Raw genomic sequence first — 49,991 nt, forward strand, 5'->3', positions numbered from 1 at the left:
CGGGTAGCTATGTTCGGAAAAGATAACCGCTGAAAGCATCTAAGCGGGAAACTTGCCTCAAGATGAGATCTCACTGGGACCTTGAGTCCCCTGAAGGGCCGTCGAAGACTACGACGTTGATAGGTTGGGTGTGTAAGCGCTGTGAGGCGTTGAGCTAACCAATACTAATTGCCCGTGAGGCTTGACCATATAACACCCAAGCAATTTGACTACTCGAAAGAGCATCAGATTGCGGTGTGTGAAGACGAAAGAACCGAAAGTTCGACGCTCACAAAACACCGATTTCCATCACATACCCAATTTGCTGAAGCGAGGCCAGCCGGTCACGACTCAGTACCCGAATTTCTTGACGACCATAGAGCGTTGGAACCACCTGATCCCATCCCGAACTCAGCAGTGAAACGATGCATCGCCGATGGTAGTGTGGGGTTTCCCCATGTGAGAGTAGGTCATCGTCAAGATTAAATTCCGAAACCCCTATCTGCGTACGCAGGTAGGGGTTTTGTTTTTGTCTGGGGGAAATCCGTAACGCCGGGTTTCTATGCAAGTGCTCGGGGCGTGGCTATCATGCGGGCCTCATTGTGAGGCGAGACTTGCATGCTGACGTTGTTAGAGCTTCTTAAAGATGGCCGATTCCATTCGGGTCAGGCACTGGGTGCTGCCTTGGGCATCAGTCGCAGTGCGGTATGGAAGCAGCTCCAGCATTTGGAGGCTGAGCTGGGTCTTGCCATTCATAAAGTCAGGGGGCGGGGCTATCAATTGGCGACGCCGCTGACATTGCTTGATCCTGCCGAGATCGGGAGACTTGCGCCTTCTTGTGACTGGCCTGTCCTGGTCTTCGATTCCATCGACTCCACCAATGCCGAGGCACTGCGTGCTATCGAGCGGCTTCAGGCTGCGCCTTTCCTGGTGCTGGCTGAGCGGCAGACTGCCGGGCGCGGGCGGCGTGGGCGCAAGTGGGCGAGTCCTTTCGCGGAAAACGTCTATTACAGCCTGGTACTGCGTATCGACGGTGGAATGCGTCAGCTCGAAGGTTTGAGTCTTGTTGTCGGGCTTGCCGTCCTGCAGGCCTTGCGCGAGCTTGGTGTCCCTGGGGTGGGGTTGAAATGGCCGAATGATGTCCTGGTCGGCCAGAAGAAAATTGCCGGGATATTGCTCGAGCTGGTCGGCGATCCTGCTGATGTGTGTCACGTGGTGCTGGGTGTGGGGATAAACGTGAACATGCAGATGACCGATGAGGTGGACCAGCAGTGGACGTCCATGCGTCTGGAGTCGGGTAGGATGTTTGATCGCAATCACCTGGTGGCAACGCTTGGAGTGATGCTGCAGAGATACCTGGTGCGTCATCGGGCTGGTGGGTTTTCGGCGGTCCAGGCGGAGTGGGAGCAAAATCATCTGTGGCAAGGGCGTGCAGTCTCATTGATTGCGGGCGTTAACCAGATAGATGGCGAAGTGCTGGGTATTGATAGTCAGGGCGCCTTGCGCTTGAAGGTGGATGGTGTGGAAAAAGTCTTCAGTGGTGGCGAGCTGAGTCTGAGGTTGCGTCATGATTCTTGAGCTCGACTGTGGCAACAGTTTTATCAAGTGGCGCGTGCTCGATGCGAATGCCCGGCTGGTGGTGGGGGAAGGGGTTGTCGATTCTGACCTCGCGTTGCTCGCGGACTTGAAGGCGCTCCAGGGGCTTGCTCTCAAGCATTGCCGATTGGTCAGTGTAAGGACTGTCGAAGAAACCGGGATGTTGATCGCCCTGTTGAAGGAGTCCTTCGATGTGTCGGTCGTCAGTGCGTCGCCCGCGCGGGAAATGTCCGGAGTCCGTAACGGCTATGAGGAGTTCGAGAAGCTGGGCCTCGATCGTTGGCTGGCCTTGCTTGGCGGATTCCATTTGGCGGGCGGTGCGTGCCTTGTGCTTGATTTCGGTACAGCCGTGACCGCGGACTTCGTTGCTGAGGATGGAGGGCATCTCGGTGGGTTCATATGTCCAGGGATGCCGTTGATGCGCAATCAGCTGCGCACGCATACCCGCAAGATTCGTTACGGTGATCTTGCTGCCGAGCGTGCTCTGGAGAGCCTCGACCCTGGTCGCACAACCGTTGAGGCTGTCGAGCGCGGTTGCCTGTTGATGCTTCAGGGGTTTGTGCTGACTCAGCTTGAGTTGGCTCGTAGCCATTGGGGTGAGGATTTCGCTGTTTTCCTCACGGGTGGTGATGCCGCCCTGGTGTCCGGGATAGTGCCCGAGGCCAGGGTGGTTCCGGATCTGGTGTTTGTCGGCTTGGCTATGGCGTGCCCTTTGTCCTGAGGTCTTTATGCGTTGGTTGTTTCTGCTGCTGCTTGTTCTCAATGTGTTTTATTACATCTGGCATCAACAGGAGGCTCCTCTGCGCGCGAAGGATGTAACGCCCTTGAGTCTGTATCGTGGGTCTCAGCAGGATATCCGTCTGTTGAGCGAGGCGGGGGAGGCGGCCAAGGACAAGGGCAAGGCAGCCCAGCCGGATTCCGGCTGCCTTTATCTGGGCGGTTTTACCCGTCAGGACGTGGCCCAGGGGCTTGAGCGCAGATTGACTGGTATGGATGTCAAGTTTCAGGCGTTGCCCCGGGGTGGCTCCGAAACTACCGGTTATTGGCTGCGTGTGGCCCCGGAAAGCCGGCGCTGGCTGGACGATCTTCAGCTGATAAACCTTTCTAAAGAATTCAATGAGTTAAAACATAAAATAATGCCGTGCGAGGGGGTTGCACCCATCGAATAGTTTGCATAGAATGGCGCCCGCTCCACAGCGAACACCGGAAACGGTTAACGGTGTGAAGCGAGGTCAACGCAGCTAAGCTCAGGTTTTTAATGAGAAAAATGCTTGACAGAAGGCTGGCATGATGTAGAATGCCGGCTCGCTTAGGAGGGGTTCCCGAGCGGCCAAAGGGATCAGACTGTAAATCTGACGTCTACGACTTCGAAGGTTCGAATCCTTCCCCCTCCACCATTTTTAGCGAGAGCTGTAAGCCTCGCGGGTATAGTTTAGTGGTAGAACCTCAGCCTTCCAAGCTGATGATGCGGGTTCGATTCCCGCTACCCGCTCCAAGTTTACAGGTTTTGCACAGCGTTACGCTCTTGTAGCTCAGTTGGTAGAGCACACCCTTGGTAAGGGTGAGGTCAGCGGTTCAAATCCGCTCAAGAGCTCCATATAACAAGGCAGATATGAAAATATCTGCCTTTGTTTTAAGTGGTTCATGTTGCCTTTGGTTGTTTGTAGCGGTGGTTGGGCCATCGCTGCGGATGTCGTAACTAGGGTTGCAGAGTAAATTGTTGTAAAGTCTCCTTCGGGCCGGCATAATGGTCGGCCTGATTTTGTTTTAGGTCAGTAGCTCAATTGGCAGAGCGACGGTCTCCAAAACCGTAGGTTGGGGGTTCGATTCCCTCCTGACCTGCCAGATTCACTTGGTGTGTCTGGCTTTCTTTTCACAGGATCTTCATAGATGACTCCTAAAGCTGAAGCTCAAGGCTCTCGCTTCGATCTCCTCAAGTGGCTGGTAGTAGTCGCTCTGGTGATTGTTGGCGTTGTTGGAAATCAGTATTTCTCTGTTTCGCCGATCCTGTACCGTGTACTCGCATTGCTCGCCATTGCTGCTGTAGCTGCCTTTGTAGGCCTGCAGACCGCGAAGGGCAAGTCTTTCTTTGTACTGGTTAAGGAAGCTCGCACCGAGATTCGTAAAGTCGTGTGGCCAACTCGCCAAGAAACCACGCAGACCACCCTGATTGTGGTGGCTGTTGTTCTGGTTATGGCGTTGCTGTTGTGGGGGCTTGATTCCCTGCTCGGTTGGCTTGTTTCCTTGATCGTCGGCTAAGGGTGTCCCGTGGCTAAGCGTTGGTATGTTGTGCATGCTTACTCCGGTTACGAGAAGCATGTAATGCGCTCGCTGATCGAGCGCGTAAAGCTGGCCGGTATGGAAGATGGCTTCGGCGAGATTCTGGTTCCCACTGAAGAAGTGGTTGAAATGCGCAATGGCCAGAAGCGCAAAAGCGAACGCAAATTCTTCCCTGGCTACGTGCTGGTGCAGATGGATATGAACGAGGGTACCTGGCACTTGGTCAAGGATACTCCTCGGGTGATGGGTTTTATCGGCGGTACCGCCGACAAGCCTGCACCGATCACCGACAAAGAGGCAGAAGCGATTCTGCGCCGCGTTGCTGATGGTAGCGACAAGCCGAAGCCGAAGACACTGTTCGAGCCGGGCGAATCGGTACGAGTCAACGACGGCCCGTTCGCGGACTTTACCGGTGTTGTTGAAGAAGTTAACTACGAAAAGAGCCGGATCCAGGTCGCGGTGCTCATTTTCGGTCGCTCTACTCCGGTGGAGCTCGAGTTCAGTCAGGTCGAAAAGGTCTAACTGAGCAAAAATCCCAACCCCGCAGCCGTAGGCTGTGGGGTTTTGTCGTCACTGGGATAAACGCGCAAGTAACCGGGGAGCCTCTCGAGGCGTTCGAACCCGTAATTGGAGTGCCTCATGGCCAAGAAGATTACCGCTTACATCAAGCTGCAAGTGAAGGCCGCTCAGGCTAACCCAAGCCCACCTGTTGGTCCTGCTCTGGGTCAGCACGGCGTGAACATCATGGAATTCTGCAAGGCTTTCAACGCCCGTACTCAGGGTCTTGAGCCAGGTCTGCCGACTCCAGTGATCATCACTGTCTACAGCGACCGTAGCTTCACTTTCGAAACCAAATCCACCCCTGCTTCGGTTCTGCTGAAGAAGGCGGCCGGTCTGACCAGCGGTTCCGCTCGTCCGAACACCGTTAAGGTTGGCACTGTGACTCGTGCTCAGCTGGAAGAAATCGCGAAAACCAAAAACGCGGATCTGACTGCAGCTGATATGGAAGCAGCCGTGCGTACTATCGCCGGTTCTGCTCGTAGCATGGGCCTTAACGTGGAGGGTGTGTAATGGCTAAGCTGACCAAGCGTCAAAAGGCTATCGCCGGCAAAATCGAAGCAGGCAAGGCCTACAACTTTGTAGACGCCGCTGCTCTGCTGGCCGAGCTGTCGACTGTCAAGTTCAGCGAGTCGTTCGACGTAGCTGTAAACCTGGGTGTTGACCCGCGTAAATCCGACCAGGTCGTTCGTAGCGCTACTGTGCTGCCACACGGCACTGGCAAGACTGTTCGCGTTGCTGTGTTCACTCAGGGTCCAGCTGCTGAAGCCGCTCTGGCTGCCGGCGCTGACCGCGTAGGTATGGATGACCTGGCTGCCGAAATGAAAGGCGGCGACCTGAACTATGACGTAGTGATTGCATCCCCGGATGCAATGCGCGTTGTGGGTCAGTTGGGTCAGATCCTCGGTCCACGTGGCCTGATGCCTAACCCTAAAGTCGGCACCGTAACCCCAGACGTAGCTACCGCGGTTAAAAACGCCAAGGCTGGTCAGGTTCGTTATCGCACCGACAAAAACGGCATCATCCACACTTCCGTTGGCAAGATCGGCTTCGACGCCGTCAAGCTGAAGGAAAACGTTGAAGCCCTGATCGCTGATCTGAAGCGTATCAAGCCAGCTTCCTCGAAAGGCATTTACGTCAAGCGCGTTACCCTGAGCACCACTATGGGCCCAGGTCTGGTCATCGACCAAAGCTCGCTCGACGCGTAAGACACAGATTGGCGCAAGCGATTGCGCCAATTGAAAAATTGGGGTCCCTGCCTGGCGGGGGCTATCCAAGACCGTAGGCGACGCGAGTCTTAAACCACAAGCCTACGCAGATGGTGCTCCCGGTTCCTTACCGAATCAGACACCAAAACGACATCCGGTTTCGACCAGATGAAACGGTAACAAGCAGGAGTTAAACCCGTGGCAATTAAACTCGAAGACAAGAAGGCCATCGTCGCTGAAGTCAACGAGGCTGCCAAAGTCGCTCTGTCCGCTGTCGTGGCTGATGCCCGTGGCGTAACAGTAGGCGCGATGACCGGACTCCGTAAAGAGGCTCGTGAAGCTGGCGTTTACGTACGTGTCGTACGTAACACCCTGCTCAAGCGCGCTGTTGCTGACACTGAATTCAGTGTCCTCAACGACGTGTTCACCGGCCCTACCCTGATTGCGTTCTCCAAGGAACATCCAGGCGCTGCTGCCCGGATCTTCAAGGAATTCGCAAAGGGTCAGGACAAGTTCGAGATCAAGGCAGCTGCGTTCGAGGGCAAGTTCCTCGCAGCTAACCAAATCGACGTACTGGCAACTCTGCCGACCCGTGACGAAGCAATTTCTCAGCTGATGAGCGTGATTCAAGGCGCTACCAGCAAATTGGCTCGTACTCTGGCGGCAATTCGCGACCAGAAAGAAGCTGCTGCAGCCTAAGGCTCGTCAACTTCTCGCGTTTTTTGTTTTTTTCGATGGTCGCGTAGGCCGTCCCCAATATCAGGAATTAGATTCATGTCTATCTCTCAGAACGATATCCTTGAAGCAGTTGGCAACATGTCCGTAATGGAAGTTGTTGAGCTGATCAAAGCTTTCGAAGAAAAATTCGGTGTTACCGCTGCTGCTGCATCGGCTGGTCCAGCTGTTGCTGCTGCCGTTGCTGAAGAGCAAACCGAATTCAACGTCATGCTGACCGAAGCTGGCGAGAAGAAAGTTAACGTGATCAAGGCTGTACGTGAACTGACCGGTCTGGGCTTGAAAGAAGCCAAGGCTGTAGTTGACGGCGCACCTGCCATGGTTCTGGAAGCTGTTGCCAAAGACGCAGCTGACAAAGCCAAAGCAGCTCTGGAAGAAGCAGGCGCTAAAGTCGAGCTGAAGTAAGCATCGACTTTGCTCCTCCAGCCCGAGCGTTAAGCGACAGGCTGATGGCTGGTGGCTCTTGCCACCGGCCTTTTTCCGTTATTGGCAGCCGACTGGGTCGGTGCCGATAGCGTGCTGTAACCACCCGATGCGGTGGCGCAAACCATGGGGTTTGCACGATTTTCTGGCTGCTCCCGTCGGGAGGGGCCAAACAAGCAGGTGACCAAGCTGGGGAACGCTGATGGCTTACTCATATACTGAGAAAAAACGTATCCGCAAGGACTTTAGCAAGTTGCCGGACGTCATGGATGTGCCGTACCTCCTGGCCATCCAGCTGGATTCGTATCGTGAATTCTTGCAAGCGGGAGCGACTAAAGATCAGTTCCGCGACGTGGGCCTGCATGCGGCCTTCAAATCCGTTTTCCCGATCATCAGCTACTCCGGCAATGCTGCGCTGGAGTACGTCGGATATCGTCTGGGCGAACCGGCATTTGATGTCAAAGAATGCGTATTGCGCGGTGTAACTTACGCCGTACCTTTGCGGGTAAAAGTGCGCCTGATCATTTTCGACAAAGAATCGTCGAACAAAGCGATCAAGGACATCAAAGAGCAAGAAGTCTACATGGGTGAAATCCCCCTGATGACTGAAAACGGTACCTTCGTAATCAACGGTACCGAGCGTGTAATCGTTTCCCAGCTGCACCGTTCCCCGGGCGTGTTCTTCGACCACGACCGTGGCAAGACGCACAGCTCCGGCAAACTGCTGTACTCCGCGCGCATCATTCCTTACCGCGGTTCGTGGCTGGACTTCGAGTTCGACCCGAAGGACTGCGTATTCGTGCGTATCGACCGTCGTCGCAAGCTGCCTGCCTCGGTACTGCTGCGCGCGCTGGGCTATACCACTGAAGAAGTGCTGGACGCGTTCTATACCACCAACGTATTCCACGTGAAGGGCGAGACCCTGAGCCTGGAGCTGGTGCCTCAGCGCCTGCGCGGTGAAATCGCTGTCCTCGATATTCAGGATGACAAAGGCAAGGTTATTGTCGAGCAAGGTCGTCGTATCACCGCTCGCCACATCAACCAGCTGGAAAAAGCCGGGATCAAAGAGCTGGATGTGCCTCTGGACTACGTCCTGGGTCGCACAACCGCCAAGGTCATCGTGCATCCGGCAACCGGCGAAATCCTGGCAGAGTGCAACACCGAGCTGAACACCGAGATCCTGGCGAAAATCGCCAAGGCCGGCGTTGTTCGCATCGAAACTCTGTACACCAACGATATCGACTGCGGTCCGTTCGTCTCCGACACCTTGAAGATCGACTCCACCAGCAACCAACTGGAAGCGCTGGTCGAGATCTATCGCATGATGCGTCCTGGCGAGCCGCCAACCAAAGACGCTGCCGAGACCCTGTTCAACAACCTGTTCTTCAGCCCTGAGCGCTATGACCTTTCTGCGGTCGGCCGGATGAAGTTCAACCGTCGTATCGGTCGTACCGAGATCGAAGGTTCGGGCGTGCTGTGCAAGGAAGACATCGTCGCGGTACTGAAGACCCTGGTCGACATCCGTAACGGTAAAGGCATCGTCGATGACATCGACCACCTGGGTAACCGTCGTGTTCGCTGCGTAGGCGAAATGGCCGAGAACCAGTTCCGCGTTGGCCTGGTACGTGTTGAGCGTGCGGTCAAAGAGCGTCTGTCGATGGCTGAAAGCGAAGGCCTGATGCCGCAAGACCTGATCAACGCCAAGCCAGTGGCTGCGGCGGTGAAAGAGTTCTTCGGTTCCAGCCAGCTGTCCCAGTTCATGGACCAGAACAACCCGCTGTCCGAGATCACCCACAAGCGTCGTGTTTCTGCACTCGGCCCTGGTGGTTTGACTCGTGAGCGTGCCGGCTTTGAAGTTCGTGACGTACACCCGACCCACTACGGTCGTGTTTGCCCGATCGAAACGCCGGAAGGTCCGAACATCGGTCTGATCAACTCCCTGGCTGCCTATGCGCGCACCAACCAGTACGGCTTCCTGGAAAGCCCGTACCGCGTGGTGAAAGACGCTCTGGTCACCGACGAGATCGTGTTCCTGTCCGCCATCGAAGAAGCCGATCACGTGATCGCTCAGGCTTCGGCCACGATGAACGACAAGAAAGTCCTGATCGACGAGCTGGTAGCTGTTCGTCACCTGAACGAATTCACCGTCAAGGCGCCGGAAGACGTCACCTTGATGGACGTTTCGCCGAAGCAGGTAGTTTCGGTCGCTGCGTCGCTGATTCCGTTCCTCGAGCACGACGACGCCAACCGTGCGTTGATGGGTTCGAACATGCAGCGTCAAGCTGTACCAACCCTGCGTGCCGACAAGCCGCTGGTAGGTACCGGCATGGAGCGTAACGTAGCCCGTGACTCCGGCGTTTGCGTCGTGGCTCGTCGTGGCGGCGTGATCGACTCCGTCGACGCCAGCCGTATCGTGGTTCGTGTTGCCGATGACGAAGTTGAAACCGGTGAAGCCGGTGTCGACATCTACAACCTGACCAAATACACCCGCTCCAACCAGAACACCTGCATCAACCAGCGTCCGCTGGTGCGTAAGGGTGATCGGGTTCAGCGTAGCGACATCATGGCCGACGGCCCGTCCACCGACATGGGTGAACTGGCACTGGGTCAGAACATGCGCATCGCGTTCATGGCATGGAACGGCTTCAACTTCGAAGACTCCATCTGCCTGTCCGAGCGTGTGGTTCAGGAAGACCGCTTCACCACGATCCACATCCAGGAACTGACCTGTGTGGCGCGTGACACCAAGCTTGGCCCAGAGGAAATCACTGCCGACATCCCTAACGTGGGTGAAGCGGCGCTGAACAAGCTGGACGAAGCCGGTATCGTTTACGTAGGTGCTGAAGTTGGCGCAGGCGACATCCTGGTCGGTAAGGTCACTCCGAAAGGCGAGACCCAACTGACTCCGGAAGAAAAACTGCTGCGTGCGATCTTCGGTGAAAAAGCCAGCGACGTTAAAGACACCTCCCTGCGTGTACCTACCGGTACCAAAGGTACTGTCATCGACGTACAGGTCTTCACCCGCGACGGCGTTGAGCGTGATGCTCGTGCCCTGTCGATCGAGAAGTCCCAGCTGGACGAGATCCGCAAGGACCTGAACGAAGAGTTCCGTATCGTTGAAGGTGCTACTTTCGAACGTCTGCGCTCCGCTCTGGTCGGCCACAAAGCCGAAGGCGGTGCCGGTCTGAAGAAAGGCCAGGACATCACCGACGAAGTTCTCGACGGTCTTGAGCACGGCCAGTGGTTCAAACTGCGCATGGCTGAAGATGCCCTGAACGAGCAGCTCGAGAAGGCTCAGGCCTACATCGTTGATCGTCGCCGTCTGCTGGACGACAAGTTCGAAGACAAGAAGCGCAAACTGCAGCAGGGCGATGACCTGGCTCCAGGCGTGCTGAAAATCGTCAAGGTTTACCTGGCAATCCGTCGTCGCATCCAGCCGGGCGACAAGATGGCCGGTCGTCACGGTAACAAGGGTGTGGTCTCCGTGATCATGCCGGTTGAAGACATGCCGCACGATGCCAATGGCACCCCGGTCGACGTTGTCCTCAACCCGTTGGGCGTACCTTCGCGTATGAACGTCGGTCAGATCCTTGAAACCCACCTGGGCCTCGCGGCCAAAGGTTTGGGCGAGAAGATCAACCGCATGGTTGAAGAGCAGCGCAAGGTTGCCGAGCTGCGTAAGTTCCTGCACGAGATCTATAACGAGATCGGCGGTCGTCAGGAAAGCCTCGATGACTTCTCGGACCAGGAAATCCTGGATCTGGCTCAAAACCTGCGTGGCGGCGTTCCAATGGCCACTCCAGTGTTCGACGGCGCCAAGGAAAGCGAAATCAAGGCCATGCTGAAACTGGCAGACCTGCCAGAAAGCGGCCAGATGCAGCTGACTGACGGCCGTACCGGCAACAAGTTCGAGCGCCCGGTTACCGTTGGCTACATGTACATGCTGAAGCTGAACCACTTGGTAGACGACAAGATGCACGCTCGTTCTACCGGTTCGTACAGCCTGGTTACCCAGCAGCCGCTGGGTGGTAAGGCGCAGTTCGGTGGTCAGCGTTTCGGGGAGATGGAGGTCTGGGCACTGGAAGCATACGGTGCTGCTTACACTCTGCAAGAAATGCTCACAGTGAAGTCGGACGATGTGAACGGCCGGACCAAGATGTACAAAAACATCGTGGACGGCGATCACCGTATGGAGCCGGGCATGCCCGAGTCCTTCAACGTGTTGATCAAGGAAATTCGTTCCCTCGGCATCGATATCGATCTGGAAACCGAATAACACGTGACGCGAATCGAGAGCGGGGCAGGATTGCCCGCTCTCTGCTCCGCCAGGAGGAAAGGCCTTGAAAGACCTACTGAATTTGCTGAAAAACCAGGGTCAAGTCGAAGAGTTCGACGCCATCCGTATCGGATTGGCATCGCCTGAGATGATCCGTTCGTGGTCGTTCGGTGAAGTTAAAAAGCCGGAAACCATCAACTACCGTACGTTCAAGCCTGAGCGTGACGGCCTGTTCTGCGCCAAGATCTTTGGCCCGGTAAAGGATTACGAGTGCCTGTGCGGTAAGTACAAGCGCTTGAAGCACCGTGGCGTAATCTGCGAGAAGTGCGGCGTTGAAGTCGCGCTGGCAAAAGTTCGTCGTGAGCGCATGGCTCACATCGAACTGGCCTCGCCGGTTGCTCACATCTGGTTCCTGAAATCGCTGCCGTCCCGTATCGGCTTGCTGATGGACATGACCCTGCGTGATATCGAGCGCGTTCTCTACTTCGAGAGCTACGTCGTTATCGATCCAGGCATGACCACCCTTGAAAAAGGTCAGCTGCTGAACGATGAGCAGTACTTCGAAGCGCTGGAAGAGTTCGGCGACGATTTCGATGCCCGCATGGGTGCCGAAGCTGTCCGCGAACTGCTGCACGCTATCGACCTGGAGCACGAGATTGGCCGTTTGCGTGAAGAGATTCCGCAAACCAACTCCGAAACCAAGATCAAGAAGCTGTCCAAGCGTCTGAAGTTGATGGAAGCCTTCCAGGGTTCCGGCAACCTGCCAGAGTGGATGGTGCTGACCGTTCTGCCGGTTCTGCCGCCAGATCTGCGTCCACTGGTCCCGCTGGATGGCGGTCGCTTCGCGACTTCCGACCTCAACGATCTGTATCGTCGAGTGATCAACCGTAACAACCGTTTGAAGCGCCTGCTGGATCTGTCCGCTCCGGACATCATCGTGCGCAACGAAAAGCGTATGTTGCAGGAAGCCGTCGACGCATTGCTCGACAACGGTCGTCGTGGCCGCGCTATCACCGGTTCCAACAAGCGTCCTCTGAAATCCCTGGCTGACATGATCAAGGGTAAGCAGGGTCGTTTCCGTCAGAACTTGCTCGGTAAGCGTGTTGACTACTCCGGCCGTTCGGTAATTACCGTAGGTCCGACCCTGCGTCTGCACCAGTGCGGTCTGCCGAAGAAAATGGCTCTCGAGCTGTTCAAGCCGTTCATTTTCGGCAAGCTGGAAATGCGTGGTCTCGCTACCACCATCAAGGCTGCCAAGAAGATGGTCGAGCGCGAACTGCCAGAGGTTTGGGACGTTCTCGCTGAAGTGATTCGCGAACACCCGGTTCTTCTCAACCGTGCACCGACCCTTCACCGTCTGGGCATCCAGGCGTTTGAACCGGTACTGATCGAAGGCAAGGCTATCCAGCTGCACCCTCTGGTCTGCGCCGCGTACAACGCCGACTTCGACGGCGACCAAATGGCCGTGCACGTACCGCTGACGCTGGAAGCCCAGCTGGAAGCGCGTGCGTTGATGATGTCGACCAACAACATTCTGTCGCCAGCCAACGGTGAGCCAATCATCGTTCCGTCGCAGGACGTTGTATTGGGTCTGTACTACATGACTCGTGAAGCGATCAACGCCAAGGGCGAAGGTCGTGTGTTCGCGGATCTGCAGGAAGTTGACCGTGTGTTCCGTGCCGGCGAAGCCGCACTGCACGCCAAGGTTAAAGTCCGGATCAACGAAACCGTCAACGACCGTGACGGCGGCAGCGTGACCAACACCCGTATCGTCGACACCACTGTCGGCCGTGCGCTGTTGTTCCAGGTTGTGCCAAAAGGTCTGTCGTACGACGTCGTCAACCTGCCGATGAAGAAAAAGGCGATCTCCAAGCTGATCAACCAGTGCTACCGCGTGGTTGGTCTGAAAGAGACCGTGATCTTCGCTGACCAGTTGATGTACACCGGTTTTGCCTATTCGACCATTTCCGGCGTATCCATCGGTGTTAACGACTTCGTTATCCCGGATGAAAAAGCCCGCATCATCGGTGCAGCCACCGACGAAGTGAAAGAGATCGAAAGTCAGTACGCCTCCGGCCTGGTAACCCAGGGCGAGAAGTACAACAAAGTGATCGACCTTTGGTCCAAGGCGAACGACGAAGTTTCCAAGGCGATGATGGCCAACCTCTCGAAAGAGAAAGTCATCGACCGTCATGGCGTCGAAGTCGACCAAGAGTCTTTCAACTCGATGTACATGATGGCCGACTCGGGTGCGCGGGGTTCCGCAGCACAGATTCGTCAGCTGGCCGGTATGCGTGGCCTGATGGCCAAGCCGGACGGTTCCATCATTGAAACGCCGATTACTGCGAACTTCCGTGAAGGTCTGAGCGTACTCCAGTACTTCATCTCCACTCACGGTGCTCGTAAAGGTCTGGCGGATACCGCGTTGAAAACCGCTAACTCCGGTTACCTGACTCGTCGTCTGGTAGACGTGGCGCAGGATCTGGTTGTAACCGAGATCGATTGCGGCACCGAACACGGTCTGCTGATGACTCCGCACATTGAAGGCGGTGACGTTGTAGAGCCGTTGGGTGAGCGCGTATTGGGTCGTGTTATCGCCCGTGACGTATTCAAGCCAGGTACCGAGGACGTCATCGTTCCTGCCGGCACCCTGGTAGACGAGAAGTGGGTCGAGTTCATCGAGCTGAACAGCATCGACGAAGTGATCGTGCGTTCGCCGATCAGCTGCGAAACCCGCTACGGCATTTGCGCCAAGTGCTACGGCCGCGATCTGGCTCGTGGTCACCAGGTGAACATCGGTGAAGCGGTCGGCGTTATCGCTGCCCAGTCCATCGGTGAGCCGGGTACCCAGCTGACGATGCGTACGTTCCACATCGGTGGTGCGGCAAGCCGGACCTCCGCAGCCGACAGCGTTCAGGTGAAGAATGGCGGTACCGTCCGTCTGCACAACCTGAAGCACGTAGAGCGCGTGGATGGTCACCTGGTTGCTGTGTCCCGTTCCGGTGAGCTGGCCATCGCTGATGACTTCGGTCGTGAGCGTGAGCGTTACAAGCTGCCGTACGGTGCTGTGATCTCGGTTAAAGAAGGTGACAAGGTCGACGCTGGCGCAATCGTGGCCAAGTGGGATCCGCACACTCACCCGATCGTTACCGAAATGAAAGGTACCGTGACCTACGTGGGCATGGAAGAAGGCATCACGATCAAGCGTCAGACTGACGAATTGACCGGTATGACCAACATTGAAGTACTCGACGCCAAAGATCGTCCAGCTGCCGGCAAGGACATCCGTCCAGCCGTGAAGATGGTCGACGACAACGGCAAGGATCTGTTGCTGCCAGGCACTGACGTTATCGCTCAGTACTTCCTGCCAGCCAACGCCCTGGTCGGTGTAGCGGACGGTGCGAAGATCGCGATCGGTGATGTTATCGCTCGTATCCCGCAAGAAACTTCGAAAACCCGTGACATCACCGGTGGTCTGCCGCGTGTTGCCGACCTGTTCGAAGCCCGTCGTCCGAAAGAAGCGTCGATTCTGGCTGAAGTCAGCGGCACCATCGCGTTCGGTAAAGAGACCAAAGGCAAGCGCCGTCTGGTCATTACCCCGAACGACGGTAGCGATCCGTACGAAGAGCTGATTCCGAAGTGGCGTCACCTGAACGTGTTCGAAGGCGAACAGGTAAACCGCGGCGAAGTTATCTCCGACGGTCCGAGCGATCCACACGACATCCTGCGTCTGCTGGGTGTGAGTGCGCTGGCGAAGTACATTGTTAACGAGATCCAGGACGTTTACCGTCTGCAAGGCGTGAAGATCAACGACAAGCACATCGAGACCATCCTGCGTCAGATGCTGCGTAAAGTTGAAATCGCTGAATCCGGCGATTCCAGTTTCATCAAGGGCGACCAGATGGAATTGACTCACGTTCTGGTAGAGAACGAGCGTTTGAGCGGCGAAGACAAGTTCGTCTCCAAGTTCACTCGCGTTCTGCTGGGTATCACCAAGGCGTCGTTGTCCACCGAATCGTTCATCTCGGCGGCTTCCTTCCAGGAAACCACTCGCGTACTGACCGAAGCGGCGGTAACCGGCAAGCGCGATTACCTGCGCGGCCTGAAAGAAAACGTTGTCGTGGGTCGTCTGATCCCGGCTGGTACCGGTCTGGCTTATCACAGCGAGCGTAAGCGCCGCCGTGATGCAGACAAGCCGTTGCGCGTAAGCGCCAGTGAAGTGGAAGCTGCACTGACCGAAGCGCTGAACTTGAGCGGTAACTGAGTTCTGCGGTAAATGAGTGTGAGGCCCTGGTCGCTCCGTTCATCGAATCGAGACAAATTGTCGAGATTGGATGAGCGGGGAGGGCGGGGCCTTGCCTTGACTGGGGACAAGATCCTCTTTAGACTCTTGTACCCCTAAATTTGGCGGGAACTCGTTCCTGCCATTTTGCTTTTCTTGCAAGACAATAGCGTCGCAAGACAACAGTGGAGCTAGTAGATGGCAACTATCAACCAGCTGGTACGTCAGCCGCGTAAGCGTATCGTCGAGAAATCCGACGTGCCTGCGCTGCAGAACTGCCCGCAACGCCGTGGCGTGTGCACCCGTGTGTACACCACCACGCCGAAAAAACCTAACTCGGCACTGCGTAAAGTATGCCGTGTGCGCCTGACCAACGGTTTCGAGGTTTCCTCGTACATCGGTGGTGAAGGTCACAACCTGCAAGAGCACAGCGTGGTACTGATCCGCGGCGGTCGTGTAAAAGACTTGCCAGGTGTTCGTTACCACACCGTTCGCGGTTCGTTGGATACTTCCGGTGTTAAAGGTCGTAACCAGGGTCGTTCGAAGTACGGTACCAAGCGTCCGAAGTAATCGGTCGTTTTGCAGTTTTTAATTTTATTGAGTCGATAAGAGTAAGGTCGGGCACGTATCCACAGGATCTGTCCCGGGCTAACCTGAAGACCGTTTGAGGGCTTATCAATGCCAAGACGTCGCGTAGCAGCCAAGCGTGAGATTCTGGACGATCCGAAATACGGAAGCCAAATCCTCGCCAAATTCATGAACCACGTAATGGAAAGCGGCAAGAAAGCCGTTGCCGAGCGTATCGTTTATGGTGCCCTGGATACCGTGAAGGCTCGTAAGGCCGGCACCGATCCCCTGGAACTCTTCGAAAAAGCACTCGACGCCATCGCTCCGCTGGTCGAAGTGAAGTCGCGCCGCGTTGGTGGTGCTACTTACCAGGTTCCGGTCGAGGTTCGTCCTTCCCGTCGTAACGCTCTGGCAATGCGCTGGCTGGTAGACTTCGCCCGTAAGCGTGGCGAGAAGTCCATGGCTCTGCGTTTGGCTGGCGAACTGTTGGACGCCGCCGAAGGTAAAGGTGCTGCAGTTAAGAAGCGTGAAGACGTGCACCGTATGGCTGAAGCCAACAAGGCTTTCTCGCACTACCGCTTCTAATTCTAGCGTCACTCATTTTGCGAGGGCTTTATGGCTCGTACTACACCGATTAATCGCTACCGTAACATCGGTATCGTTGCTCACGTGGATGCTGGTAAAACCACCACCACCGAGCGCGTCCTTTTTTACACTGGCAAAAGCCACAAGATGGGCGAAGTGCATGACGGCGCTGCGACCACTGACTGGATGGTTCAGGAGCAGGAGCGTGGTATTACCATTACTTCTGCTGCCATTACCGCCTTCTGGCAGGGTTCCGCCAAGCAGCACAAGGACCAGTACCGCTTCAACGTCATCGATACCCCGGGCCACGTAGACTTCACTATTGAAGTTGAGCGTTCCCTGCGTGTACTCGACGGCGCGGTCGTTGTGTTCTGCGGCACTTCCGGCGTTGAGCCTCAGTCCGAAACCGTATGGCGTCAAGCCAACAAGTACGGTGTTCCACGTATCGTTTACGTGAACAAGATGGACCGTGCCGGTGCGAACTTCCTGCGTGTGATCGCTCAGATCAAGCAGCGTCTGGGTCACACTCCGGTGCCGATCCAGTTGGCTATCGGTTCCGAAGACAACTTCCAGGGTCAGATCGATCTGATGACCATGGAAGCGGTTTACTGGAACGATGCTGACAAGGGCATGACTCCACGTCGCGAAGCTATCCCTGCTGAACTGCAGGAACTGGCTGAAGAGTGGCGCAACAACATGGTAGAGGCTGCGGCCGAAGCCAGCGAAGAGCTGATGAACAAGTACCTCGAAGGCGAAGAGCTCTCCATCGAGGAAATCAAGGGCGCTCTGCGTCAGCGTACTATCGCTGGTGAGATCGTTCTGGCTGTTTGCGGTTCTTCCTTCAAGAACAAGGGTGTTCCCCTGGTTCTCGACGCCGTTATCGACTACCTGCCGGCTCCGACCGACATTCCTGCCATCAAGGGTACTGACCCGGATGACGAGGAAAAGCAAATGGAGCGTCATGCAGACGACAACGAGCCGTTCTCGGCTCTGGCGTTCAAGATCGCTACCGACCCATTCGTGGGTACCTTGACCTTCGTCCGCGTTTACTCGGGCGTGTTGGCCTCCGGCGACGGCGTGATCAACTCGGTCAAAGGCAAGAAAGAGCGCGTGGGTCGTATGGTGCAAATGCACGCAAACGCCCGTGAAGAGATCAAGGAAGTGCGCGCTGGTGACATCGCGGCCCTGATCGGCATGAAGGACGTCACCACTGGTGAAACCTTGTGCAACGCTGACAAGCCAATCATCCTGGTTCGCATGGACTTCCCGGAGCCGGTTATCTCGGTTGCCGTAGAGCCTAAGACCAAGGATGACCAGGAAAAAATGGGTATCGCTCTGGGCAAACTTGCTCAGGAAGACCCGTCTTTCCGCGTCAAGACTGATGAAGAGACTGGTCAAACGATCATCTCCGGCATGGGCGAGCTGCACCTGGACATCCTGGTTGACCGGATGCGCCGTGAGTTCAACGTCGAAGCCAACATCGGTAAGCCTCAGGTTTCGTATCGTGAGCGCATCACGAAGAACTGCGAAATCGAAGGCAAGTTCGTTCGTCAGTCCGGCGGTCGTGGCCAGTTCGGTCATTGCTGGATTCGCTTTGCTCCTGCTGACGAAGGTCAGGAAGGTCTGCAATTCCTGAACGAAGTAGTGGGTGGTGTGGTTCCTAAGGAATACATCCCGGCTATCCAGAAGGGTATCGAAGAGCAGATGAAGAACGGCGTTGTTGCCGGCTATCCGCTGATCGGCCTGAAGGCTACCGTGTTTGATGGTTCTTACCACGACGTCGACTCGAACGAGATGGCGTTTAAGGTGGCTGCTTCCATGGCGACCAAGCAACTGGCCCAGAAGGGCGGCGGTGAGTTGCTTGAGCCGATCATGGCGGTAGAGGTTGTTACGCCTGAAGACTATATGGGTGACGTGATGGGCGACCTTAACCGTCGTCGCGGCATGATCTTGGGTATGGAAGACACGGTCTCCGGTAAAGTAATTCGTGCCGAAGTTCCGCTGGGCGAGATGTTCGGTTATGCGACCGACGTTCGTTCCATGTCCCAGGGTCGCGCAAGCTACTCTATGGAATTCAAAAAATACAATACGGCTCCGTCGCACATCGTCGAAACCGTTACCAAAAAACAAGGCTGATTCAGTCCTTTAGGCAAGGAGTTAATTGTCGTGGCTAAAGAAAAATTTGATCGTTCCCTACCGCACGTCAACGTTGGCACCATCGGTCACGTTGACCACGGTAAAACCACTCTGACCGCAGCTCTGACTCGCGTCTGCTCCGAAGTTTTCGGTTCGGCCGTAGTTGAATTCGATAAAATCGACAGCGCGCCAGAAGAAAAAGCTCGCGGTATCACCATCAACACCGCGCACGTCGAGTACAACTCGAACATTCGTCACTACGCTCACGTTGACTGCCCAGGTCACGCTGACTACGTGAAGAACATGATCACCGGTGCTGCCCAGATGGACGGCGCGATCCTGGTTTGCTCGGCCGCTGATGGTCCGATGCCACAAACCCGTGAGCACATCCTGCTGTCCCGTCAGGTAGGCGTTCCGTACATCGTGGTCTTCCTGAACAAGGCTGACCTGGTAGACGACGCTGAGCTGCTGGAACTGGTTGAGATGGAAGTTCGCGACCTGCTGTCCACCTACGACTTCCCAGGCGACGACACTCCGATCATCATCGGTTCGGCTCGTATGGCTCTGGAAGGCAAAGACGATAACGAAATGGGCACCAGCGCTGTTCGCAAGCTGGTTGAAACTCTGGATACCTACATCCCAGAGCCAGAGCGTGCTATCGACAAGCCATTCCTGATGCCAATCGAAGACGTATTCTCGATCTCGGGTCGTGGTACTGTTGTGACTGGTCGTATCGAGCGCGGTATCGTTCGCGTTCAAGATGCACTGGAAATCGTTGGTCTGCGTGACACCACCACCACCACCTGCACCGGTGTTGAAATGTTCCGCAAGCTGCTCGACGAAGGTCGTGCTGGCGAGAACTGCGGCGTTCTGCTGCGTGGTACCAAGCGTGACGACGTTGAGCGTGGCCAGGTTCTGGTTAAGCCAGGTTCGGTTAAGCCGCACACCAAGTTCACCGCAGAAGTTTACGTTCTGAGCAAGGAAGAAGGCGGCCGTCACACTCCGTTCTTCAAAGGCTACCGTCCACAGTTCTACTTCCGTACTACTGACGTGACTGGTAACTGCGAGCTGCCAGAAGGCGTTGAAATGGTAATGCCAGGTGACAACATTCAGATGACTGTTACCCTGATCAAAACCATCGCGATGGAAGACGGTCTGCGTTTCGCTATCCGTGAAGGCGGTCGTACCGTCGGCGCTGGCGTCGTAGCCAAAATCATCGAGTAAGCTTCTCTTTTGAGATAGCTTCGATGCTTTGAAAAAGCCCCCGCTCAGCGGGGGCTTTTTTATTGGGTTGACACCTATCTGGGGCGTCTATAGAATTGCGCCTCCTTTTAACGGGCGTATTGCGCCCGGTGGGAATAGCAGCCGGAGTCTGAAATCCAATGCAAAATCAGCAAATCCGTATCAGGTTGAAGGCTTTCGACCATCGCCTGATCGACCAATCCACCCAGGAAATCGTGGAAACCGCGAAACGTACTGGTGCTCAAGTGCGTGGTCCAATTCCACTGCCTACCCGTAAAGAGCGGTTCACCGTTCTGGTCTCCCCGCACGTCAACAAAGACGCGCGTGACCAGTACGAGATCCGTACTCATAAGCGCGTTCTGGACATCGTCCAGCCAACGGATAAAACCGTTGATGCTCTTATGAAGCTTGATCTTGCGGCCGGTGTGGAAGTGCAGATCAGCCTCGGCTAAGACTCGGTCTTAGTCGTGTAACGCTCTGAAATGGGCGGCCATAGCGGGTGAAAGCCCCGTACACTCATGAGGTTTACAACATGACTATTGGTGTAGTCGGTCGTAAAGCGGGTATGACCCGTATTTTCACCGAAGAAGGTGTCTCCATTCCGGTCACGGTCATTGAGATCGAGCCGAATCGCGTCACCCAGTTCAAAACTGAAGAAACCGATGGCTATCGTGCAGTGCAAGTCACTGTCGGCGAGCGTCGTGCTTCGCGTGTAACAGCAGCTCAGGCTGGCCACTTCGCTAAAGCGAACGTTGCCGCTGGTCGTACCGTAATGGAATTCCGCCTTGAAGAAGGCGAGTACCAGGCCGGCGATCTGATCAACGCTGAAATCTTCGCCGCTGGTCAACTGGTTGATGTAACCGGTCAGTCCAAGGGTAAAGGCTTCCAGGGTACGATCAAGCGTTGGAATTTCCGCGGGCAAGATAACACCCACGGTAACTCCGTATCCCACCGCGTTCCAGGCTCTATCGGCCAGTGCCAGACTCCTGGTCGTGTATTCAAGGGCAAAAAAATGTCCGGTCATATGGGCGCTGAGCGCGTGACCGTGCAGTCCCTCGAAGTAGTGCGCGTGGACGCTGAACGCAATCTGTTGTTGGTCAAGGGCGCTGTTCCTGGCGCTACTGGCGGCAACTTGGTTGTACGTCCAGCAGCCAAGGCTCGCGGTTAAGGGGAAGCTGACATGCAATTAAATGTAAATGACGCTCAAGCGATCGAAGTTTCCGAACTGACATTTGGCGGCGAATTCAACGAGACGCTGGTTCACCAAGCAGTCGTGGCCTACATGGCCGGCGGCCGTCAAGGTAGCAAGCAGCAAAAGACCCGTTCCGACGTTCGTGGTGGCGGCAAGCGCCCATGGCGTCAGAAAGGTACTGGCCGCGCTCGTGCCGGTACTATCCGTAGCCCAATCTGGCGTGGCGGCGGTACCACTTTCGCAGCTCGTCCTCAGGATCACTCCCAGAAGCTGAACAAGAAGATGTACCGCGCAGCAATGCGTTCCATCCTTGCTGAGCTGGTGCGTACTGATCGTCTGGTCGTGGTTCAGGATTTCGCCGTTGAAACGCCGAAAACCAAAGACCTGCTGGGCAAGCTGAACAACATGAGCCTGACCGACGTTCTGATCGTGTCGGACGCTGTTGATCAGAACCTGTACCTGGCTGCTCGTAACCTGCCACACGTAGATGTACGTGACGTGCAAGGTTCCGATCCAGTTAGTCTGATCGCATACGACAAGGTGTTGATCACCGTGTCGGCCGTGAAGAAATTCGAGGAGCTGCTGGGATGAACCAGGAACGCGTATTTAAAGTTCTGCTTGGCCCGCACGTTTCCGAGAAGGCTACGGTTCTGGCAGACAAGAAAGGCCAGTTCGTTTTCAAGGTTGCTACCGATGCAACCAAGCTGGAAATCAAGAAGGCCGTCGAAAGCCTGTTCAGCGTGAAAGTAGAGCGTGTTACTACCCTGAATGTTCTGGGTAAGAGCAAGCGCACTGCTCGCGGTCTGGGCAAGCGTAATGACTGGAAGAAGGCAGTTATCTCCCTTCAGCCAGGCCAAGATCTCGATTTCAGCAGCAGTGCTGAGTAAGGAAGGGGTGCATCATGGCAATCGTTAAATGCAAACCGACTTCCCCTGGCCGCCGTTTTGTGGTCAAGGTGGTCAACCAGGAGCTGCATAAAGGCGCTCCTCACGCACCGCTGCTCGAGAAGAAATCGAAGACTGGTGGTCGTAACAACAATGGCCGTATTACCACTCGTCACATCGGTGGTGGTCATAAGCAGCATTACCGTATGGTCGATTTCCGTCGCAACGACAAAGATGGCATCGTCGCCACTGTCGAGCGTATCGAATACGATCCAAACCGTACTGCTCACATCGCACTGCTCTGCTACGCAGACGGCGAGCGCCGCTACATCATCGCCCCTAAAGGCGTGAGTGCTGGCGACACGCTGATCGCAGGTGCCCTGGCTCCAATCAAGCCAGGCAACGCTCTGCAACTGCGCAACATTCCAGTCGGTTCTACCGTACACGGCATCGAACTGAAGCCAGGTAAAGGCGCACAGATCGCTCGTTCCGCTGGTGCTTCGGCTCAGCTGATCGCTCGTGAAGGTGTGTACGTTACCCTGCGTCTGCGTTCCGGTGAAATGCGTAAAGTCCTGGCTGAATGCCGTGCGACCCTGGGCGAAGTCTCGAACTCCGAGCACAGCCTGCGTTCGCTGGGTAAAGCTGGTGCCAAACGCTGGCGTGGCGTTCGCCCAACCGTTCGTGGTGTTGCCATGAACCCGGTTGACCACCCACATGGTGGTGGTGAAGGTCGTACCTCTGGTGGTCGTCATCCGGTATCGCCATGGGGCTTCCCGACTAAGGGCGCGAAGACTCGTGGTAATAAGCGTACCGACAAAATGATCGTCCGTCGTCGCAAGTAAATAGAGGGATACGACAGTGCCACGTTCTCTGAAAAAAGGTCCTTTTATCGATCTTCACCTACTGAAGAAGATCGAAGTGGCGGCGGAAAAGAACGATCGCAAACCGGTGAAAACCTGGTCGCGTCGTTCGATGATCCTGCCACAAATGGTCGGTCTGACCATCGCAGTACACAACGGTCGTCAGCACGTCCCAGTTCTTGTGAACGAAGACATGGTCGGCCACAAACTGGGCGAGTTCGCCGGTACCCGCACTTATCGCGGGCACGTGGCAGACAAGAAAGCCAAGCGTTAAGGGGTTAGGAAATGGAAGTAGCCGCTAAGTTGTCGGGCGCTCGAATCTCCGCCCAGAAAGCCCGCTTGGTCGCCGACCAGATCCGCGGGAAGAAGGTGGGCGAAGCGCTCAACCTGTTGGCTTTCAGCAGTAAGAAAGCCGCCGAGATCATGAAGAAAGTGCTGGAGTCGGCCGTAGCCAACGCCGAGCATAACGAAGGCGCAGACGTTGATGACCTGAAGGTCAGCACTGTTTTCGTCAACGAAGGGCGTTCGCTGAAGCGCATCATGCCACGTGCCAAAGGCCGTGCTGATCGCATCGTCAAGCGGTCTTGCCATATCACTGTCAAGGTTGCTGACAAGTAACGGAGTCGAAGAGATGGGTCAGAAAGTACATCCCATTGGCATTCGCCTGGGAATCGTCAAGGAGCACACCTCCGTCTGGTACGCAGACGGTCGGACTTATGCGGACTATTTGCTCGCAGATCTGAATGTGCGTGAGTACCTCCAAGACAAACTAAAAAGCGCGTCCGTAAGCCGTATCGATATCCATCGTCCGGCCCAAACTGCACGCATCACCATCCACACCGCTCGTCCAGGTATCGTTATCGGGAAGAAAGGTGAAGATGTTGAGAAACTGCGTCAGGACCTGACCAAGCAAATGGGTGTGCCTGTGCACATCAATATCGAAGAGATCCGCAAGCCGGAGCTCGACGGTATGCTGGTTGCGCAGAGCGTAGCTCAGCAGCTGGAGCGTCGCGTAATGTTCCGTCGCGCTATGAAGCGCGCTGTACAGAACGCCATGCGCATTGGTGCCAAAGGCATCAAAATCCAAGTGAGCGGTCGTCTCGGCGGTGCTGAAATCGCACGTACTGAATGGTATCGCGAAGGTCGTGTGCCATTGCACACCCTGCGTGCCGACATCGACTATGCCAACTACGAAGCTCACACCACTTACGGTGTGATCGGTGTAAAGGTTTGGATCTTCAAAGGCGAAGTAATTGGTGGTCGCCAAGAAGAACTGAAACCACAAGCACCAGCGCCTCGTAAAAAAGCTGCTAAGTAAGGGGTACGCCAAATGTTGCAACCAAAGCGTACGAAGTTCCGCAAGCAAATGACTGGTCACAACCGTGGCCTGGCATTGCGCGGTAGCAAAGTCAGCTTCGGCGAGTTCGCGCTGAAGTCTGTTGCTCGTGGTCGTCTCACCGCTCGTCAGATCGAGTCAGCGCGTCGTGCTCTGACCCGTCACGTAAAACGTGGCGGCAAGATCTGGATCCGTGTATTCCCGGACAAGCCGATCTCCAAAAAACCTCTCGAGGTTCGGATGGGTAAAGGTAAGGGTAACGTGGAATACTGGGTAGCCCAGATTCAGCCAGGCAAAGTCCTGTATGAAATCGAGGGTGTTTCTGAAGAGCTGGCGCGTGAGGCTTTCGCCCTGGCTGCTGCAAAGCTGCCGCTCGCCACCTCCTTTGTTAAACGGACGGTGATGTGATGAAAGCGAATGAACTTCGTGAAAAATCCGCACAGCAGCTGAACGAGCAACTGCTCGGCTTGCTGCGCGACCAGTTCAATCTGCGTATGCAGAAAGCAACTGGCCAGTTGGGGCAGTCTCATCTGCTCTCGCAAGTTAAGCGTGACATCGCTCGCGTGAAGACTGTGCTCAACCAGCAGGCAGGTAAGTGATCATGGCTGAAGCCGAAAAGACTGTCCGTACGCTGACTGGCCGTGTTGTCAGCGACAAGATGGACAAAACCATCACCGTTCTGATCGAGCGTCGCGTTAAGCACCCGATCTACGGTAAATACGTTAAGCGTTCGACTAAGCTGCACGCGCACGACGAAACCAATCAGTGCCACATCGGCGACAAAGTCACTATTCGTGAAACTCGTCCTTTGGCCAAGACCAAGTCTTGGGCGCTGGTTGATGTTCTCGAACGCGCTGTGGAAGTCTAAGGACTAGGGGTCGGAGAAATTATATGATTCAGACTCAATCCATGCTCGATGTGGCCGATAACAGCGGCGCTCGCCGCGTTATGTGCATCAAGGTGCTGGGTGGCTCCCATCGTCGTTACGCTGGTATCGGTGACATCATCAAAGTTACCGTCAAGGAAGCAATTCCTCGCGGTAAAGTGAAAAAAGGCCAAGTGATGACTGCTGTTGTAGTCCGCACTCGTCACGGCGTACGTCGTGCTGATGGCTCCATTATCCGCTTTGATGGCAACGCTGCTGTTCTTCTGAACAACAAGCAAGAGCCGATCGGCACCCGTATCTTTGGGCCAGTGACCCGTGAACTTCGTACTGAGAAGTTCATGAAGATCGTCTCGCTCGCCCCAGAAGTGCTGTAAGGAGATCCGACATGCAAAAGATTCGTCGTGACGACGAGATCATCGTGATCGCCGGCAAAGACAAAGGTAAGCGCGGTAAGGTGCTTAAGGTTCTCGCTAACAACCGTTTGGTGATTGGTGGTCTGAACCTGGTCAAGCGTCATACCAAGCCTAACCCGATGTCGGGCGTGCAGGGCGGTATCGTCGAAAAAGAAGCTCCACTGGATGCTTCTAACGTCGCCATTTTCAACGGCGAAACCAACAAGGCTGACCGCGTTGGTTTCAAAGTAGAAGACGGCAAGAAAATTCGTGTCTTCAAGTCGACCCAAAAAGCGGTTGATGCTTGAACACTGCTAGGTAGATGAGACCATGGCACGACTAAAAGAGATTTACCGGAAGGAAATTGCTCCGAAACTTAAGGAAGAACTTAAGCTTTCGAACGTGATGGAAGTTCCGCGCGTTACCAAAATCACCCTGAACATGGGTCTTGGCGAAGCGATCGGCGACAAAAAAGTCATCGAGCACGCTGTTGCCGACCTGGAAAAGATCACCGGCCAGAAAGTCGTTGTGACCTACGCTCGCAAATCCATCGCTGGCTTTAAAGTCCGTGAAGGTTGGCCGATCGGCGTCAAAGTGACCCTGCGCCGTGAGCGTATGTACGAGTTCCTGGATCGTCTGCTGTCGATCTCCCTGCCTCGGGTTCGCGACTTCCGCGGCCTGAATGCCAAGTCCTTCGATGGTCGTGGCAACTACAGCATGGGCGTGAAAGAGCAGATCATCTTCCCGGAAATCGACTACGACAAGATCGATGCTCTCCGCGGTCTGGACATCACCCTGACCACCACTGCCAAGAACGATGATGAAGGCCGCGCTCTGCTGCGTGCATTCAAATTCCCGTTCCGCAACTGATTGGAGTAGGACCATGGCCAAGATGAGCATGAAAAACCGCGAGCTGAAGCGTCAGCTCACGGTTGCCAAGTACGCCAAGAAGCGTGCAGCACTGAAAGCTATCATCGTTGATCTGAACGCAAGTCCAGAAGCGCGTTGGGAAGCTACAGTTGCTCTGCAGAAGCAGCCACGTGACGCAAGCGCTTCGCGCATGCGTAACCGCTGCCGCCTGACCGGTCGTCCACACGGCGTTTACCGCAAGTTCGGCCTCGGCCGTAACAAACTGCGTGAAGCGGCAATGCGTGGTGACGTACCGGGTCTGGTTAAAGCCAGCTGGTAAGTACTGTCAAAGTCTCGGTGTCCAGGGTCGCAAGATCCTGACCACCGGTGGCCTTGAATCTGGATCAAGCCCCTTTTGGGGCTTGATTCATTTCTGGGGTGTGTCTAGAATACCCGGCTCGCCTGAGCCCGTGTTTTTCATGCCCGGAGATTCTCGGCGACACGTAATAGCCGCAAGGCTAATTTTTTTGTATTAGGAGCGTCTAGCCCATGAGTATGCAGGACCCGTTAGCGGACATGCTAACTCGTATCCGTAATGCCCAGATGGCTGAAAAGTCCGTCGTAAGCATGCCATCTTCCACGTTGAAGGTAGCTGTTGCCAAAGTCCTGAAGGACGAAGGTTACATTGCGGGTTATCAGATCAGCAGCGAAATCAAGCCACTGCTGTCCATCGAGCTGAAGTACTTCGAAGGCCGTCCGGTTATCGAAGAAGTGAAGCGCGTTAGCCGTCCAGGCCTGCGTCAGTACAAGTCCGTCGATGATCTGCCAAAAGTTCGTGGCGGTCTCGGTGTGTCTATCGTCTCCACCAACAAGGGTGTGATGACTGATCGTGCTGCGCGCGCTGCCGGTGTCGGCGGCGAAGTTCTTTGCACTGTGTTCTAAGGGGGGATAAGCATGTCTCGCGTCGCTAAGAACCCCGTTAAGCTGCCAGCCGGTGTCGAAGTAAAATTCGCAGGCCAACAGCTTTCGGTGAAGGGTGCCAAGGGCACTCTCGAACTGAACATCCATTCGTCCGTTGAGATCGTTGAAGAAGCTGGTGAGCTGCGTTTCGCTGCTCGCAATGGCGATCAACAGACTCGCGCAATGGCTGGTACCACTCGTGCGTTGGTAAACAACATGGTCCAAGGCGTAAGCCAAGGCTTCGAGCGCAAGCTCCAGCTGGTCGGTGTTGGTTACAAAGCGCAAGCAAAAGGCACAGTGCTGAACCTGGCTCTTGGCTTCTCGCACCCAGTGGATTACGAACTGCCGGAAGGCATCACCGCTGAGACTCCTAGCCAGACCGATATCCTGATCAAGGGCATCGACAAGCAGCTGGTAGGTCAAGTGGCCGCCGAGATCCGCGACTTCCGTCCACCAGAGCCGTACAAAGGCAAAGGTGTGCGCTACGCGGACGAAGTCGTCCGTCGTAAAGAAGCCAAGAAGAAGTAGGGCATAGCAAATGACCGACAAAAAAGTTACTCGACTGCGTCGCGCTCGCAAAGCACGCCTGAAAATGCACGAACTCGAAGTCGTGCGTCTCTGCGTGTTCCGCTCTTCGCAGCACATCTACGCCCAGGTCATTTCGGCCGACGGCAACAAAGTCCTGGCAAGCGCCTCGACTTTGGATAAAGAACTGCGTGATGGTGCCACCGGCAACATCGACGCGGCCACTAAGGTTGGCCAGCTGGTCGCTACGCGTGCTAAGGCCGCTGGCGTCTCGCAGGTGGCTTTCGACCGCTCTGGCTTCAAGTACCACGGCCGCGTTAAAGCGCTGGCTGATGCTGCTCGTGAAGCTGGGCTGGAGTTCTAAGTTATGTCAAATAACGACCAAAAGCGCGACGAAGGCTACATCGAGAAGCTGGTTCAAGTTAACCGCGTAGCCAAAACCGTTAAAGGCGGCCGTATCTTCACTTTCACCGCGTTGACCGTGGTTGGTGATGGTAAAGGCCGTGTTGGCTTCGGCCGTGGCAAGTCGCGTGAAGTGCCTGCTGCGATCCAGAAGGCAATGGAAGCTGCTCGCCGCAACATGATCCAGGTTGATCTGAACGGCACCACTCTGCAGTACGCAATGAAGTCCGCTCACGGCGCTTCGAAGGTGTACATGCAGCCTGCTTCTGAAGGTACCGGTATCATCGCTGGCGGCGCTATGCGTGCTGTCCTCGAAGTTGCTGGCGTTCAGAACGTTCTGGCCAAGTGCTACGGCTCGACTAACCCGGTAAACGTGGTTCACGCCACTTTCAAGGGTTTGAAAGCAATGCAGTCTCCTGAATCCATTGCCGCCAAGCGTGGCAAAAGCGTCAAGGAGATCTTCTGATCATGGCTACCGTAAAAGTTACGCTGATCAAAAGCATGACCGGCCGCATCCCTAACCACAAACTGTGCGTTAAGGGTCTGGGTCTGCGTCGCATCGGTCACACTGTAGAAGTCCAGGATACTCCCGAGAATCGCGGGATGATCAACAAGGCTTACTACATGCTGCGTGTCGAGGGTTAATCGATGAAACTCAATGATCTGAGTCCAGCGCCGGGTTCCCGTCGCGAAAAGCATCGTCCGGGCCGTGGTATCGGTAGCGGTTTGGGTAAGACTGGTGGCCGTGGTCACAAAGGTCAGACCTCTCGCTCCGGTGGCACCATTGCTCCAGGCTTTGAAGGCGGTCAACAGCCGCTGCATCGTCGCCTGCCGAAGTTCGGTTTCGTTTCCCTGAAAGCCATGGACCGCGCAGAAGTGCGTCTGTCCGAGCTGGCCAAAGTGGAAGGCGACATCGTCACCGTGCAGTCCCTGAAAGATGCCAACGTGATCAACGTCAACGTACAGCGTGTGAAAATCATGCTGTCCGGTGAAGTGACTCGCGCTGTCACTATCGGCAAGGGAATCGGCGCCACCAAAGGTGCGCGTGCGGCTATCGAAGCAGCTGGCGGCAAGTTCGAGGAATAAATGGCTAAGCAAGGTGCTCTCTCTGCGCTCGGCAAAGGCGGTATGTCTGAACTCTGGGCTCGTCTGCGTTTTCTGTTCCTGGCGATTATCGTCTACCGAATAGGCGCACACATCCCGGTTCCAGGTATCAACCCGGACCGACTCGCGGACCTGTTTCGACAGAATGAGGGGACCATTCTTAGCTTGTTCAACATGTTTTCCGGCGGCGCGCTGGAACGGATGAGCATCTTTGCACTGGGGATCATGCCGTACATCTCGGCATCGATCATCATGCAACTGATGACCGCCGTCAGCCCGCAGCTGGAGCAGTTGAAGAAGGAAGGTGAAGCTGGCCGTCGCAAGATCAGCCAGTACACCCGCTACGGCACTGTCGTCCTAGCTCTCGTCCAGGCCATTGGCATGTCCATTGGTCTGGCGGGGCAGGGCGTTGCGTTCACTGGTGACTTTGGCTTCCATTTCGTCGCGGTATCCACGTTTGTGGCTGGTGCGATGTTCATGATGTGGCTGGGTGAGCAGATTACTGAGCGTGGTGTTGGCAACGGTATCTCGATGTTGATTTTTTCGGGTATCGTCGCCGGTCTTCCGAGAGCGATCGGGCAGTCTTTCGAGTCTGCGCGTCAGGGTGATATCAACATCTTTGCCCTGGTTGCCATCGGTTTGCTGGCAGTAGCGATTATCGGTTTCGTGGTGTTCATTGAGCGTGGTCAGCGTCGTATCGCTGTTCACTACGCCAAGCGTCAGCAGGGCCGCAAGGTCTTTGCCGCGCAGACTAGCCACTTGCCGCTGAAGGTGAACATGGCCGGTGTTATTCCGGCTATTTTCGCGAGCAGCATTTTGCTGTTCCCGGCTTCGTTGGGTGCCTGGTTCGGTCAGTCTGAAGGTATGGGCTGGTTGCAGGACATCTCGCAGTCGATCGCTCCTGGTCAGCCGTTGAATATTCTGCTGTTTAGTGCAGGGATTATTTTCTTCTGCTTCTTCTATACGGCGTTGATGTTCAATCCGAAAGACGTAGCGGAAAACCTGAAGAAGTCCGGTGCCTTTATTCCGGGCATCCGTCCAGGTGAGCAGTCTGCGCGCTACATTGATGGCGTTCTGACTCGCTTGACCATGTTCGGTGCTCTTTACATGACGGCCGTCTGCCTGTTGCCCCAGTTCCTGGTGGTTGCAGCCAACGTACCGTTCTACCTTGGCGGGACCTCGTTGCTGATCGTGGTCGTGGTTGTGATGGACTTCATGTCCCAAGTACAATCGCACCTCGTTTCGCACCAGTACGAATCCCTGATGAAGAAAGCCAACCTGAAGGGTTACGGCAGCGGCATGCTGCGCTGACCCATAAGGTTCGAGGAGTTGGTGATGAAAGTTCGTGCATCGGTGAAAAAGCTGTGCCGTAACTGCAAGATTATTCGCCGCGAAGGTGTTGTTCGAGTAATTTGCAGCGCGGAACCGCGTCACAAACAGCGCCAAGGCTGAGTGTGATTGTGCTTCAAGCCCGGCAGCTAGTGCGCTGCCGGGTTGATTATTTGTTATTACAGCGATATTATCTCGCGCCCTATTTCTTGGCTTCCGGGGCGTAGGTAGCTGTCAATTGGAGTCCCACTGAATGGCCCGTATTGCAGGCGTTAACATTCCAGATAACAAGCATACTGTTATCTCGCTGACCTACATCTATGGTGTTGGTCGCACTACTGCACAGAAAATTTGTGCAGAGACTGGGGTAAACCCAGCCGCAAAGATCAAGGATCTGAGCGACGAGCAAATTGAACAGCTGCGTGGCGAAGTGGCGAAGTTCACCACTGAAGGTGACCTGCGTCGCGAAATCAACATGAAAATCAAGCGCTTGATGGACCTCGGTTGCTATCGCGGTCTGCGTCATCGTCGTGGTCTGCCAGTACGCGGTCAGCGTACCAAGACCAACGCGCGTACCCGTAAAGGTCCGCGTAAGCCGATCCGCAAGTAATCGCCCCAGCGAATCGACAGGAATTTAATCATGGCAAAACCTGCTGCTCGTCCTCGTAAAAAAGTTAAAAAGACAGTGGTTGATGGCATCGCCCACATCCATGCATCTTTTAACAACACCATCGTGACCATCACCGACCGTCAAGGTAACGCTCTTTCCTGGGCTACCTCCGGTGGTTCGGGTTTCCGCGGTTCCCGCAAGTCCACCCCGTTCGCTGCTCAGGTAGCTGCTGAACGTGCTGGTCAAGCTGCGCTGGAATACGGCCTGAAAAACCTCGACGTCAACGTCAAAGGTCCAGGTCCAGGTCGTGAATCCGCAGTCCGCGCTTTGAACGGCTGTGGCTACAAGATCGCCAGCATCACCGACGTGACGCCAATCCCGCACAACGGGTGCCGTCCGCCGAAGAAGCGCCGCGTGTAATCCAGGAGATTGTAAAGAATGGCTCGTTACATTGGTCCAAAATGCAAACTCGCTCGTCGCGAAGGCACCGATCTCTTCCTGAAGAGCGGCGTGCGCGCGATCGAATCGAAGTGCAACATTGAAGCAGCACCTGGTATCCACGGCCAACGCCGCGGTCGCCAGTCCGACTACGGCACCCAACTGCGTGAAAAGCAGAAGGTCCGTCGTATCTACGGCGTTCTCGAGCGTCAATTCAGCGGCTACTACAAAGAAGCTGCTGGCAAGAAAGGTGCAACTGGTGAAAACCTGCTGCAACTGCTCGAATGCCGTCTGGACAACGTTGTATACCGTATGGGCTTTGGTTCGACTCGTGCCGAATCCCGTCAGCTGGTATCGCACAAGTCGATCAGCGTAAACGGTCAGACCGTTAACGTTCCGTCCTACCAGGTTCGTGCTGGTGACGTGGTTGCTGTTCGCGAGAAAGCAAAAAATCAACTTCGCATTGTCCAAGCTCTCGATCTGTGTGCCCAACGTGGCCGCGTAGAATGGGTAGAAGTAGACACTGAGAAGAAGTCGGGCGTTTTCAAGAACGTTCCAGCTCGCAGTGATCTGTCCGCCGACATCAACGAAAGCCTGATTGTCGAGCTCTACTCCAAGTAAGGGCTAGAAAATAGGTGCATCCATGCAGATTTCGGTAAATGAGTTCCTGACACCCCGCCACATTGATGTGCAGGTTGTCAGTCCAACCCGCGCCAAGATCACTCTCGAGCCTCTCGAGCGTGGTTTCGGCCATACCCTGGGCAACGCGCTGCGCCGCATCCTGTTGTCCTCAATGCCCGGCTGTGCAGTAGTCGAGGCCGAGATTGACGGTGTGCTCCACGAGTACAGCGCCATCGAAGGTGTACAGGAAGACGTCATTGAAATCCTGTTGAACCTTAAAGGTCTGGCTATCAAGCTGCACGGTCGTGACGAAGTTACGCTGACCTTGTCGAAGAAGGGTTCGGGGGTGGTTACCGCTGCCGATATTCAGCTGGATCATGATGTCGAGATCGTTAACCCCGATCACGTAATCGCTAACCTGGCGTCTAACGGCGCCCTGAACATGAAGCTCGTAGTAGCTCGTGGTCGTGGTTATGAACCGGCAGACTCGCGTCAGAGCGATGAGGACGAAAGCCGCAGCATCGGTCGCTTGCAGCTTGACTCTTCGTTCAGCCCGGTTCGCCGTATCGCATACGTGGTGGAAAACGCCCGTGTCGAGCAGCGTACTAACCTGGACAAGCTGGTTATTGATCTGGAAACCAACGGTACCCTGGATCCTGAAGAGGCGATTCGCCGTGCTGCAACCATCCTGCAACAGCAGTTGGCTGCGTTCGTCGACCTCAAGGGTGACAGTGAGCCAGTGGTTGTCGAGCAGGAAGACGAGATCGATCCGATCCTGCTTCGCCCGGTTGACGATCTGGAACTGACTGTACGTTCGGCTAACTGCCTTAAGGCGGAAAACATTTACTACATCGGTGACCTGATTCAGCGTACCGAAGTGGAACTGTTGAAGACTCCGAACCTGGGCAAGAAATCCTTGACTGAAATCAAGGACGTTCTGGCCTCCCGCGGTCTGTCCCTCGGCATGCGCCTCGACAACTGGCCGCCTGCAAGTCTTAAGAAGGACGACAAGGCGACTGCCTGATCGTCGTAATCACCGAACGTAGTGTTTGGTAAGGAATGAACCATGCGTCATCGTAAAAGTGGTCGTCACCTGAGCCGCACCAGCTCGCACCGCAAGGCCATGTTCCAAAACATGGCGGTGTCGCTGTTCGAGCACGAGCTGATCAAAACTACTCTGCCAAAAGCCAAAGAACTGCGCCGCGTTGCCGAGCCGCTGATCACTCTGGCCAAGACAGACAGCGTTGCTAACCGTCGTCTGGCTTTCGACCGTACTCGTTCGAAAGCTATCGTTGGTAAGCTCTTCAACGACCTGGGCAAGCGTTACGCTACCCGTGAGGGTGGCTACCTGCGCATCCTCAAGTGCGGTTTCCGCGCTGGCGACAACGCGCCTATGGCGTACGTCGAGTTGGTTGATCGTGCTACTGCCGGCGAAGCTGTATCTGCCGAGTAAGACGTCAGTCTGAAACAAAGAACCGGGCCTAGTGCCCGGTTTTTTGTGCCTGTAAGAAATGCATCGTTTGTACAAGCGTCTCCTTCGTTCACATCGTCATGATGTGATGGGGATGATCATTAGTTTTTCTCTATCGATGTCTGCAGGTTAATGAATTTGTAGCTGTCATATTGATGATCAATACTCCCTCTCAGCCGATAGCCGGCAGTTCAAGACCGACAGAGGAAGGAAGATCGCATGAGCCAGAACACAACGCTAACCACCGCCAGCGGCGCTCCTGTTGCCGATAACCAGAATTCCCGTTCCGCCGGCCCTCGGGGCCCGCTGCTGCTCGACGACTTTCACCTGATCGAGAAGCTTGCCCATTTTAACCGTGAAAACATCCCTGAGCGCCGTGTGCACGCCAAAGGCTCGGGGGCTTACGGTACGTTCACCGTGACGCGCGATATCACTCAATACACCAGTGCCAGGTTGTTTGACGCAGTCGGCAAGCAGACCCCCACGTTCCTGCGGTTTTCCACCGTGGGTGGTGAGCGTGGTTCGGCCGATACCGAGCGCGATCCGCGCGGGTTTGCCTTGAAGTTTTACACCGAGGAAGGCAACTGGGACATCGTCGGCAACAACACACCAGTATTCTTCATTCGCGATCCACTGAAGTTTCCAGACTTTATCCACACCCAGAAGCGCTTGCCGCAAAGCAACCTGAAGAGCGCCCAGATGATGTGGGACTTCTGGTCGCATTCGCCTGAGGCGCTGCACCAGGTCACCATCCTGTTCTCCGACCGGGGTATTCCTGACGGGTATCGTCACATGCACGGCTTTGGCAGCCACACTTACAGCCTTATCAACGCTCAAGGTGAGCGTCACTGGGTTAAGTGGCACTACAAGACCAAACAGGGGATCAAGAACCTGGCTCCGGCCGAGGCTGCGCGCCTGGCGGGTACTGATCCGGATTACGCCCAGCGCGACTTGTTCAATGCCATCGAGCGCGGTGACTTTCCAAAATGGAGCGTGTGCATTCAGATCATGAGTGAGGCTCAGGCGGCGGCGCACTACGAGAATCCGTTTGATGTCACCAAGACCTGGTCGCAGAAAGAGTTTCCACTGATTGAAGTCGGAGAGCTGGAGCTCAATCGCAATCCGCAGAACTACTTCGCGGAAGTCGAGCAAGCGGCGTTCGGTCCTAGCAATATGGTTCCAGGGGTTGGTCTCTCGCCGGATCGCATGTTGCAAGGTCGGGTGTTCGCCTACGCGGATGCTCACCGCTACCGCGTCGGTACCAACCACCAGCAACTGCCGGTGAACGCGCCTCGCAGCCCGGTCAATACTTACCAGCGCGACGGTTCGATGGCCTTTGGAGGTAACGGGGGCGCAGCGCCGAACTACGAGCCAAACAGCTACGTCGAGTCACCGAAGCAGGCGCCTCGTTACGCAGAGCCCGCGTTGGCCCTCAGTGGTGCCGCCGATCGTTACGACCACCGTGAAGATACTGATTACTACAGTCACGCCGGCGCGTTGTTCCGCTTGATGTCTGAAGAGCAGAAATCATTGCTGGTCAGTAACATCGCCGGTGCGATGGCGGGAGTGTCGAGTGATGTGGTTGATCGCCAGTTGCAGCATTTCTTCAAGGCCGACCCGGCGTATGGAGAAGCAATCGCAAAGCTGCTCAACGTACAGCTTAACGAAGTCTAAATGAGAAGCAGAACCGCCCTTGTTTGGGCGGTTTTTGCGTTATTTCAGCTGGTTTTCTCAGAATATCTTCGCTTTTATTGCGGCTTTCGGGTGACGATATGGGGATGTTGGTTCAAACTACAACTTTCAAGCAGGGAGATGTAGGGCGATGCAAGGCCACCCGGATGTGATCGATTACCTCAACACGTTGCTGACCGGCGAACTGGCCGCGCGTGATCAATATTTCGTCCACTCGCGGATGTATGAGGACTGGGGTTTCACCAAGCTCTACGAACGAATCAACCACGAGATGGAAGAAGAAGCAGGGCACGCCGATGCCCTGATGCGCCGGATTCTGATGCTCGAAGGCACGCCGCGCATGCGTCCGGACGATCTCGATGTCGGCACCACGGTGACCGAGATGCTCGAAGCGGATTTGCGCCTGGAATACAAGGTCCGTGCCGCGCTGTGCAAAGGCATCAAGCTATGCGAGCAGCACAAGGACTATGTCAGCCGCGAAATGCTACGGGTTCAATTGCATGACACTGAAGAAGATCACACCTATTGGCTCGAAAAGCAGTTGGGGCTGATCAAGCTGATCGGGCTCGAGAACTACCTGCAGTCCCACGCCTGATTCAGCAGAAACGAAAAAGCCCCTGTCATTGATGAAATGACAGGGGCTTTTTCATGGTGTCCGATCACGCTCCAACAGCGGCTTGTGTAGGAGCGAGCTTGCTCGCGATGAATCTGAAGGCGCCGCAGTTATCCAAAATACCTGCGTTATCGTTCACGACCATCGCGAGCAAGCTCGCTCCTACACAGCAGCAACAAAAAAGCCCCTGTCATTGATGAAATGACAGGGGCTTTTTCATGGCGCCCGGTCAAGCCCGATCACGCTCCAGCAGCGGCTTGAGGTAATAACCGGTATGGGATTGCGTCATCTCTGACACTTCCTCCGGCGTGCCGACGGCAATGATCTGCCCGCCCTTGGAACCGCCTTCCGGTCCCAGGTCCACCAGCCAGTCAGCGGTCTTGATCACGTCCAGGTTGTGTTCGATCACCACCACGGTGTTGCCGTGGTCGCGCAGGCGATGCAACACGTCCAGCAGTTGTTGGATGTCCGCGAAGTGCAGCCCGGTGGTCGGTTCATCGAGGATGTACAGGGTCTTGCCGGTATCGCGTTTGGAAAGCTCGCGGGAGAGTTTCACCCGCTGGGCTTCACCACCGGAGAGCGTGGTCGCCGATTGCCCCAGCTTGATGTACGACAGGCCGACGTCCATCAATGTTTGCAGCTTGCGCGCCAGGGCCGGTACGGCATCGAAGAACTCCCGTGCTTCCTCGATGGTCATCTCGAGGGTTTCGTGGATGCTCTTGCCCTTGTACTTGATCTCCAGGGTTTCGCGGTTGTAGCGCTTGCTCTTGCACACGTCGCACGGCACGTAGATGTCCGGCAGGAAGTGCATCTCCACCTTGATCAGGCCGTCGCCCTGGCAGGCTTCGCAACGCCCGCCCTTGACGTTGAAGGAGAAGCGCCCCGGCCCGTAGCCGCGGGAGCGGGATTCCGGCACGCCAGCGAACAATTCGCGGATCGGTGTAAACAACCCGGTGTAGGTCGCCGGGTTGGAGCGAGGTGTGCGACCGATCGGGCTCTGGTCGATGTCGACGACCTTGTCCAGGTGCTCAAGGCCCTTGATGCTGTCGTGGGCGGCCGCTTCAAGGGTAGTGGCGCCATTCAGCGCTGTAGCGCTCAAAGGGAACAGCGTGTTGTTGATCAGCGTCGACTTGCCTGAGCCGGATACGCCGGTCACACAGGTCAGCAGGCCAATCGGAATCTCCAGATCGACATTGCGCAAGTTGTTGCCGCGCGCGCCCTTGAGCGATAGCGTCAGCTTCTTGTTGCGCGGCGTGCGTTTGGCCGGGACTTCGATCTTCACCCGGCCCGACAGGTATTTGCCCGTCAGCGAGTCCGGATGCGCCATGACCTCGGCCGGTGTGCCTTCGGCGACGATATGCCCGCCGTGCACGCCAGCGCCCGGGCCGATGTCCACCACGTAGTCGGCCAGGCGAATGGCGTCTTCGTCGTGCTCGACCACGATCACCGTGTTGCCGATATCGCGCAGGTGCTTGAGGGTGCCCAGCAGCCGGTCGTTATCGCGCTGATGCAGGCCGATGGAGGGTTCGTCGAGGATGTATAGAACGCCCACCAGGCCGGCGCCAATCTGGCTGGCCAGACGGATACGCTGGGCCTCGCCACCGGACAAGGTGTCCGCACTGCGATCCAGCGACAGATAATCGAGGCCGACGTTGACCAGGAACTGCAGGCGCTCGCGGATTTCCTTGAGGATCTTGTCGGCAATCTCGCCACGCCGGCCGGTGAGCTTGAGCCCGCCAAAATAATCGGACGCATCGCCGATCGGCAGGTTGGTCACCGCCGGCAGGGTTTTCTCGCCGACCCACACGTGCCGCGCCTCACGCCGCAGGCGGGTGCCGCGGCAGTCCGGGCAGGCTTGGGTGCTGAGGAACTTGGCCAGCTCTTCACGTACCGACGCCGATTCGGTCTCGCGGTAGCGTCGCTCCAGGTTCGGCACGATGCCTTCGAACGGATGCGAGCGTTTGACGATATCCCCACGGTCGTTCAGGTATTTGAAGTCGACGTTTTGCGAGCCGCTGCCATGCAGGATGAATTTCTGCTGATCGGCAGGGAGTTCGTTGAACGGAACCTCAAGACTGAATTTGTAGTGGGAAGCCAGCGAGCCGAGCATCTGGAAGTAATAGACATTACGCCGATCCCAGCCACGAATCGCCCCTTCGGCCAGGGTCAGCTCGCCATTGACCAGGCGCTTGATGTCGAAGAACTGCTTGACCCCTAGACCATCGCAGGTCGGGCAAGCGCCGGCCGGGTTGTTGAAGGAGAACAGCTTGGGTTCCAGTTCGCTGATCGCGTGGCCGCAGATCGGGCAGGCGAAGCGTGCGGAGAAGATCATCTCTTCACCCGGTTCGTCATCCATCGGTGCCACCAGGGCGATGCCGTCTGCCAGCTTCAGCGCGGTCTCGAAGGATTCGGCCAGGCGTTGTTGCAGGTCGGCGCGAACCTTGAAGCGGTCGACCACGACATCGATGGAATGTTTTTTCTGCTTGTCGAGCTTGGGTGCTTCGTCCAGCTCGTAAAGCTTGCCGTTGATCCGGGCACGGACGAACCCTTGGGCGCGCAGTTCTTCGAAAACCGACAGGTGCTCGCCCTTGCGCTCGCGGATAACCGGAGCCAGCAGCATCAGCTTGCTGCCCTCCGGTTCGGCGAGGACCAGGTCGACCATCTGGCTGACGGTCTGCGCTTCCAGCGGGATGTCGTGATCCGGGCAGCGCGGAATACCCACGCGTGCATACAGCAGGCGCAGGTAGTCGTAGATTTCGGTAATGGTGCCGACCGTCGAACGCGGGTTGTGCGAGGTGGATTTCTGTTCGATGGAGATCGCCGGCGACAGGCCTTCGATGGTGTCGACGTCAGGCTTTTCCATCATCGACAGAAATTGCCGGGCATAGGCCGACAGCGATTCGACGTAGCGGCGCTGACCTTCGGCGTACAGGGTGTCGAAAGCCAGGGACGACTTGCCGGAGCCGGACAGGCCGGTGATGACAATCAGCTTGTCCCGTGGCAGGGTCAGGTCGATGTTCTTCAGGTTGTGGGTTCGAGCCCCACGAATCAGGATCTTGTCCAAGGTGGCCTCGCTCGGCGGGCGTCGAAAACGTAGGAGTATACGGCCAAATACTGGATGGATGCACACTATCAAACGAGAGGGTTACTGTCTTACATGAAGACTGTGTCAGCAATGCGCGTCAAAGCGTCGCGATATACCCTGCCAATCGATGGGACTGGTAGAATCGCCGCCGGTTCACATGAGGTTTTTCCATGCACGATCCCCACAGCGAGCGCATGAGTGGCGGTGAGACCCGCGCAGCAAGCGGTCTGGCCCTGGTGTTCGCCTTCCGTATGCTTGGCATGTTCATGGTGTTGCCGGTACTGGCGACCTATGGGATGGATCTGGCCGGGGCAACGCCGGCCCTGATTGGCTTGGCGATTGGCGCTTATGGCCTGACCCAGGCCATTTTCCAGATTCCGTTCGGATTCATTTCCGACCGCATCGGTCGACGCCCGGTGATTTACCTGGGGTTGATCGTCTTTGCCCTCGGTAGCCTGCTAGCAGCCAATGCCGATTCGATCTGGGGTGTGATCGCCGGGCGAATCCTGCAGGGCGCCGGGGCGATTTCGGCGGCGGTCATGGCCTTGCTGTCCGACCTGACCCGCGAGCAGCACCGGACCAAGGCCATGGCCATGATCGGCATGACCATCGGCCTGTCGTTTGCGGTGGCCATGGTGGTCGGTCCGCTGTTGACCCGTGCCTTCGGGCTGTCCGGGCTGTTCCTTGCCACCGGTGGCATGGCGCTCTTCGGCATTGTGATCGTGATGTTCATGGTGCCGCGCTCCACCCACCCGTTGCAGCATCGAGAGTCCGGTGTCGCGCGCCAGGCGCTGATCCCGACGCTCAAGCACCCGGACCTGCTGCGTCTGGACCTGGGCATTTTTGTGTTGCACGCGATGTTGATGTCCAGCTTCGTCGCCTTGCCGCTGGCACTGGTCGAGAAGGCCGGGCTGCCCAAGGAGCAGCACTGGTGGGTGTACCTGACTGCGCTGCTGATTTCTTTCTTCGCCATGATCCCGTTCATTATTTACGGCGAAAAGAAACGCAAAATGAAACGAGTTTTACTCGGTGCCGTCGTGACACTGATGCTCACCGAGCTATTCTTCTGGCAGTTCGGCGACAGCTTGCGGGCTCTGGTGATCGGTACAGTGGTGTTCTTCACCGCGTTCAATCTGCTGGAGGCTTCGTTGCCGTCGCTGATCAGCAAGGTTTCACCGGCAGGTGGCAAAGGCACGGCGATGGGGGTTTATTCCACCAGCCAGTTTCTCGGATCGGCACTGGGCGGGATACTCGGCGGCTGGTTGTTCCAGCACGGCGGTTTGTCGGTTGTGTTCCTCGGATGCGCCGGTCTGGCTGCCCTCTGGCTGGCCTTTGCTGTTACCATGCGTGAACCTCCCTACGTGACAAGCCTGCGCTTGCCGTTGTCGCCCGAGGCGATCCGCGAAGCGGGTCTGGTCGAGCGCCTGAAGGCTGTCGTAGGGGTAACAGATGCAGTGATAGTCGCTGATGAGGCGGCCATTTACATCAAATTGGACACCGAACTATTGGATCGCACCACCCTTGAAAGCCTGGTGAACAACCCGGCCGGGGCAGCGTGCGTAGCCTAGGAGAACGTTATGGCCCGTGGGGTTAACAAAGTCATATTGGTCGGCACTTGCGGCCAGGATCCCGAAGTTCGCTACTTGCCTAACGGTAATGCCGTGACCAACCTGAGTCTGGCGACCAGCGAACAGTGGACCGACAAGCAAACCGGTCAGAAAGTCGAAAAGACCGAATGGCACCGTGTTTCGATGTTCGGCAAGGTTGCGGAAATCGCCGGCGAATACCTGCGTAAAGGTTCGCAGGTGTACATCGAAGGCAAGCTGCAGACCCGCGAGTGGGAAAAAGACGGTATCAAGCGTTACACCACCGAAATCGTGGTCGACATGCAAGGCACCATGCAACTGCTGGGCGGCCGTCCACAGGGCGACCAGCAGGCTCAGGGCGGCGGTAACAACTACCAGCAATCCGCTCCGCGCCAGCAGGCTCCGCGTCCACAGCAGTCGGCACCGCAACAGTCGCGCCCGGCTCCACAGCAGGCTGCTCCTCAGCCGGCTCCGGATTTCGACAGCTTTGATGACGATATTCCGTTCTAAGCAGCTGTAAGCCCCCGAGCTACAAGCGGCAAGCTGAAAAACAAAACCCGCACTTCGGCCTGAAGTGCGGGTTTTTTATTCGTGGTGAAACGCCGTTGCTTCAGGCCGCGAGGTAGTCGGTGGTCGACACCACGCTGGCATACGCAAACGCCAGGGCCGCCATGAACGCCGCATGAACCTGCGCCGCCGGAACCGTCACGCCATTGAACTCCAGGTCGAGGGTGGCACAGGCGTCGTGGATCACGGTGACTTTATAGCCAAAGTCCGCCGCCGCACGGGTGATGCCGTCCACACACATGTGGCTCATGCTGCCCACGACCACCAGCTCCTTGATGCCTTGCTCGTCGAGGATCGACTTCAAGTCGGTTTCGCGGAACGAGTTGACGAAGTGCTTGAGTACCACCGGTTCGTCGGCGCGGTTGAGCACTTTCGGGTGCAGCTTCGCGCCTTCGGAGTCGGGGGTGAAGAACGGTGCGTCGTTGGAGGTGAATTCGTGGCGGATGTGCACCACTGAATCGCCGGCAGCGCGAAAGGCCTCGATCAGGCGGGCGGCGTTGTCTGCGGCGGCGTCAGCACCGACCAGCGGCCACTTGCCTTGGGGGAAGTAGTCGTTCTGGATATCGACTACGATGAGCGCTTGCTTGGCCATGACTGTTTCCTTGAAGTGTGTGTTGGTGTGGAATGCAGTATTGGCGCTGGCAGGCGGTCCGGGGATTGGCCGCACCGACAATAAGAGGGGGAAAACTGACAATGGACGCAGAAAGGGCAATCGCCGAACTCGGTGTGCTGATCTATCCCGGCGCGCAGATGGCGGCGGTGCATGGCTTGACGGACTTGTTCGGGGTGGCCAACCGGATCGCCGCCGAGCATCAGACTGCGCAGTTGCCGCTGCTGCGGGTCAGCCATTGGCAGGTCGAAGGTGATCAGCCGCCGGTGCGGGTCTTCGACAGCCATCCCGGCCCGGAGCGCGCCCTGGTGGCCGTGCTGATTCCGCCGTCGATCGGCGGTTTTTCCGAGGGCCAGGCGCCACAGGGATTGATCCGCTGGTTGCGCGAGCAACACGCCGGCGGCGCGACACTGGGCGGAGTTTGCGTGGGCTCGATCCTGTTGGCTGAAAGCGGTCTGCTCGACGGTCGCAGCGCCACCACCCACTGGACCTCGGCCAAAGCCTTCGCCGAACGTTATCCGGCGATCAGGCTCAAGGCCGATACGCCGATTGTCGATGACGGCGACCTGATTACCACTGCCGGGCTGATGGCCTGGTCCGAACTGGGTTTGCGCCTGGTCAACCGGCTGCTGGGACCGAGCATCGCCACCAATACCGCGCGTTTTCTGGTGGTGGAGCACAGCGACAGCGCCAGTGAGTGCGGCAGCAATTTTGCGCCGATCCTCAGTCACGGCGATGCGGTGATCCTCAAGGTGCAACACTGGCTGCAAAGCACCGGGGCGACCGATGTATCGCTGGCGGCGATGGCCGAAAAGGCAGGCCTTGAAGAACGCACCTTCCTGCGCCGATTCCGTGCGGCCACCGGGCTCAAGCCCACTGAGTATTGCCAGCATCTGCGAGTCGGCAAGGCCCGGGAAATGCTCGAATTCACCAACGGCACCATCGACCATATCGCTTGGACCGTGGGTTATCAGGACCCCGGGGCGTTTCGTGCGACATTCAAGAAAATCACCGGGCTGGCGCCGAGTGATTATCGGACGCGGTTCGGGGTGAGCCCTGGATCGGTTGCACGGTAGTTACATCACCTCGGCTCCCACAGGGTTGGGCTTGAGTCGTGCAAAATGCCGGAATCACTAAGGGCGTCGTGCAGAATAAAACAGGCCCCATGCCATCATCTCCTGTGCAAAGGGCTGATTTGAAATACGTTTCCCCTGAAGCCGCCTTGGCCTGATCCCTGCACCCCTTCAGCTACATTCATCAAGCGTCGATTGAAGGGGGATGCATGACCCCGACAAACCGCAAGAAACTGGTGGTCGCCCATTCGGTGATCGCCGATGCGCCACTGCACGAAGTCGAGACCAACCGTGCGCTGGCCCGCTGGCTGGCGCAGATACTGGGGCTCAAGTACGGCGGCAGTTACGACCCGCAACGGCACGGCGGGCGGGACCTCTACCTGCTGCCGACCCAGACCCTGGTGGGTGCTGCGGCTGCCCGGCGCCTGGGGGTCAAGGGGCCGGAGGATTTGTGGGGCGGTTATGTCGACCACGACTTCATCTGCACCAAAGCCATCAGTCATGGATTGCTCAATCACCATGCCCATGCACCGCAAGGCTGGGCACCCTTGTTTTCCGAGCGGGTGCGCAGCGTAGTACTCGACGGTCTCAGCGTGTTCTCACTCGCGGATGCGCGCCCGGCGGCGGAGCAATTGTTGCAGGCCGGGCCGATCCGCCTGAAGCCGATTCATGCCTGCGCCGGACGCGGTCAGGAAGTGATCAAAAGCCTCGACGAGTTCGATCAAGTGCTTGCCAGGCCAGAGGCTGGGGCCCTGTTCACCGAAGGCGTGGTGCTCGAGCAGGATCTGGACCAGGTGATCACCCACAGCGTCGGCCAGAGTTTTATCGGCGACAGGGTGCTCAGTTACTGCGGAGAGCAATACCTCACCGAAGACGCACAGGGCGAGTCGGTGTATGGCGGTTCCGATCTGCTGGTGGTGTCCGGTGACTACGACCAATTACTGAAACTGGATCTGCCGCAAGACGTGCGCCTGGCGATTCGTCAGGCACAAGTGTTCGACAACGCGGCCGATGAAGCCTATCCCGGCTTTTATGCCTCGCGGCGCAATTACGACATCGCCCAGGGCCTGGACAGCAACGGCCAGCCGCGCAGTGGTGTGCTGGAACAGTCCTGGCGCATGGGCGGTGCCAGCAGTGCCGAGGTAGCGGCCTTGCAGAGTTTCGTCAACGAACCGGGGATGTGCGCGATTCGTGTGTCTTCGGTGGAAACCTACATCGACCAGCCGCTGCCGGCAGACGCCATCGAGGTGTTCCGCGGGCCGGCGCACACCAGTGACTTTCTCCTCAAGTACGTAACGGTTGAATCCTATGACGGCTAGAAGCGAATCCATTCAGATCGACATCGACAACGAACAGATGAGCGGGACGTTTCTGAGCCCCAAATCGAAAGTCCCCGGCGTGCTCTTCGTGCACGGTTGGGGCGGCAGTCAGGAGCGGGACCTGGAACGCGCCAAGGGCATCGCCGGGTTGGGCTGCGTGTGCCTGACCTTCGACCTGCGCGGACACATCGGCGGCACCGGCATTCCATTGTCCCGGGTGACTCGCGAAGATAACCTGCGGGATCTGCTGGCAGCCTATGACCGCTTGCTCGCGCACCCGGCCCTCGATACGTCGGCGATTGCCGTGGTCGGCACCAGCTACGGGGGGTATCTGGCCGCGATCCTGACCTCGCTCAGGCCGGTACGCTGGCTGGCGCTGCGGGTGCCGGCGCTGTATCGCGATGAGCAATGGCACACGCCGAAACGCGATCTGGACAAGCTGGATCTGCATGATTACCGAAGCACCCTGGTGAGTGTCGACGGCAACCGCGCCTTGCATGCCTGTTCGCAATTTACCGGGGACGTCCTGCTGGTGCAGTCCGAGACCGACGACCACGTGCCCCACGCGACGATCATGAGCTACCGGGCGGCCTGCCAGCAGACGCACTCACTGACCCACCGTATCATCGACGGCGCCGATCACGCTTTGAGCGACCCGGTTTCACAGCAGGCGTACACTTCGATCCTCGTCGACTGGATTACCGAGATGGTGGTGGGGGAGCGGTTGAGCATTATTCAATCATCCTGATATTTGTGGTGTTCTTGCAGGCCCCTTCGCGGGCAAGCCCGCTCCCACAGGGTTTTGGGTTGTTCCCAAAAAATGTGTTCACCCTGGATCCTTGTGGGAGCGGGCTTGCCCGCGAAGGCGGACTAGAACACACCACAGATCACTTGGGTTTCCTGGTAATCCGCAATGACTTGGCCTTGGCTTCCACCAGCAGGTACATCACCAGGGCAATCAATAGCGGCACAATGAAATAAATCGCCCGATAGGCCAGCAGTCCCGCCACCAGGCTACCCCGCGAAACCTCGTGTTGCAGCAGCGCCACGAACACCGCCTCGAGCACGCCGAGCCCGGCCGGGATGTGCGTGATGACCCCGGCGATGGCGCTGATCAACAGCACACCCAGTACCAGTGGATAGTCCAGTTTGCTCGGCAGCAACGTGAAAATCACTGCCGCCATCAGCGACCAGTTCAGGGCGCCGAGGGCCAGTTGCAGCACCGCCATGTGCAGTGAGGGCAAGTCGATCTCCACGCCGCGAATCGCCCACTCCCGACGTTTGGCAAACCGGCATGCAGCCAGGTACCCGGCGCTCAGCAGCAGTAACAAAACCCCCACGCCTTGCAGTGCACTGCTGCTGAGTCTCCAGCCCGGCGGCATGCGTACCAGGCCGCTGCAGAACACGGCGCCGGCAATGACCATGTAGCCGAACCAGTTGGTCGCCAGGCTCAGGCCAAGGATTTTCGCGATGTTGCTCTTGCTGACCCCGAGCCGCGAATACAACCGGTAACGCATGGCGATGCCGCCGACCCAGGCGCTCAGGTTCAGGTTGAAGGCGTAGCTGATGATCCCCACGGGCAGGATCTGCTTCCATGTCAGATTCTGGCGAATGTAGGTGCGGCCGATAAGGTCGAAGCAGGCGTACACCAGAAAACTCACCAGGGTCAGCGCCGAGGCAATGATCAGCGTGCGTACCTTGAAATCGGCCAGGTTGTCGAACACTTCGTTCCATTCGATACGCTGGGCGAGCATCGTGAACAGCACGATCAGCATCAGGAAAAACAGCATCGTCAGCGGTCGTTTCCAGCGCTTGAAGTGCGACTTGCCAGCGCTTCTGGCGTGAGTTGCCGTGTGGGTCTCAGCGCGGTTCATGGTCAGCGCTCTCGGTCGGAGGGGGGACAGGTTTCAGGCGAGGTTTATGCGCCGGCAACCAACCGGCCCACGCCGGGAAATGCCGCAGGAAGTGAAACACCAGAAAACCGATGGTCATGTGCCAGACACGTCCGCGTGGCGCGATGTCGGGAGACATGACCTTGCAGTGGTGGTCGCTGAGGTCTTCCAGGCGATCGAACAGATGACGATTGAAGGCTTGGTCGCGGATCAGCACGTTGGCTTCCAGATTCATCGACAGGCTCAACGGGTCGAGGTTGCTGGAGCCGACGGTGCTCCAGTCTTCGTCCACCAACGCGACTTTGCCGTGCAGCGGGCGGTCGCAATACTCGTAGATCTTCACCCCGGACCTGAGCAGGTAGTCGTAGGTCATGCGCGCTGCGAGCCTGGCCACCAGCATGTCTGGCTGCCCTTGCAGGATCAGCCGTACATCCACGCCTCGACGGGCCGCGTTACGGATCTCGCGCAGCAGGCGGAAACCGGGAAAGAAGTAGGCGTTGGCGATCACCACCCGCCGTTGTGCCTGGCGCAACACCTGGCGGTAAACCTCTTCGATGTCGGACGGGTGTTCTCCGTTGTCGCGATACACCAGCCGCACCTGGCCATCGTGATCGCTCAAGGCCAGTTCCGAACGCCGCATCCGGCGCCTTTGCCACCAGTATCTGGCCCGCACCGGGCGACCGCATTGCAGCAGGGCGAAGTGATGGATGTCGGCCACCGCCGGGCCTTGCACCTCCACGGAATAGTCCTGTTTGGCCTCGGGGCCGAAGTCGGCCAGATGATCGGCGGAAAAATTGATCCCGCCGATGAAGGCGATGCTGCCGTCCACCACCACTATCTTGCGGTGCAGACGCCGGAACCAGTTGGTGCGGATGCCCAGGCGTTTCGGTGCCGGGTCGAACATTTGCAGGTGCACGCCGGCCGCGGTCAGGGCGCTGAGGAACCCCGCACTCAGTTCGCCGCAACCAAACCCGTCGAGACTGACGGTGGTGCGCACGCCGCGCTGAGCGGCTTCGATCAGAATCTGTTGCAGCTCATTGCCAACCTTGTCCTCGAACACAATGAACGTTTCCAGCAGGATTTCACTTTGCGCCCGACGCAGGGCTGCAAATACCCGGGGGAAAAACGCTTCGCCGTTTTCCAGCAACTCGACGCGATTGCTGCCTTGCCAGCCGTATTCGACATCGACCGCTGCCGGTTCGCGGATCGGCGGGGCGGGGATGTCTTGCAACGTGGTTTTTTCCATCGACTGGCTGCTCATAGCTCGATCTCCACCGACAGCGGGGCGTGGTCGGAAAGGTGCGACCAGGGCCGGGTGGTCAGCACTTGCGGATGGCTGGCCTTGAGGTTGCGCACGTAGATGCGGTCCAGGCGCAATGTCGGCAAGCGCGCGGGGAAACTGCGCGCCGGTTTGCCATGGTGCGCGGCGAAGACTTCGCGCAAACCGCTTGGCTTGAGCAATGCATCGGCGCGCTGGCGCCAGTCGTTGAAATCCCCGGCGACGATCACTGGGGCGTCGACCGGCAGGGCGTCCAGGCGCTGGGCAAGCAATTTCAGTTGCGCCGTGCGGTGGCTTTCGCGCAGCCCCAGGTGCACGCAAATGGCATGCACTTCCCGGCCGTCGTCGGGCATGCGCAGCACACAATGCAGGAGCCCGCGGTTCTCGTGACCGCCGATGGACACGTCGAGGTTGTCGTGGCGGATGATCTGGAATTTCGACAGCAGCGCATTGCCGTGATCGCCCGCCGGATACACCGCATTGCGTCCATAGGCGAACTGCGGCCACAGGGTGTCGGCGAGGAACTCGTATTGCGGCATCGTCGGCCAGTTGGTGTAGCGCTTGGGGTGCTGTTCGTGGGTGCCGTGGACTTCCTGCAAAAACACCACATCGGCAGACACACTGCGCACCGCTTCACGCAGTTCCGGCAGGATGAAACGCCGGTTGAGTGCGGTGAAACCTTTATGGGTATTGACCGTCAGCACCTTGAAACGACAAGTGACGGACGGCCCCTGTACCTGCATGTCGGTTGCGTTTGAGTGTGCGGGAATATCGGTGTGATTCGCTGTCATGTCGCCTCCCGCCTGACGGCCCCTGTTTTTGGATGACTCCGGGGCGGCGGCGAAAGTTTCGATGGGGCTACGGACGGTACACAGTCTTGAACTCACATCCATCCAATGTGGGAGCGGCGGTGCGGCGATCCGACTTGCTCGCGAAAGGGGCGTATCAGTCACATCAATGCTGGATGTGCCGACGCCTTCGCGAGCAAGCCCGCTCCCACAGGGTGTATCAGTGGCCGGTGATAACGCGGGCAGAACCCTCGGCCTGTTCGGCGAACACCGGGCCGAGGCGGTCAAGGCGTCCACTCCACGCGGTCAATGCCAGCGCCAGCAACACCACCAGGCCGCCGATCCATGCGGTGTGAATCAACCCCATGTGGGCGACGATCAGGCCGCCGCCCCACGCGCCGCCGGCAATGCCGAGGTTGAACGCCGCGATGTTCAGGCCGGATGCTACGTCCACGGCCTGCGGAGTGTGATGTTCGGCCTGGCGCACCACGTACACCTGCAATCCCGGCACGTTGCCGAATGCCACGGCGCCCCAGACCAGCACGGTGACCAGCGCGAGCCAAGGATTGCCGGCAGTGAAGGTCAGCACGAACAACACGGCGGCGAGCAGGGCAAAAATGATTTTCAGGGCGCTGATCGGGCCGTGTTTGTCCGCCAGCTTGCCGCCCCAGATGTTGCCGACGGCCACGGAGATGCCGTAGACCAGCAATACCAGGCTGACGGTGCTGGCGCTGAAACCGGAGAGGTCCTGGAGAATCGGGGCGAGGAAGGTAAAGGCGATGAACGAGCCGCCGTAGCCGACGGCCGTCATGGCATACACCAGCAACAGGCGCGGTTGCTTGAGCACCTGCAATTGTTGCAACAACGACGCGGGTTTGCTGTGGGCGATGTTGTTCGGCACGTAAATCAGGCTGCCAACGAAGGCGATGACACCCAATGCCGAAACAGCGAGGAAGGTTTCACGCCAGCCGAAATGCTGGCCGATGAATGTCCCCAGTGGCACGCCGGTGACCAGCGCCACGGTCAGGCCGGTGAACATGATGGCAATCGCGCTGGCGGCTTTTTCCTTCGGCACTAGACTGGTGGCGATGGTCGAGCCGATCGAGAAAAACACCCCGTGGGCCAGGCCGGTGACGATCCGCGCGAGGATCAACGACTCGTAGCTCGGTGCTTGCCACGCCAGCAGATTGCCGAGGGTGAACAGCACCATCAGCGATAACAGCAGCAACTTGCGTGGAACCTTGCCGGTGAGGGCGGTCAGCACCGGGGCGCCGACGGCAACGCCAAGGGCATACAGGCTGACCAGCAGGCCGGCGGATGGCAGGCTGACCCCGAGGTCGGCACCAATGGTGGGTAACAGGCCAACGATGACGAACTCGGTCGTCCCGATGGCAAAGGCGCTGAGGGTCAGCGCGAGCAAGGCAATGGGCATTTCTGCAACTCCGGAGATTGATTCGATGGAGCGCAGTGTCGGGGTTCGGGTTGTGCGGAAAAATACAGGGACGGACATTTGATATTTGCCTTGGACGCAAAGATCGCGAGCGCGAGTGCTAGTCTGTGCCACAGGAAGGCATCGTCGTCCTGCTATCTGCGGGCAATAGCCGAACTTGCCCGGCATTTCTCGATCAGTTCCTTACCGACACAGCCAAAGGAGCGGGTGCTTTGATCAGGCTCAAGACCGCGATACTGCTGGGGGCGTTGCTGTTTCTGGGCAGCGAGCATCTGTAAGCCGCCGCGATACCGGGGCTGCCGGCCACCGCG

The 49,991-nt window shown here is 57.2% G+C and carries 56 protein-coding genes, 4 tRNA genes and 2 rRNA genes; 56 read left to right on the forward strand and 6 right to left on the reverse strand.

Annotated elements, in window-relative coordinates; genetic code table 11:
* The 51 genes from ACCD00_RS17560 to bfr form a co-directional block, all read left to right on the forward strand.
* Positions 1–189: ribosomal RNA gene (locus tag ACCD00_RS17560) — 23S ribosomal RNA — on the forward strand; the annotation flags it as partial.
* 156 nt (positions 190–345) lie between these two features.
* Positions 346–461 (forward strand): 5S ribosomal RNA (gene rrf / locus ACCD00_RS17565).
* A 136-nt stretch (positions 462–597) separates the two neighbouring features.
* Positions 598–1,557 (forward strand): bifunctional biotin--[acetyl-CoA-carboxylase] ligase/biotin operon repressor BirA, encoded by a 960-nt coding sequence (birA, locus tag ACCD00_RS17570; RefSeq protein ID WP_413426416.1) that lies wholly within the window; start codon positions 598–600, stop codon positions 1,555–1,557.
* Positions 1,547–2,296 carry a pantothenate kinase gene (locus ACCD00_RS17575; protein ID WP_413426418.1) on the forward strand — a complete coding sequence of 250 codons (750 nt, stop codon included), beginning with the start codon at positions 1,547–1,549 and terminating at the stop codon, positions 2,294–2,296. The genes birA and ACCD00_RS17575 overlap by 11 nt, the downstream gene beginning before the upstream one ends.
* Before the next feature lie 7 nt (positions 2,297–2,303).
* Positions 2,304–2,744 carry a hypothetical protein gene (locus ACCD00_RS17580; protein ID WP_413426420.1) on the forward strand — a complete coding sequence of 147 codons (441 nt, stop codon included), beginning with the start codon at positions 2,304–2,306 and terminating at the stop codon, positions 2,742–2,744.
* Between the two features lie 143 nt (positions 2,745–2,887).
* Positions 2,888–2,972: transfer RNA gene (locus tag ACCD00_RS17585), tRNA-Tyr, on the forward strand.
* Between the two features lie 24 nt (positions 2,973–2,996).
* Positions 2,997–3,070 (forward strand) — tRNA-Gly (locus ACCD00_RS17590).
* 26 nt (positions 3,071–3,096) lie between these two features.
* A tRNA-Thr gene (locus ACCD00_RS17595) sits at positions 3,097–3,172 on the forward strand.
* Positions 3,173–3,344: 172 nt separating this feature from the next.
* Positions 3,345–3,420, forward strand: a tRNA-Trp gene (locus ACCD00_RS17600).
* A 45-nt stretch (positions 3,421–3,465) separates the two neighbouring features.
* Positions 3,466–3,834: a preprotein translocase subunit SecE gene (gene secE, locus ACCD00_RS17605; protein ID WP_413426422.1), complete on the forward strand. Its 369-nt coding sequence runs from the start codon at positions 3,466–3,468 to the stop codon at positions 3,832–3,834.
* A 9-nt stretch (positions 3,835–3,843) separates the two neighbouring features.
* Positions 3,844–4,377, forward strand: a complete 534-nt coding sequence (gene nusG, locus ACCD00_RS17610) for a transcription termination/antitermination protein NusG (RefSeq protein WP_007984405.1) — start codon at positions 3,844–3,846, stop codon at positions 4,375–4,377.
* Between the two features lie 117 nt (positions 4,378–4,494).
* Positions 4,495–4,926: a 50S ribosomal protein L11 gene (gene rplK / locus ACCD00_RS17615; RefSeq protein WP_007933726.1), complete on the forward strand. Its 432-nt coding sequence runs from the start codon at positions 4,495–4,497 to the stop codon at positions 4,924–4,926.
* Positions 4,926–5,621 (forward strand): 50S ribosomal protein L1, encoded by a 696-nt coding sequence (gene rplA, locus ACCD00_RS17620; RefSeq protein ID WP_003186095.1) that lies wholly within the window; start codon positions 4,926–4,928, stop codon positions 5,619–5,621. The genes rplK and rplA overlap by 1 nt, the downstream gene beginning before the upstream one ends.
* 198 nt (positions 5,622–5,819) lie before the next feature.
* A complete protein-coding gene (rplJ, locus tag ACCD00_RS17625) occupies positions 5,820–6,320 on the forward strand; it encodes a 50S ribosomal protein L10 (protein WP_007970413.1) in 501 nt (166 codons plus the stop codon).
* Positions 6,321–6,395: 75 nt separating this feature from the next.
* Complete coding sequence (gene rplL / locus ACCD00_RS17630; RefSeq protein ID WP_007970414.1) at positions 6,396–6,761, forward strand: 50S ribosomal protein L7/L12; 366 nt, start codon at positions 6,396–6,398, stop codon at positions 6,759–6,761.
* Between the two features lie 220 nt (positions 6,762–6,981).
* Positions 6,982–11,055 (forward strand): DNA-directed RNA polymerase subunit beta, encoded by a 4,074-nt coding sequence (gene rpoB, locus ACCD00_RS17635; protein WP_008018199.1) that lies wholly within the window; start codon positions 6,982–6,984, stop codon positions 11,053–11,055.
* Between the two features lie 64 nt (positions 11,056–11,119).
* Positions 11,120–15,319 carry a DNA-directed RNA polymerase subunit beta' gene (gene rpoC, locus ACCD00_RS17640; protein WP_057400628.1) on the forward strand — a complete coding sequence of 1,400 codons (4,200 nt, stop codon included), beginning with the start codon at positions 11,120–11,122 and terminating at the stop codon, positions 15,317–15,319.
* Positions 15,320–15,535: 216 nt separating this feature from the next.
* A complete protein-coding gene (rpsL, locus tag ACCD00_RS17645; protein WP_003186084.1) occupies positions 15,536–15,907 on the forward strand; it encodes a 30S ribosomal protein S12 in 372 nt (123 codons plus the stop codon).
* 108 nt (positions 15,908–16,015) lie between these two features.
* Entirely contained in the window at positions 16,016–16,489 is a 474-nt protein-coding gene (rpsG, locus tag ACCD00_RS17650) for a 30S ribosomal protein S7 (protein ID WP_007970418.1), read from the forward strand.
* 30 nt (positions 16,490–16,519) lie between these two features.
* Positions 16,520–18,625, forward strand: coding sequence for an elongation factor G (gene fusA / locus ACCD00_RS17655; RefSeq protein WP_007970420.1), 2,106 nt, complete (start codon positions 16,520–16,522; stop codon positions 18,623–18,625).
* 30 nt (positions 18,626–18,655) lie between these two features.
* Positions 18,656–19,849 carry an elongation factor Tu gene (gene tuf / locus ACCD00_RS17660; protein ID WP_008018195.1) on the forward strand — a complete coding sequence of 398 codons (1,194 nt, stop codon included), beginning with the start codon at positions 18,656–18,658 and terminating at the stop codon, positions 19,847–19,849.
* 158 nt (positions 19,850–20,007) lie between these two features.
* A complete protein-coding gene (gene rpsJ / locus ACCD00_RS17665; protein ID WP_003186070.1) occupies positions 20,008–20,319 on the forward strand; it encodes a 30S ribosomal protein S10 in 312 nt (103 codons plus the stop codon).
* Positions 20,320–20,399: 80 nt separating this feature from the next.
* On the forward strand, positions 20,400–21,035 hold the full coding sequence (gene rplC / locus ACCD00_RS17670) for a 50S ribosomal protein L3 (protein ID WP_007955641.1): 636 nt from the start codon (positions 20,400–20,402) through the stop codon (positions 21,033–21,035).
* A 12-nt stretch (positions 21,036–21,047) separates the two neighbouring features.
* Positions 21,048–21,650: a 50S ribosomal protein L4 gene (rplD, locus tag ACCD00_RS17675; RefSeq protein ID WP_003228735.1), complete on the forward strand. Its 603-nt coding sequence runs from the start codon at positions 21,048–21,050 to the stop codon at positions 21,648–21,650.
* Positions 21,647–21,946: a 50S ribosomal protein L23 gene (gene rplW / locus ACCD00_RS17680; protein WP_002555488.1), complete on the forward strand. Its 300-nt coding sequence runs from the start codon at positions 21,647–21,649 to the stop codon at positions 21,944–21,946. The genes rplD and rplW overlap by 4 nt, the downstream gene beginning before the upstream one ends.
* A 14-nt stretch (positions 21,947–21,960) precedes the next feature.
* Positions 21,961–22,785: a 50S ribosomal protein L2 gene (gene rplB, locus ACCD00_RS17685; RefSeq protein ID WP_008018194.1), complete on the forward strand. Its 825-nt coding sequence runs from the start codon at positions 21,961–21,963 to the stop codon at positions 22,783–22,785.
* A 16-nt stretch (positions 22,786–22,801) separates the two neighbouring features.
* Entirely contained in the window at positions 22,802–23,077 is a 276-nt protein-coding gene (rpsS, locus tag ACCD00_RS17690) for a 30S ribosomal protein S19 (RefSeq protein WP_002555486.1), read from the forward strand.
* Between the two features lie 11 nt (positions 23,078–23,088).
* A complete protein-coding gene (gene rplV, locus ACCD00_RS17695; protein ID WP_003103908.1) occupies positions 23,089–23,421 on the forward strand; it encodes a 50S ribosomal protein L22 in 333 nt (110 codons plus the stop codon).
* A 13-nt stretch (positions 23,422–23,434) separates the two neighbouring features.
* Complete coding sequence (rpsC, locus tag ACCD00_RS17700; RefSeq protein WP_007970424.1) at positions 23,435–24,121, forward strand: 30S ribosomal protein S3; 687 nt, start codon at positions 23,435–23,437, stop codon at positions 24,119–24,121.
* A 12-nt stretch (positions 24,122–24,133) separates the two neighbouring features.
* The gene (gene rplP / locus ACCD00_RS17705) at positions 24,134–24,547 is read left to right on the forward strand and encodes a 50S ribosomal protein L16 (protein WP_003228729.1); all 414 of its coding nucleotides are present in this window, start codon (positions 24,134–24,136) and stop codon (positions 24,545–24,547) included.
* On the forward strand, positions 24,547–24,738 hold the full coding sequence (rpmC, locus tag ACCD00_RS17710) for a 50S ribosomal protein L29 (RefSeq protein ID WP_002555481.1): 192 nt from the start codon (positions 24,547–24,549) through the stop codon (positions 24,736–24,738). Before rplP ends, rpmC begins: the two co-directional genes overlap by 1 nt.
* A 2-nt stretch (positions 24,739–24,740) precedes the next feature.
* Complete coding sequence (gene rpsQ / locus ACCD00_RS17715; protein ID WP_003176419.1) at positions 24,741–25,007, forward strand: 30S ribosomal protein S17; 267 nt, start codon at positions 24,741–24,743, stop codon at positions 25,005–25,007.
* A gap of 23 nt (positions 25,008–25,030) precedes the next feature.
* The gene (rplN, locus tag ACCD00_RS17720; RefSeq protein ID WP_002555479.1) at positions 25,031–25,399 is read left to right on the forward strand and encodes a 50S ribosomal protein L14; all 369 of its coding nucleotides are present in this window, start codon (positions 25,031–25,033) and stop codon (positions 25,397–25,399) included.
* Positions 25,400–25,410: 11 nt separating this feature from the next.
* The gene (gene rplX, locus ACCD00_RS17725) at positions 25,411–25,725 is read left to right on the forward strand and encodes a 50S ribosomal protein L24 (protein ID WP_003176416.1); all 315 of its coding nucleotides are present in this window, start codon (positions 25,411–25,413) and stop codon (positions 25,723–25,725) included.
* 22 nt (positions 25,726–25,747) lie between these two features.
* Positions 25,748–26,287 (forward strand): 50S ribosomal protein L5, encoded by a 540-nt coding sequence (gene rplE, locus ACCD00_RS17730; RefSeq protein ID WP_003210069.1) that lies wholly within the window; start codon positions 25,748–25,750, stop codon positions 26,285–26,287.
* A gap of 13 nt (positions 26,288–26,300) precedes the next feature.
* A complete protein-coding gene (gene rpsN, locus ACCD00_RS17735; protein ID WP_003176414.1) occupies positions 26,301–26,606 on the forward strand; it encodes a 30S ribosomal protein S14 in 306 nt (101 codons plus the stop codon).
* Positions 26,607–26,815: 209 nt separating this feature from the next.
* Complete coding sequence (gene rpsH / locus ACCD00_RS17740; protein ID WP_003186040.1) at positions 26,816–27,208, forward strand: 30S ribosomal protein S8; 393 nt, start codon at positions 26,816–26,818, stop codon at positions 27,206–27,208.
* A 12-nt stretch (positions 27,209–27,220) separates the two neighbouring features.
* A complete protein-coding gene (gene rplF / locus ACCD00_RS17745) occupies positions 27,221–27,754 on the forward strand; it encodes a 50S ribosomal protein L6 (RefSeq protein ID WP_003176412.1) in 534 nt (177 codons plus the stop codon).
* A gap of 10 nt (positions 27,755–27,764) precedes the next feature.
* Positions 27,765–28,115, forward strand: coding sequence for a 50S ribosomal protein L18 (gene rplR, locus ACCD00_RS17750; protein ID WP_003186037.1), 351 nt, complete (start codon positions 27,765–27,767; stop codon positions 28,113–28,115).
* Positions 28,116–28,118: 3 nt separating this feature from the next.
* A complete protein-coding gene (gene rpsE, locus ACCD00_RS17755) occupies positions 28,119–28,619 on the forward strand; it encodes a 30S ribosomal protein S5 (RefSeq protein WP_003186035.1) in 501 nt (166 codons plus the stop codon).
* A gap of 2 nt (positions 28,620–28,621) precedes the next feature.
* A complete protein-coding gene (gene rpmD, locus ACCD00_RS17760) occupies positions 28,622–28,798 on the forward strand; it encodes a 50S ribosomal protein L30 (protein WP_003176408.1) in 177 nt (58 codons plus the stop codon).
* Between the two features lie 3 nt (positions 28,799–28,801).
* On the forward strand, positions 28,802–29,239 hold the full coding sequence (rplO, locus tag ACCD00_RS17765) for a 50S ribosomal protein L15 (protein WP_003228720.1): 438 nt from the start codon (positions 28,802–28,804) through the stop codon (positions 29,237–29,239).
* Entirely contained in the window at positions 29,240–30,568 is a 1,329-nt protein-coding gene (gene secY / locus ACCD00_RS17770) for a preprotein translocase subunit SecY (protein ID WP_003228718.1), read from the forward strand. It begins immediately after the preceding gene.
* Positions 30,569–30,592: 24 nt separating this feature from the next.
* On the forward strand, positions 30,593–30,709 hold the full coding sequence (rpmJ, locus tag ACCD00_RS17775; RefSeq protein WP_002555468.1) for a 50S ribosomal protein L36: 117 nt from the start codon (positions 30,593–30,595) through the stop codon (positions 30,707–30,709).
* Positions 30,710–30,839: 130 nt separating this feature from the next.
* The gene (rpsM, locus tag ACCD00_RS17780; RefSeq protein WP_009045849.1) at positions 30,840–31,196 is read left to right on the forward strand and encodes a 30S ribosomal protein S13; all 357 of its coding nucleotides are present in this window, start codon (positions 30,840–30,842) and stop codon (positions 31,194–31,196) included.
* A gap of 30 nt (positions 31,197–31,226) precedes the next feature.
* Positions 31,227–31,616, forward strand: a complete 390-nt coding sequence (gene rpsK / locus ACCD00_RS17785; protein ID WP_002555466.1) for a 30S ribosomal protein S11 — start codon at positions 31,227–31,229, stop codon at positions 31,614–31,616.
* Between the two features lie 18 nt (positions 31,617–31,634).
* Positions 31,635–32,255, forward strand: coding sequence for a 30S ribosomal protein S4 (rpsD, locus tag ACCD00_RS17790; RefSeq protein WP_003176404.1), 621 nt, complete (start codon positions 31,635–31,637; stop codon positions 32,253–32,255).
* Positions 32,256–32,277: 22 nt separating this feature from the next.
* Positions 32,278–33,279, forward strand: a complete 1,002-nt coding sequence (locus ACCD00_RS17795; protein ID WP_007970428.1) for a DNA-directed RNA polymerase subunit alpha — start codon at positions 32,278–32,280, stop codon at positions 33,277–33,279.
* Between the two features lie 42 nt (positions 33,280–33,321).
* Positions 33,322–33,708 (forward strand): 50S ribosomal protein L17, encoded by a 387-nt coding sequence (rplQ, locus tag ACCD00_RS17800; RefSeq protein WP_007970429.1) that lies wholly within the window; start codon positions 33,322–33,324, stop codon positions 33,706–33,708.
* A 237-nt stretch (positions 33,709–33,945) separates the two neighbouring features.
* Positions 33,946–35,400 (forward strand): catalase, encoded by a 1,455-nt coding sequence (locus ACCD00_RS17805; protein ID WP_413426431.1) that lies wholly within the window; start codon positions 33,946–33,948, stop codon positions 35,398–35,400.
* Between the two features lie 148 nt (positions 35,401–35,548).
* Positions 35,549–36,013, forward strand: a complete 465-nt coding sequence (gene bfr / locus ACCD00_RS17810) for a bacterioferritin (RefSeq protein WP_007970123.1) — start codon at positions 35,549–35,551, stop codon at positions 36,011–36,013.
* Between the two features lie 247 nt (positions 36,014–36,260).
* Here bfr and uvrA read toward each other — a convergent pair whose 3' ends face one another.
* A complete protein-coding gene (gene uvrA, locus ACCD00_RS17815; protein WP_413426433.1) occupies positions 36,261–39,095 on the reverse strand; it encodes an excinuclease ABC subunit UvrA in 2,835 nt (944 codons plus the stop codon).
* Positions 39,096–39,286: 191 nt separating this feature from the next.
* Between uvrA and ACCD00_RS17820 the strand changes: the two genes are divergently transcribed.
* Both ACCD00_RS17820 and ACCD00_RS17825 read left to right on the forward strand, forming a co-directional pair.
* On the forward strand, positions 39,287–40,684 hold the full coding sequence (locus ACCD00_RS17820; RefSeq protein ID WP_413426435.1) for an MFS transporter: 1,398 nt from the start codon (positions 39,287–39,289) through the stop codon (positions 40,682–40,684).
* Between the two features lie 9 nt (positions 40,685–40,693).
* Positions 40,694–41,212 carry a single-stranded DNA-binding protein gene (locus ACCD00_RS17825; RefSeq protein WP_413426437.1) on the forward strand — a complete coding sequence of 173 codons (519 nt, stop codon included), beginning with the start codon at positions 40,694–40,696 and terminating at the stop codon, positions 41,210–41,212.
* 100 nt (positions 41,213–41,312) lie between these two features.
* On the opposite strand, the gene ACCD00_RS17830 is transcribed toward ACCD00_RS17825, so the two are convergent.
* Positions 41,313–41,861: a cysteine hydrolase family protein gene (locus ACCD00_RS17830; RefSeq protein WP_413426439.1), complete on the reverse strand. Its 549-nt coding sequence runs from the start codon at positions 41,859–41,861 to the stop codon at positions 41,313–41,315.
* A gap of 101 nt (positions 41,862–41,962) precedes the next feature.
* Here ACCD00_RS17830 and ACCD00_RS17835 point away from each other — a divergent pair, with 101 nt between their 5' ends.
* From ACCD00_RS17835 to ACCD00_RS17845, 3 genes are all read left to right on the forward strand, one after another.
* Positions 41,963–42,955 (forward strand): GlxA family transcriptional regulator, encoded by a 993-nt coding sequence (locus tag ACCD00_RS17835; protein WP_413426441.1) that lies wholly within the window; start codon positions 41,963–41,965, stop codon positions 42,953–42,955.
* 206 nt (positions 42,956–43,161) lie between these two features.
* Positions 43,162–44,271 carry a DUF3182 family protein gene (locus tag ACCD00_RS17840; RefSeq protein ID WP_413426443.1) on the forward strand — a complete coding sequence of 370 codons (1,110 nt, stop codon included), beginning with the start codon at positions 43,162–43,164 and terminating at the stop codon, positions 44,269–44,271.
* Positions 44,261–45,019 carry an alpha/beta hydrolase family protein gene (locus ACCD00_RS17845; RefSeq protein WP_413426445.1) on the forward strand — a complete coding sequence of 253 codons (759 nt, stop codon included), beginning with the start codon at positions 44,261–44,263 and terminating at the stop codon, positions 45,017–45,019. The genes ACCD00_RS17840 and ACCD00_RS17845 overlap by 11 nt, the downstream gene beginning before the upstream one ends.
* Positions 45,020–45,158: 139 nt before the next feature.
* Here the strand turns inward: ACCD00_RS17845 and ACCD00_RS17850 are convergent, their stop codons facing one another.
* From ACCD00_RS17850 to ACCD00_RS17865, 4 genes are all read right to left on the reverse strand, one after another.
* Positions 45,159–46,145, reverse strand: a complete 987-nt coding sequence (locus ACCD00_RS17850; RefSeq protein WP_413426447.1) for a lysylphosphatidylglycerol synthase domain-containing protein — start codon at positions 46,143–46,145, stop codon at positions 45,159–45,161.
* Positions 46,132–47,424: a cardiolipin synthase ClsB gene (clsB, locus tag ACCD00_RS17855; protein ID WP_413426449.1), complete on the reverse strand. Its 1,293-nt coding sequence runs from the start codon at positions 47,422–47,424 to the stop codon at positions 46,132–46,134. The genes ACCD00_RS17850 and clsB overlap by 14 nt, the downstream gene beginning before the upstream one ends.
* On the reverse strand, positions 47,421–48,185 hold the full coding sequence (locus ACCD00_RS17860) for an endonuclease/exonuclease/phosphatase family protein (RefSeq protein ID WP_413426453.1): 765 nt from the start codon (positions 48,183–48,185) through the stop codon (positions 47,421–47,423). Before ACCD00_RS17860 ends, clsB begins: the two co-directional genes overlap by 4 nt.
* Positions 48,186–48,450: 265 nt before the next feature.
* Positions 48,451–49,662, reverse strand: a complete 1,212-nt coding sequence (locus tag ACCD00_RS17865; RefSeq protein WP_413426451.1) for an MFS transporter — start codon at positions 49,660–49,662, stop codon at positions 48,451–48,453.
* Between the last annotated feature and the right edge of the window lie 329 nt (positions 49,663–49,991).

Source organism: Pseudomonas sp. Pseusp3 (assembly GCF_047304225.1).
Classification (GTDB): domain Bacteria; phylum Pseudomonadota; class Gammaproteobacteria; order Pseudomonadales; family Pseudomonadaceae; genus Aquipseudomonas; species Aquipseudomonas fluorescens_CD.

Excerpts from the sequence above, each read along its gene's own strand:
- rplW (WP_002555488.1), top strand. The coding sequence starts at position 21,647 with ATGAACCAGGAACGCGTATTTAAAGTTCTGCTTGGCCCGCACGTTTCC.
- ACCD00_RS17575 (WP_413426418.1), top strand. The coding sequence starts at position 1,547 with ATGATTCTTGAGCTCGACTGTGGCAACAGTTTTATCAAGTGGCGCGTG.
- ACCD00_RS17835 (WP_413426441.1), top strand. The coding sequence starts at position 41,963 with ATGGACGCAGAAAGGGCAATCGCCGAACTCGGTGTGCTGATCTATCCC.
- ACCD00_RS17580 (WP_413426420.1), top strand. The coding sequence starts at position 2,304 with ATGCGTTGGTTGTTTCTGCTGCTGCTTGTTCTCAATGTGTTTTATTAC.
- ACCD00_RS17850 (WP_413426447.1), bottom strand. The coding sequence starts at position 46,145 with ATGAACCGCGCTGAGACCCACACGGCAACTCACGCCAGAAGCGCTGGC.
- rplL (WP_007970414.1), top strand. The coding sequence starts at position 6,396 with ATGTCTATCTCTCAGAACGATATCCTTGAAGCAGTTGGCAACATGTCC.
- rplE (WP_003210069.1), top strand. The coding sequence starts at position 25,748 with ATGGCACGACTAAAAGAGATTTACCGGAAGGAAATTGCTCCGAAACTT.
- rpoB (WP_008018199.1), top strand. The coding sequence starts at position 6,982 with ATGGCTTACTCATATACTGAGAAAAAACGTATCCGCAAGGACTTTAGC.
- rpsG (WP_007970418.1), top strand. The coding sequence starts at position 16,016 with ATGCCAAGACGTCGCGTAGCAGCCAAGCGTGAGATTCTGGACGATCCG.
- rpsM (WP_009045849.1), top strand. The coding sequence starts at position 30,840 with ATGGCCCGTATTGCAGGCGTTAACATTCCAGATAACAAGCATACTGTT.
- rplA (WP_003186095.1), top strand. The coding sequence starts at position 4,926 with ATGGCTAAGCTGACCAAGCGTCAAAAGGCTATCGCCGGCAAAATCGAA.
- rpsD (WP_003176404.1), top strand. The coding sequence starts at position 31,635 with ATGGCTCGTTACATTGGTCCAAAATGCAAACTCGCTCGTCGCGAAGGC.
- rpsH (WP_003186040.1), top strand. The coding sequence starts at position 26,816 with ATGAGTATGCAGGACCCGTTAGCGGACATGCTAACTCGTATCCGTAAT.
- secY (WP_003228718.1), top strand. The coding sequence starts at position 29,240 with ATGGCTAAGCAAGGTGCTCTCTCTGCGCTCGGCAAAGGCGGTATGTCT.
- bfr (WP_007970123.1), top strand. The coding sequence starts at position 35,549 with ATGCAAGGCCACCCGGATGTGATCGATTACCTCAACACGTTGCTGACC.
- rpsN (WP_003176414.1), top strand. The coding sequence starts at position 26,301 with ATGGCCAAGATGAGCATGAAAAACCGCGAGCTGAAGCGTCAGCTCACG.
- rpsK (WP_002555466.1), top strand. The coding sequence starts at position 31,227 with ATGGCAAAACCTGCTGCTCGTCCTCGTAAAAAAGTTAAAAAGACAGTG.
- ACCD00_RS17805 (WP_413426431.1), top strand. The coding sequence starts at position 33,946 with ATGAGCCAGAACACAACGCTAACCACCGCCAGCGGCGCTCCTGTTGCC.
- rplR (WP_003186037.1), top strand. The coding sequence starts at position 27,765 with ATGACCGACAAAAAAGTTACTCGACTGCGTCGCGCTCGCAAAGCACGC.
- ACCD00_RS17830 (WP_413426439.1), bottom strand. The coding sequence starts at position 41,861 with ATGGCCAAGCAAGCGCTCATCGTAGTCGATATCCAGAACGACTACTTC.
- rplN (WP_002555479.1), top strand. The coding sequence starts at position 25,031 with ATGATTCAGACTCAATCCATGCTCGATGTGGCCGATAACAGCGGCGCT.
- rplV (WP_003103908.1), top strand. The coding sequence starts at position 23,089 with ATGGAAGTAGCCGCTAAGTTGTCGGGCGCTCGAATCTCCGCCCAGAAA.
- ACCD00_RS17845 (WP_413426445.1), top strand. The coding sequence starts at position 44,261 with ATGACGGCTAGAAGCGAATCCATTCAGATCGACATCGACAACGAACAG.
- rplP (WP_003228729.1), top strand. The coding sequence starts at position 24,134 with ATGTTGCAACCAAAGCGTACGAAGTTCCGCAAGCAAATGACTGGTCAC.
- ACCD00_RS17825 (WP_413426437.1), top strand. The coding sequence starts at position 40,694 with ATGGCCCGTGGGGTTAACAAAGTCATATTGGTCGGCACTTGCGGCCAG.
- secE (WP_413426422.1), top strand. The coding sequence starts at position 3,466 with ATGACTCCTAAAGCTGAAGCTCAAGGCTCTCGCTTCGATCTCCTCAAG.
- rplC (WP_007955641.1), top strand. The coding sequence starts at position 20,400 with ATGACTATTGGTGTAGTCGGTCGTAAAGCGGGTATGACCCGTATTTTC.
- rpsE (WP_003186035.1), top strand. The coding sequence starts at position 28,119 with ATGTCAAATAACGACCAAAAGCGCGACGAAGGCTACATCGAGAAGCTG.
- rpsQ (WP_003176419.1), top strand. The coding sequence starts at position 24,741 with ATGGCTGAAGCCGAAAAGACTGTCCGTACGCTGACTGGCCGTGTTGTC.
- rplF (WP_003176412.1), top strand. The coding sequence starts at position 27,221 with ATGTCTCGCGTCGCTAAGAACCCCGTTAAGCTGCCAGCCGGTGTCGAA.
- rpsL (WP_003186084.1), top strand. The coding sequence starts at position 15,536 with ATGGCAACTATCAACCAGCTGGTACGTCAGCCGCGTAAGCGTATCGTC.
- rpsJ (WP_003186070.1), top strand. The coding sequence starts at position 20,008 with ATGCAAAATCAGCAAATCCGTATCAGGTTGAAGGCTTTCGACCATCGC.
- rpmD (WP_003176408.1), top strand. The coding sequence starts at position 28,622 with ATGGCTACCGTAAAAGTTACGCTGATCAAAAGCATGACCGGCCGCATC.
- rplQ (WP_007970429.1), top strand. The coding sequence starts at position 33,322 with ATGCGTCATCGTAAAAGTGGTCGTCACCTGAGCCGCACCAGCTCGCAC.
- rplD (WP_003228735.1), top strand. The coding sequence starts at position 21,048 with ATGCAATTAAATGTAAATGACGCTCAAGCGATCGAAGTTTCCGAACTG.
- ACCD00_RS17820 (WP_413426435.1), top strand. The coding sequence starts at position 39,287 with ATGCACGATCCCCACAGCGAGCGCATGAGTGGCGGTGAGACCCGCGCA.
- fusA (WP_007970420.1), top strand. The coding sequence starts at position 16,520 with ATGGCTCGTACTACACCGATTAATCGCTACCGTAACATCGGTATCGTT.
- clsB (WP_413426449.1), bottom strand. The coding sequence starts at position 47,424 with ATGAGCAGCCAGTCGATGGAAAAAACCACGTTGCAAGACATCCCCGCC.
- rplX (WP_003176416.1), top strand. The coding sequence starts at position 25,411 with ATGCAAAAGATTCGTCGTGACGACGAGATCATCGTGATCGCCGGCAAA.
- ACCD00_RS17840 (WP_413426443.1), top strand. The coding sequence starts at position 43,162 with ATGACCCCGACAAACCGCAAGAAACTGGTGGTCGCCCATTCGGTGATC.
- rpmJ (WP_002555468.1), top strand. The coding sequence starts at position 30,593 with ATGAAAGTTCGTGCATCGGTGAAAAAGCTGTGCCGTAACTGCAAGATT.
- rpsC (WP_007970424.1), top strand. The coding sequence starts at position 23,435 with ATGGGTCAGAAAGTACATCCCATTGGCATTCGCCTGGGAATCGTCAAG.
- birA (WP_413426416.1), top strand. The coding sequence starts at position 598 with ATGCTGACGTTGTTAGAGCTTCTTAAAGATGGCCGATTCCATTCGGGT.
- rpmC (WP_002555481.1), top strand. The coding sequence starts at position 24,547 with ATGAAAGCGAATGAACTTCGTGAAAAATCCGCACAGCAGCTGAACGAG.
- rplO (WP_003228720.1), top strand. The coding sequence starts at position 28,802 with ATGAAACTCAATGATCTGAGTCCAGCGCCGGGTTCCCGTCGCGAAAAG.
- ACCD00_RS17860 (WP_413426453.1), bottom strand. The coding sequence starts at position 48,185 with ATGCAGGTACAGGGGCCGTCCGTCACTTGTCGTTTCAAGGTGCTGACG.
- ACCD00_RS17865 (WP_413426451.1), bottom strand. The coding sequence starts at position 49,662 with ATGCCCATTGCCTTGCTCGCGCTGACCCTCAGCGCCTTTGCCATCGGG.
- rplK (WP_007933726.1), top strand. The coding sequence starts at position 4,495 with ATGGCCAAGAAGATTACCGCTTACATCAAGCTGCAAGTGAAGGCCGCT.
- ACCD00_RS17795 (WP_007970428.1), top strand. The coding sequence starts at position 32,278 with ATGCAGATTTCGGTAAATGAGTTCCTGACACCCCGCCACATTGATGTG.
- rplB (WP_008018194.1), top strand. The coding sequence starts at position 21,961 with ATGGCAATCGTTAAATGCAAACCGACTTCCCCTGGCCGCCGTTTTGTG.